At 64.5% G+C, this 56,797-nt stretch carries 52 protein-coding genes, 1 tRNA gene and 1 pseudogene (1 of these 54 only partly in view); 38 read left to right on the forward strand and 16 right to left on the reverse strand.

What is annotated here, in order from left to right:
* The first annotated feature begins 233 nt into the window (after positions 1-233).
* Positions 234-1,538 (forward strand): diguanylate cyclase, encoded by a 1,305-nt coding sequence (locus RMR04_RS24405; RefSeq protein WP_311911069.1) that lies wholly within the window; start codon positions 234-236, stop codon positions 1,536-1,538.
* A gap of 26 nt (positions 1,539-1,564) precedes the next feature.
* Here the strand turns inward: RMR04_RS24405 and RMR04_RS24410 are convergent, their stop codons facing one another.
* On the reverse strand, positions 1,565-2,506 hold the full coding sequence (locus RMR04_RS24410; RefSeq protein ID WP_092170057.1) for a LysR family transcriptional regulator: 942 nt from the start codon (positions 2,504-2,506) through the stop codon (positions 1,565-1,567).
* A gap of 125 nt (positions 2,507-2,631) precedes the next feature.
* Between RMR04_RS24410 and RMR04_RS24415 the strand changes: the two genes are divergently transcribed.
* From RMR04_RS24415 to nudC, 6 genes are all read left to right on the forward strand, one after another.
* Positions 2,632-4,128 carry a CoA-acylating methylmalonate-semialdehyde dehydrogenase gene (locus RMR04_RS24415; protein WP_311911070.1) on the forward strand — a complete coding sequence of 499 codons (1,497 nt, stop codon included), beginning with the start codon at positions 2,632-2,634 and terminating at the stop codon, positions 4,126-4,128.
* 20 nt (positions 4,129-4,148) lie between these two features.
* Positions 4,149-4,718, forward strand: coding sequence for a hypothetical protein (locus RMR04_RS24420; RefSeq protein ID WP_311911071.1), 570 nt, complete (start codon positions 4,149-4,151; stop codon positions 4,716-4,718).
* 41 nt (positions 4,719-4,759) lie between these two features.
* Positions 4,760-5,869 carry an isobutyryl-CoA dehydrogenase gene (locus RMR04_RS24425; protein WP_311915931.1) on the forward strand — a complete coding sequence of 370 codons (1,110 nt, stop codon included), beginning with the start codon at positions 4,760-4,762 and terminating at the stop codon, positions 5,867-5,869.
* A 15-nt stretch (positions 5,870-5,884) separates the two neighbouring features.
* On the forward strand, positions 5,885-6,193 hold the full coding sequence (locus RMR04_RS24430) for a hypothetical protein (protein ID WP_311911072.1): 309 nt from the start codon (positions 5,885-5,887) through the stop codon (positions 6,191-6,193).
* Positions 6,145-7,077, forward strand: coding sequence for a 3-hydroxyisobutyrate dehydrogenase (mmsB, locus tag RMR04_RS24435; protein WP_311915932.1), 933 nt, complete (start codon positions 6,145-6,147; stop codon positions 7,075-7,077). Before RMR04_RS24430 ends, mmsB begins: the two co-directional genes overlap by 49 nt.
* Positions 7,078-7,178: 101 nt before the next feature.
* Positions 7,179-8,147 (forward strand): NAD(+) diphosphatase, encoded by a 969-nt coding sequence (gene nudC / locus RMR04_RS24440; RefSeq protein ID WP_311911073.1) that lies wholly within the window; start codon positions 7,179-7,181, stop codon positions 8,145-8,147.
* A gap of 57 nt (positions 8,148-8,204) precedes the next feature.
* On the opposite strand, the gene RMR04_RS24445 is transcribed toward nudC, so the two are convergent.
* The gene (locus tag RMR04_RS24445) at positions 8,205-9,059 is read right to left on the reverse strand and encodes a prephenate dehydratase (protein WP_311911074.1); all 855 of its coding nucleotides are present in this window, start codon (positions 9,057-9,059) and stop codon (positions 8,205-8,207) included.
* 6 nt (positions 9,060-9,065) lie between these two features.
* A complete protein-coding gene (locus tag RMR04_RS24450) occupies positions 9,066-9,809 on the reverse strand; it encodes a 3-deoxy-manno-octulosonate cytidylyltransferase (RefSeq protein WP_311911075.1) in 744 nt (247 codons plus the stop codon).
* A gap of 198 nt (positions 9,810-10,007) precedes the next feature.
* On the opposite strand from RMR04_RS24450, the gene RMR04_RS24455 reads away from it, so the two are divergent.
* The 7 genes from RMR04_RS24455 to RMR04_RS24485 all read left to right on the forward strand — a co-directional run bounded on the left by RMR04_RS24455 (position 10,008) and on the right by RMR04_RS24485 (position 18,143).
* Complete coding sequence (locus RMR04_RS24455; protein WP_311911076.1) at positions 10,008-10,547, forward strand: c-type cytochrome; 540 nt, start codon at positions 10,008-10,010, stop codon at positions 10,545-10,547.
* 192 nt (positions 10,548-10,739) lie between these two features.
* Positions 10,740-12,608: an extracellular solute-binding protein gene (locus RMR04_RS24460; RefSeq protein ID WP_311911077.1), complete on the forward strand. Its 1,869-nt coding sequence runs from the start codon at positions 10,740-10,742 to the stop codon at positions 12,606-12,608.
* 2 nt (positions 12,609-12,610) lie between these two features.
* Positions 12,611-13,012, forward strand: a complete 402-nt coding sequence (locus RMR04_RS24465) for a DUF4260 domain-containing protein (protein ID WP_311911078.1) — start codon at positions 12,611-12,613, stop codon at positions 13,010-13,012.
* 6 nt (positions 13,013-13,018) lie between these two features.
* Positions 13,019-14,116: a microcin C ABC transporter permease YejB gene (locus tag RMR04_RS24470; RefSeq protein WP_311911079.1), complete on the forward strand. Its 1,098-nt coding sequence runs from the start codon at positions 13,019-13,021 to the stop codon at positions 14,114-14,116.
* 4 nt (positions 14,117-14,120) lie between these two features.
* Positions 14,121-15,296: an ABC transporter permease gene (locus tag RMR04_RS24475; protein WP_311911080.1), complete on the forward strand. Its 1,176-nt coding sequence runs from the start codon at positions 14,121-14,123 to the stop codon at positions 15,294-15,296.
* On the forward strand, positions 15,265-16,923 hold the full coding sequence (locus tag RMR04_RS24480; RefSeq protein WP_311911081.1) for an ABC transporter ATP-binding protein: 1,659 nt from the start codon (positions 15,265-15,267) through the stop codon (positions 16,921-16,923). The genes RMR04_RS24475 and RMR04_RS24480 overlap by 32 nt, the downstream gene beginning before the upstream one ends.
* Before the next feature lie 2 nt (positions 16,924-16,925).
* Positions 16,926-18,143: a phosphopentomutase gene (locus RMR04_RS24485; protein WP_311911082.1), complete on the forward strand. Its 1,218-nt coding sequence runs from the start codon at positions 16,926-16,928 to the stop codon at positions 18,141-18,143.
* Positions 18,144-18,146: 3 nt separating this feature from the next.
* On the opposite strand, the gene RMR04_RS24490 is transcribed toward RMR04_RS24485, so the two are convergent.
* Both RMR04_RS24490 and RMR04_RS24495 read right to left on the reverse strand, forming a co-directional pair.
* Complete coding sequence (locus tag RMR04_RS24490) at positions 18,147-19,604, reverse strand: methyl-accepting chemotaxis protein (protein ID WP_311911083.1); 1,458 nt, start codon at positions 19,602-19,604, stop codon at positions 18,147-18,149.
* Entirely contained in the window at positions 19,601-19,978 is a 378-nt protein-coding gene (locus RMR04_RS24495) for a hypothetical protein (RefSeq protein WP_311911084.1), read from the reverse strand. Before RMR04_RS24495 ends, RMR04_RS24490 begins: the two co-directional genes overlap by 4 nt.
* A 191-nt stretch (positions 19,979-20,169) precedes the next feature.
* On the opposite strand from RMR04_RS24495, the gene RMR04_RS24500 reads away from it, so the two are divergent.
* Positions 20,170-20,598 (forward strand): TadE/TadG family type IV pilus assembly protein, encoded by a 429-nt coding sequence (locus RMR04_RS24500; RefSeq protein ID WP_311911085.1) that lies wholly within the window; start codon positions 20,170-20,172, stop codon positions 20,596-20,598.
* 38 nt (positions 20,599-20,636) lie between these two features.
* The gene (locus RMR04_RS24505) at positions 20,637-22,355 is read left to right on the forward strand and encodes a pilus assembly protein TadG-related protein (protein ID WP_311911086.1); all 1,719 of its coding nucleotides are present in this window, start codon (positions 20,637-20,639) and stop codon (positions 22,353-22,355) included.
* A gap of 15 nt (positions 22,356-22,370) precedes the next feature.
* Here the strand turns inward: RMR04_RS24505 and RMR04_RS24510 are convergent, their stop codons facing one another.
* The 5 genes from RMR04_RS24510 to murA are packed head-to-tail and all read right to left on the reverse strand — an operon-like array spanning position 22,371 to position 26,427.
* A complete protein-coding gene (locus RMR04_RS24510) occupies positions 22,371-22,775 on the reverse strand; it encodes an arsenate-mycothiol transferase ArsC (RefSeq protein ID WP_311911087.1) in 405 nt (134 codons plus the stop codon).
* 47 nt (positions 22,776-22,822) lie between these two features.
* Complete coding sequence (locus tag RMR04_RS24515) at positions 22,823-23,296, reverse strand: UPF0262 family protein (RefSeq protein ID WP_311911088.1); 474 nt, start codon at positions 23,294-23,296, stop codon at positions 22,823-22,825.
* A gap of 37 nt (positions 23,297-23,333) precedes the next feature.
* Positions 23,334-24,626: a histidinol dehydrogenase gene (gene hisD, locus RMR04_RS24520; protein WP_311911089.1), complete on the reverse strand. Its 1,293-nt coding sequence runs from the start codon at positions 24,624-24,626 to the stop codon at positions 23,334-23,336.
* Positions 24,627-24,659: 33 nt separating this feature from the next.
* Positions 24,660-25,106 (reverse strand): DUF2948 family protein, encoded by a 447-nt coding sequence (locus tag RMR04_RS24525; protein WP_311911090.1) that lies wholly within the window; start codon positions 25,104-25,106, stop codon positions 24,660-24,662.
* A gap of 31 nt (positions 25,107-25,137) precedes the next feature.
* Entirely contained in the window at positions 25,138-26,427 is a 1,290-nt protein-coding gene (murA, locus tag RMR04_RS24530; RefSeq protein WP_311911091.1) for a UDP-N-acetylglucosamine 1-carboxyvinyltransferase, read from the reverse strand.
* A 766-nt stretch (positions 26,428-27,193) separates the two neighbouring features.
* On the opposite strand from murA, the gene RMR04_RS24535 reads away from it, so the two are divergent.
* The 4 genes from RMR04_RS24535 (at position 27,194) to RMR04_RS24550 (ending at position 33,768) form a co-directional block, all read left to right on the forward strand.
* Positions 27,194-28,156 carry an enoyl-CoA hydratase-related protein gene (locus RMR04_RS24535; protein ID WP_311911092.1) on the forward strand — a complete coding sequence of 321 codons (963 nt, stop codon included), beginning with the start codon at positions 27,194-27,196 and terminating at the stop codon, positions 28,154-28,156.
* A 182-nt stretch (positions 28,157-28,338) separates the two neighbouring features.
* Complete coding sequence (locus RMR04_RS24540; RefSeq protein WP_311911093.1) at positions 28,339-30,648, forward strand: putative bifunctional diguanylate cyclase/phosphodiesterase; 2,310 nt, start codon at positions 28,339-28,341, stop codon at positions 30,646-30,648.
* 151 nt (positions 30,649-30,799) lie between these two features.
* Positions 30,800-32,299, forward strand: a complete 1,500-nt coding sequence (locus RMR04_RS24545; RefSeq protein WP_311911094.1) for a dihydrolipoyl dehydrogenase family protein — start codon at positions 30,800-30,802, stop codon at positions 32,297-32,299.
* An 11-nt stretch (positions 32,300-32,310) separates the two neighbouring features.
* Positions 32,311-33,768 carry a sensor histidine kinase gene (locus RMR04_RS24550; protein ID WP_311911095.1) on the forward strand — a complete coding sequence of 486 codons (1,458 nt, stop codon included), beginning with the start codon at positions 32,311-32,313 and terminating at the stop codon, positions 33,766-33,768.
* A gap of 42 nt (positions 33,769-33,810) precedes the next feature.
* Here RMR04_RS24550 and RMR04_RS24555 read toward each other — a convergent pair whose 3' ends face one another.
* Entirely contained in the window at positions 33,811-34,440 is a 630-nt protein-coding gene (locus RMR04_RS24555) for a S24 family peptidase (protein WP_311911096.1), read from the reverse strand.
* Between the two features lie 218 nt (positions 34,441-34,658).
* Between RMR04_RS24555 and RMR04_RS24560 the strand changes: the two genes are divergently transcribed.
* The 3 genes from RMR04_RS24560 to RMR04_RS24570 all read left to right on the forward strand — a co-directional run bounded on the left by RMR04_RS24560 (position 34,659) and on the right by RMR04_RS24570 (position 36,623).
* Positions 34,659-35,105, forward strand: coding sequence for an SRPBCC family protein (locus RMR04_RS24560; RefSeq protein ID WP_311911097.1), 447 nt, complete (start codon positions 34,659-34,661; stop codon positions 35,103-35,105).
* 85 nt (positions 35,106-35,190) lie between these two features.
* A complete protein-coding gene (locus RMR04_RS24565; protein ID WP_311911098.1) occupies positions 35,191-35,535 on the forward strand; it encodes a DUF952 domain-containing protein in 345 nt (114 codons plus the stop codon).
* Positions 35,532-36,623 carry a quinone-dependent dihydroorotate dehydrogenase gene (locus RMR04_RS24570; protein WP_311911099.1) on the forward strand — a complete coding sequence of 364 codons (1,092 nt, stop codon included), beginning with the start codon at positions 35,532-35,534 and terminating at the stop codon, positions 36,621-36,623. The genes RMR04_RS24565 and RMR04_RS24570 overlap by 4 nt, the downstream gene beginning before the upstream one ends.
* Here the strand turns inward: RMR04_RS24570 and RMR04_RS24575 are convergent.
* The 3 genes from RMR04_RS24575 to RMR04_RS24585 form a co-directional block, all read right to left on the reverse strand.
* Positions 36,620-36,889 carry a DUF6460 domain-containing protein gene (locus RMR04_RS24575; protein ID WP_311911100.1) on the reverse strand — a complete coding sequence of 90 codons (270 nt, stop codon included), beginning with the start codon at positions 36,887-36,889 and terminating at the stop codon, positions 36,620-36,622. The genes RMR04_RS24570 and RMR04_RS24575 overlap by 4 nt on opposite strands.
* 88 nt (positions 36,890-36,977) lie before the next feature.
* Complete coding sequence (locus RMR04_RS24580) at positions 36,978-37,658, reverse strand: response regulator (protein ID WP_311911101.1); 681 nt, start codon at positions 37,656-37,658, stop codon at positions 36,978-36,980.
* A gap of 183 nt (positions 37,659-37,841) precedes the next feature.
* On the reverse strand, positions 37,842-39,476 hold the full coding sequence (locus RMR04_RS24585; RefSeq protein WP_311911102.1) for a cisplatin damage response ATP-dependent DNA ligase: 1,635 nt from the start codon (positions 39,474-39,476) through the stop codon (positions 37,842-37,844).
* A 113-nt stretch (positions 39,477-39,589) separates the two neighbouring features.
* Here RMR04_RS24585 and RMR04_RS24590 point away from each other — a divergent pair, with 113 nt between their 5' ends.
* Positions 39,590-40,363: an SGNH/GDSL hydrolase family protein gene (locus RMR04_RS24590; protein ID WP_311911103.1), complete on the forward strand. Its 774-nt coding sequence runs from the start codon at positions 39,590-39,592 to the stop codon at positions 40,361-40,363.
* 7 nt (positions 40,364-40,370) lie between these two features.
* Here the strand turns inward: RMR04_RS24590 and RMR04_RS24595 are convergent, their stop codons facing one another.
* On the reverse strand, positions 40,371-41,444 hold the full coding sequence (locus tag RMR04_RS24595; protein ID WP_311911104.1) for a ligase-associated DNA damage response exonuclease: 1,074 nt from the start codon (positions 41,442-41,444) through the stop codon (positions 40,371-40,373).
* 23 nt (positions 41,445-41,467) lie between these two features.
* Here RMR04_RS24595 and RMR04_RS24600 point away from each other — a divergent pair, with 23 nt between their 5' ends.
* The 14 genes and pseudogenes from RMR04_RS24600 to RMR04_RS24660 all read left to right on the forward strand — a co-directional run bounded on the left by RMR04_RS24600 (position 41,468) and on the right by RMR04_RS24660 (position 56,491).
* On the forward strand, positions 41,468-42,427 hold the full coding sequence (locus tag RMR04_RS24600) for a class I SAM-dependent DNA methyltransferase (RefSeq protein WP_311911105.1): 960 nt from the start codon (positions 41,468-41,470) through the stop codon (positions 42,425-42,427).
* A gap of 68 nt (positions 42,428-42,495) precedes the next feature.
* Positions 42,496-42,747, forward strand: a complete 252-nt coding sequence (locus RMR04_RS24605) for a type II toxin-antitoxin system ParD family antitoxin (RefSeq protein ID WP_311911106.1) — start codon at positions 42,496-42,498, stop codon at positions 42,745-42,747.
* Positions 42,747-43,058 carry a type II toxin-antitoxin system RelE/ParE family toxin gene (locus RMR04_RS24610; protein WP_311911107.1) on the forward strand — a complete coding sequence of 104 codons (312 nt, stop codon included), beginning with the start codon at positions 42,747-42,749 and terminating at the stop codon, positions 43,056-43,058. The genes RMR04_RS24605 and RMR04_RS24610 overlap by 1 nt, the downstream gene beginning before the upstream one ends.
* Before the next feature lie 32 nt (positions 43,059-43,090).
* Positions 43,091-43,358: pseudogene (locus RMR04_RS24615) on the forward strand (DEAD/DEAH box helicase); the annotation flags it as partial.
* Positions 43,359-43,917: 559 nt separating this feature from the next.
* Complete coding sequence (locus RMR04_RS24620; RefSeq protein WP_311911108.1) at positions 43,918-44,988, forward strand: hypothetical protein; 1,071 nt, start codon at positions 43,918-43,920, stop codon at positions 44,986-44,988.
* A gap of 336 nt (positions 44,989-45,324) precedes the next feature.
* On the forward strand, positions 45,325-47,811 hold the full coding sequence (locus tag RMR04_RS24625) for a ligase-associated DNA damage response DEXH box helicase (protein WP_311911109.1): 2,487 nt from the start codon (positions 45,325-45,327) through the stop codon (positions 47,809-47,811).
* 68 nt (positions 47,812-47,879) lie between these two features.
* The gene (pdeM, locus tag RMR04_RS24630; RefSeq protein WP_410492284.1) at positions 47,880-48,542 is read left to right on the forward strand and encodes a ligase-associated DNA damage response endonuclease PdeM; all 663 of its coding nucleotides are present in this window, start codon (positions 47,880-47,882) and stop codon (positions 48,540-48,542) included.
* Between the two features lie 117 nt (positions 48,543-48,659).
* A tRNA-Thr gene (locus RMR04_RS24635) sits at positions 48,660-48,734 on the forward strand.
* A 94-nt stretch (positions 48,735-48,828) separates the two neighbouring features.
* Complete coding sequence (locus tag RMR04_RS24640; RefSeq protein ID WP_311911111.1) at positions 48,829-50,394, forward strand: DUF6538 domain-containing protein; 1,566 nt, start codon at positions 48,829-48,831, stop codon at positions 50,392-50,394.
* Positions 50,395-51,251: 857 nt separating this feature from the next.
* Complete coding sequence (locus tag RMR04_RS24645; RefSeq protein WP_311911112.1) at positions 51,252-51,590, forward strand: helix-turn-helix domain-containing protein; 339 nt, start codon at positions 51,252-51,254, stop codon at positions 51,588-51,590.
* A 7-nt stretch (positions 51,591-51,597) separates the two neighbouring features.
* Entirely contained in the window at positions 51,598-52,863 is a 1,266-nt protein-coding gene (locus RMR04_RS24650) for a type II toxin-antitoxin system HipA family toxin (RefSeq protein WP_311911113.1), read from the forward strand.
* Positions 52,864-53,077: 214 nt separating this feature from the next.
* On the forward strand, positions 53,078-53,482 hold the full coding sequence (locus RMR04_RS32155) for a GNAT family N-acetyltransferase (RefSeq protein WP_410492153.1): 405 nt from the start codon (positions 53,078-53,080) through the stop codon (positions 53,480-53,482).
* A 65-nt stretch (positions 53,483-53,547) separates the two neighbouring features.
* A complete protein-coding gene (locus RMR04_RS24655; RefSeq protein WP_311911114.1) occupies positions 53,548-55,194 on the forward strand; it encodes a DUF4403 family protein in 1,647 nt (548 codons plus the stop codon).
* 143 nt (positions 55,195-55,337) lie between these two features.
* Positions 55,338-56,491, forward strand: a protein-coding gene (locus RMR04_RS24660; protein WP_311911115.1) for an IS3 family transposase whose coding sequence is annotated in 2 segments (ribosomal slippage) — positions 55,338-55,587 and positions 55,587-56,491 — 1,155 coding nt in all. Because the reading frame shifts where the segments join, the coding sequence is not laid out codon by codon here.
* Here RMR04_RS24660 and RMR04_RS24665 read toward each other — a convergent pair.
* Positions 56,488-56,797: the final stretch of a hypothetical protein gene (locus tag RMR04_RS24665; RefSeq protein ID WP_311911116.1), read on the reverse strand. Its footprint extends 338 nt past the window's final position; the window shows 310 of its 648 coding nt (coding positions 339-648); its start codon lies off the right edge, out of view — the gene reads right to left on this strand; its stop codon occupies positions 56,488-56,490. The two genes, RMR04_RS24660 and RMR04_RS24665, sit on opposite strands and share 4 nt — an antisense overlap.

Genomic DNA, 56,797 nt, shown 5'->3' on the forward strand with positions numbered 1-56,797 from the left:
CGGTATCCACTTCGCTCGAAAACGCTCTAGATCGCGCCTCGGCCGGCTCGGCGCTCCTCTGCCGCAGCGATGAGCAAAAACGACGCCAAACGACCGCAGGTTAATTCGGCGTTTACCGTGTTTTATCAGTTTCATCGGCAGAGAGGGGATACGTCATTTCCTCTCTGATTGATTTGGCCTGTCGCTTCGAACCGTGACGAGTTGCCAGTGCGCGTCGTAAGGATTCTGCGCCGATGAAATACCGCGCCGCTGCTCGTCGCAGATCCGAGCCGATCGCCGATATCAGGAAGATTCTCATCGTCGAGGATTCGAAGACCTTCGCGAAGGCGCTGCGCAAGCTCCTCACTGAGGAGATCGGCCTACCCATCGTCTCCTGCGCTTCGCTGAACGAGCTGCACGAGGTCGTCACCGAAGAGCCCGAGGCCTACGGCATCGCGGTGGTCGACCTGAACCTGCCGGACGCGCCCGACGGCGAAGCGATTGACTTCACGGTCCAACGCGGCATCCCGACAATCGTCTTCACGGGGAGCTTCGACTTGCAGACGCGCAGCCGGATCATGGAGCGCGACGTCATCGACTACGTCCTGAAGAACAACGAGTTCGCGCTGGACACGCTGGTCACCGCGGTCAAGCGCGCCTTATCCAACCGCGAGATGCGCATCCTCGTCGTCGATGACCAGGCGACTGCACGCAAGCACCTCGCCAGGACGCTGGCGGTGCAGCAATATTCGGTCATCGAAGCTGGGTCCGGCACGGAGGCATTGGCACTGCTGGAGGCCAATCCCGACATCCAGATCGTCGTCTCCGACTATAATATGCCGGATATCAACGGATATGAGCTGACGCGCAAAATCCGCCGCCTGGTCGGACCGGACAAGCTGCGCGTGATCGGGGTTTCGTCCACGACCGACATCGCCGTCTCCGCCGGTTTCCTGAAAGCCGGAGCCAACGACTTCATTTCGCGGCCATTCATGCCTGAAGAGCTGCAATGCCGGATCGCGAACAATGCGGACACACTCCTGCAATTGAAACAGCTGCAGGAGCTGGCGTCCCGCGACTATCTCACCGGGCTCTTCAACCGCCGGCATTTCTTCGAGAACGGCCCGAAGCTCATCAAGACCGTGCAGGCGCGCCCTTCAAGCACGGTCGCGGTTCTCGATATCGACCACTTCAAGCAGCTCAACGACACCCACGGCCATGACATCGGCGACCGGGTGCTCGAATTGATCGCCCGCTGCCTGGCGGATGCGGTCGAAGGCACCGGCAACCTGCTTGCCCGCCTCGGCGGCGAGGAGTTCGTCATCCTGTTTCCCGGAATGAACCCAACCGCCGCGATGCGCTTCAGCGATCACCTCCGGCTGGATATCTCGCACGCAACTTTGCAGATCGGGGCCGAGGCGATCTCCGTCACAGCCTCGATCGGCGTTGCGGAGGCCGATCCGGCGGATAGTTTCGATCATTGCCTGCGCAGCGCGGACCAGGCGCTCTACGCGGCAAAGCAGCAAGGCCGGAACCGGGTCTGCCTTGCCGCCAGCTGACGCCTCGGCCCAGGGAAAACGCGACTCTATCCCTCGACCAGGGCGGGCCGCGACACCGCCGCGGCGGGTTGTTCGCCCATCAACAGGGCCCGCGACGCCTTCGCCTCGCGCACGACGAAATCGACGATGGCGCGCACGCGGGCGACATCCTTCAGGTCGGCATGGACCAGGAGCCAGAAGGACCGCGTGATCGAGACGGTCTCGGGCAGGACCGGTACGAGGCGCGGCTCGCCCTCGGCCATGAAATGGTGGATCACGCCGATACCGGCTCCGGCGACGACCGCGTTCATCTGCGCCAGCACGCTCGAACTCTGGACCTGGGCGCGCAGGCCCTTGGCGACCTCGTCGAGATAGTCGAGCTCGGGCGTGAAGATGAGGTCATCGATATAGCCGACGATGCGGTGATCGAAGAGGTCTTCCGGCTTCTCGACCTTCGGCATCGCGTCGAGATACTCACGCGCGGCATAAAGCCCGAGCCGGTAGTCGGAGAGCTTGCGTGCAACCACCTTGCCCTCCTTGGGAGGGGCGAGTGTGATTGCGACATCGGCCTCGCGCTTCGACAGCGAAAGCAGGCGCGGCATGGCGATGAGCTGGATCTCGAGGCCGGGATAGGCGCTCGCCAGCTTGGCCAGGCGCGGCGCCAGGAAGGTGGTGCCGAAGCCGTCGGGCGCGCCGATCCGGACCGTGCCGGCGAGCGCCATGTCGGCGCCGCCGATATCGCTCTGGATCGCCAGCGCCTCGGTCTCCATGCTCTCGGCCTTGGCCAGCAGCCGCTCGCCATGGGCGGTGAGCGTGTAGCCCTGCGGCCGGCGCTCGAAGAGCTTGGCCTTGAGCGCTTCCTCCAGCGAGGTGATGCGGCGCGAGACCGTGGCGTGGTCGGCCCCGAGCCGGCGCGCCGCTGCCGTCAAACGGCCCGAGCGCGCGACCGCCAGGAAGAAGCGCAGATCATCCCAGTCGAACCGCTCCAAAGGCGCTCTCCCCGATATTCGCTTTTCCGCACGACATCCTATCCATCGCCGCTATAGCCGTGCGCAAACGAGAATGGTAGGGGTGACGCCTGTCTCAGGACATCACCATTCGTAGGGAGGGCGCGATGCGTCAGGTTGGGCATTTCATCGGCGGCAAGCATGTCGCGGGCACCTCGGGCCGCACTGCCGACATCTATCAGCCCATGGACGGAAGCGTCATCGGCCAGGTCGCGCTGGCCTCGGCCGCCGAAATGCGCGCCGCGGTCGAGAACGCCGCCGCCGCCCAGCCGAAATGGGCCGCGGTCAACCCGCAGCGCCGCGCCCGCGTGCTGATGAAGTTCCTCGACCTGATCGCGCAGAACAATGACGAGCTCGCCGAATTGCTCGCCCGCGAGCACGGCAAGACCATTCCCGACGCCAAGGGCGACATCCAGCGCGGCGTCGAGGTGGTGGAATTCTCGCTCGGCGTGCCCAACCTGATGAAGGGCGAGTTCACCGACGGCGCCGGCCCCGGCATCGACATCTATTCGCTGCGCCAGGCGCTGGGCGTCTGCGCCGGCATCACGCCGTTCAACTTCCCAGCGATGATCCCGCTCTGGAAGCTCGGCCCCGCGATCGCCTGCGGCAACGCCTTCATCCTGAAGCCCTCCGAGCGTGACCCCGGCGTGCCGATGCGGCTGGCCGAGCTCTTCATCGAGGCAGGCGGGCCTCCCGGCATCCTCAACGTCGTCAATGGCGACAAGGTTGCGGTCGACGCGATCCTCGACGATCCCGACATCAAGGCGGTCGGCTTCGTCGGCTCGACCCCGATCGCGGAATACATCTATGCCCGCGGCTGCGCGGCCGGTAAGCGCGTGCAGTGCTTCGGCGGCGCCAAGAACCACATGGTCATCATGCCCGACGCCGACATGGACCAGGCGGTCGATGCGCTGATCGGCGCCGGCTACGGCTCGGCCGGCGAGCGCTGCATGGCGATCTCAGTTGCGGTTCCCGTCGGCAAGGCCACCGCCGACGAACTGGTGAAGCGCCTCATTCCGCGCGTCGAGAGCCTCAAGATCGGCCCCTCGACCGACACCGCCGCCGATTTCGGCCCGGTCGTCACCAAGGCGGCGATGGAGAAGATCAAGGCTTATGTCGATGTCGGCATCGAAGAGGGCGCCAGCCTCGTCGTCGATGGGCGCGACTTCAAGATGCAGGGCTATGAGAACGGCTTCTATGTCGGCGGCTGCCTGTTCGACAACGTCACCAAGGACATGCGCATCTACAAGGAGGAGATCTTCGGACCCGTCCTCACCGTGCTGCGCGCCGAGACCTATGACGAGGCGCTGAAGCTGACCAACGACCACGAATACGGCAACGGCACCGCGATCTTCACCCGCGACGGCGACGCGGCGCGCGACTTCGCCTCCAAGGTCCAGGTCGGCATGGTCGGCATCAACGTGCCGATCCCGGTGCCGCTGGCCTATTACACCTTCGGCGGCTGGAAGCGCTCCTCCTTCGGCGATCTCAACCAGCACGGCCCGGACTCGATCCGCTTCTACACCAAGACCAAGACCGTGACGGCGCGCTGGCCCAGCGGTATCAAGGACGGGGCGAGCTTCGTCATTCCGACGATGAGCTGAGCGGGCGCGCGGAGGCGGCGATGACGCGATTGCCACGGGTTCAGACGATGATGCTCGTCTTCCTGTGCTGCGCGCCTGACGCCATGGCACAGCCGGACTTCGATGGTCCGGCAGTCGTCGCCTCCGATGCGAGCCGCTGCGCGCCGGACAGGACCGCCCAGGCGCCGCTAAGCGAGCCGCAGACCAGCGCCTGCCGCAGACTCTGGCAGGACGCCGTCGCGATTTCGCGCCAGCGCGCGCTGCTCGCGCAAATCCGGGCACAGCGCGAACGGACGGAGATGCTCGAGGTCGCCCGCCTGCTCGCAACGCGCGGCGCCGTGGCGAAGCGGCCGCCGGCCACGATCGAAACCTTCCTCAGTGACGGCCAGCTCGCCTATGGCGATGTCGTCGTCATCGAGGGCGGCCCGCGGGTCTTCGTCGGCCGCCCCGGCGACAACCCCGACATCAGGGATTTCATCTCCCTCGCCTCGCCGCGCTCTCCGCATAGGAGGCGCGCGGCGCAATATGAAGGCGCGCTTCCCGAAGGCAGGAGCCTGCAGCTCGGCGAAGCGCCACGGACACCGCCCAGCCGCCAGGAGCGCCAGCCTTGACGCCGTTCTCGCTCACCGAAGACCAGATCGCCATCCAGGAGATGGCGCTCGGCTTCGCCGCCGACACGCTGGCCCCCAACGCCATGCGCTGGGACGAGGAGAAACATTTCCCGGTCGAGGAAATGCGCGCCGCCGCGGCGCTCGGCATGGGCGGCATCTACATCAATGAGGATGTCGGCGGCTCCGGCCTCTCGCGGCTGGATGCCGCGCTGATCTTCGAGGCGCTCTCGACGGGCTGCCCGACGGTGGCGGCCTTCATCTCGATCCACAATATGTGCGCCTGGATGATCGACCGCTACGGCTCCGACGAACAGCGCAAGAGCTTCCTGCCGAAGCTGTGCACCATGGAGCATCTGGCGAGCTACTGCCTGACCGAGCCGGGCGCCGGCTCGGACGCCGCCGCGCTGAAGACCAAGGCGGTTCGCGATGGCGACACTTACATCCTCGACGGGCAGAAGCAGTTCATCTCGGGCGCCGGCGTCTCCGACATTTATGTCGTGATGGTGCGCACCGGCGAAGCCGGCCCCTCCGGCATCTCGACCGTAATCGTCGAGAAGGGCACGCCCGGCCTCTCCTTCGGAGCCAATGAGAAGAAGATGGGCTGGAACGCGCAGCCGACGCGGGCCGTGATCTTCGAGAATTGCCGCATTCCCGTCGCCAATCGGATCGGGCCGGAAGGCATCGGCTTCAAGATCGCGATGGCTGGCCTCGATGGCGGCCGGCTCAATATCGGCGCCTGCTCGATCGGCGGGGCGCAAGGCGCGCTCGACAAGGCGCTGGCCTATGCACAGGAGCGAAAAGCCTTCGGTTCGCGCATCGCCGATTTCCAGGCGCTGCAGTTCAAGCTCGCCGACATGGCGACCGAGCTGGAAGCGGCGCGGAGCTTCCTCTGGCGGGCGGCCGCCTCGCTCGACGCCAAGGCGGCGGACGCGACGAAGCTCTGCGCCATGGCCAAGCGGGTCGCCACCGACACCGGCTTCGAGGTGGCCAACCAGGCGCTGCAGATCCATGGCGGCTATGGCTATCTCGCCGATTACGGCATCGAGAAGATCGTGCGCGACCTCAGGGTCCACCAGATCCTCGAAGGTACCAATGAGGTGATGCGGATGATCGTCGCGCGCGGATTGGTCGGGCGCGCGAAGGGGAATTGAATCGGAGTTAGAATCTTGCAGTTCTTTCGCGATTGGCTCCTTCAACTAGGCGGTGTCGCATTCCTCGGGGCAGCGGCAGCATTTGCATCCAAAGTTCTGGGCGTCGACAAATCGACGATCGCCGTGGGCTTGGTCGGCGTCTTGGTCGGCTGGTGCGCTTGCTGGCTTAAGAACGCCTGGTTCAGCCAACCGAAGGGTATCGCAAGACCTGGCGAAGCCGGTCTGACACGCATCGCCATTCAGCGCTCATCAATCGACAACAGCATCCGCGCGCCATTGCCGGCGCAAGTACAGACGACGCAGCAAAGCGAGGAAAAGCCATGACCAGCATCGCCTTCATCGGCCTCGGCAATATGGGCGGGCCCATGGCCGGCAATCTCGTCAAGGCGGGGCATACGGTCAGCGCCTTCGATCTGGCACAGAGCTCCAAGGACGCCGCCGCCGAGCTCGGCGTCGGGATCGCCGGTTCGGCCAAGGAGGCGGTCGCGGAGGCCGACATCGTCGTCACCATGCTGCCGGCCGGCAAGCATGTGCTCTCCGTCTGGGCCGATATCCTGCCCTCGGTGAAGCCGGGTGCGCTGCTGATCGATTCCTCGACCATCGATGTCGAGAGCGCCCGCAAGGCCCATGCGCTGGCGGCCGAGCACGGCTGCCTCTCGCTCGACGCGCCGGTCTCGGGCGGCGTCGGTGGGGCCAAGGGCGCGACGCTGACCTTCATGGTCGGCGGTGCGGATGAGGCCTTCGCGCTGGGGGGACCCATCCTCAAGGCCATGGGCCGGCGCATCGTGCATTGCGGCGACGCCGGCAACGGACAGGCCGCCAAGATCTGCAACAACATGATCCTGGGCATCTCGATGATCGGCGTCTCCGAGGCCTTCGTGCTGGCCGAGAAGCTCGGGCTCTCGCATCAGGCGCTGTTCGATGTCGCCTCGACCTCCTCGGGCCAATGCTGGTCGTTGACGACCTATTGCCCGGTGCCTGGCCCGGTACCGACCTCGCCCGCCAATAACGAATACAAGCCCGGCTTCGCCTCGGCCTTGATGCTGAAGGACCTGAAGCTCTCGCAGGAAGCCGCACAAGCCGCCGGCGCCTCGACGCCGCTCGGGGCGGCGGCCGCGCAGCTCTACGGCATCCACAATGCCTGGGGCGAAGGCGGCGCGGATTTCTCGGCCATCATCCATCTGCTGCGCGGACGCAACCTTTCATGAAGCGTGCCTGCTTTCGTGAAGCGCACAACCTTTCGTGAAGCGTACCTGCTTTCGTGAAGCGCGCTTGCGCGGCCCCGTGAGGAGCAGCTAGGACGGAAGCCATGAACGATGCTTCCAACCGCCGCGAACGCTCGGCCCAGACCGGCTTCGCCACCAGCCATCTCGACCGCCGGGCCGATCTGCGCGACAAGCCCGATGCGGTCGCCGCCTTGCGCCATCGCTCCGATACACGGCTGACCGTGCTCGCGGGCGAGACGCCGGTGCTGAAGCGGCTCGAGGGCGAGGCGCTGTCGATCTGGTTCAGCCATGGCGAGACCGAATGGCTCGGCGCCGGGCTGGAAGAGGCCTTTCTCGGGCTCGACCCAGACGGCGCGCCGCGCTTTGCGCGGTTGATCGACAAGGCACTTGCCGAGCCCTTGCGCGAGCGGCCTGAATTGCTGCTGACCGATCTGCGTTCGGTCGCGCTGAAGCGGCTCGTGCCCGCCCATGAGCTCGGCCCGCTCGGCGAGGGCAAGGCGCTGCTCGACTGGCATGCGCGCCACCGCTTCTGCGCCCAATGCGGCGGCCCAAGCGAACTCGGCTCGGTCGGTTGGAAGCGGAAATGCACGGCCTGCGGCGCGCAGCATTTCCCGCGCACCGACCCGGTCGTGATCATGCTCGCCACGCGCGGCGACAAATGCCTGCTGGCGCGGCAGGCCCGCTTCGCGCCGGGCATGTATTCCTGCATCGCCGGTTTCATCGAACCGGGCGAGACCTTCGAGGATGCGGTGCGCCGCGAGACCTGGGAGGAGGCGGGCCTGCGCACCGGCACGGTGCGCTACATCGCCTCGCAGCCCTGGCCGTTTCCCGGTTCGCTGATGATCGGCTGTCTGGTCGAGGCCCTCAACGACGACATCGTGCTCGACGGCATGGAGCTGGAGGCCGGGCGCTGGTTCTCGCGGGCCGAGGCCCTGCAGATGCTGGAAGGCAACCATCCCGAAGGCTTCACCAGCCCCCAGCATCTGGCGATCGCCAACACGATCCTGCGAGCCTGGGCCGTGGAGGGCGAAGAGGTGACGAATGGCGAATAGCGAGTGGCGAATGCGCCCTGCGCCTTATTCGCCACTCGCTATCTGCAATTCGCCTACTTACTCGCCCGCCTCCACGAAACTCTCCCGGAAGGCGTGCGCCGGGTAGACGCCCAGGATCTTCATCTCCTTCGAGAAATACTCCAGCTCCTGCAGCGCCCGCTTCAGATGCGGGTCGTCCGGATGGCCCTCGACATCGAGATAGAACATCGTCGCGGAGAAATGCCCATCGACCATATAGCTTTCGAGCTTGGTCATGTTGATGCCGTTCGTCGCGAAACCGCCGAGCGCCTTGTAGAGCGCGGCGGGAATGTTGCGGACGCGGAAGACCAGGGTCGTCACGGTCTTCGCCGGGCCCTGGCGGGCGAATTCCGGATATTTCGACAGGATCACGAAGCGCGTGGTGTTGTGCTTCTCGTCCTCGATATCCTCCATCAGGATATCGAGCCCGTACACCTCCGCGGCGATGCGCGGCGAGATCGCGGCACGGGTCAGGTCGCCGGCCTCGGCGACCTGCCGGGCGGAACCCGCCGTATCGGCTGCGACCTCGGCCTTGAGGCCGAGCTTGCGGATCATCTTGCGGCACTGACCGAGCGCGTGAATGTGGCTCTGCACCGTTTTCAGCGTGGCCAGCGTCGCGCCCTTCAGCGCCATCAGATGGAAGCGGATCGGCAGGAAGTGCTCGCCGATGATGTGCAGCCCCGAACGCGGCAGCAGATGGTGGATGTCGGCGACGCGGCCGGCGATCGAGTTATCGATCGGGATCATGCCGTAGCGCGCCGTGCCGTCGCTGACCGCCGCCAGCGCATCCTCGAAGGTCGCGCAAGGCAGCAATTCGCAATCAGGAAAGGCCTGCAGGGCCGCCTGCGACGAGAAGGCGCCGGGTTCGCCCTGATAGGACACGATGACAGGCATGAAACTCTAGGCTCCGGCGCGGGCTGACAGGATCGCGCGGGCGCGGTCCAGATCGTGGGGGGTATCGACGCCGAGCGGCACGTCGTCAACGACGATGATGTCGATGCGCATGCCGTCCTCGATGGCGCGCAACTGCTCCAGCCGCTCGCGCCTCTCAAGCGGCGACGGCGGCAGCGAGACGAAGCGATCAAGCGCTTTGCGGCGATAAGTGTAGAGGCCGATGTGATGATAGAGCGGCCCCTCCCCGCCCGGCGCGGTGACGCGGGTAAAGTAGAGCGCGCGCATGCGCCCGGGCGCGATCTCGCTGCCGATGGCCTTGACGACGCTGGGCTCGGTCTTCTCGTCCTCGCGCGTGATGATCGCGGCGAGCGTCACGATATCCACAGCCGAATCCGAGAGCGGCCCGACCGAGGCTGCGATCACGCGCGGATCGATGGTGGGCAGGTCGCCCTGAACGTTCACGATGACATCGTGCCGCCCCTGGGGATCGAGGATGTCGGCCGCCTCCTTGATCCGGTCCGAGCCTGAGGGATGATCGTCGCGGGTCAGCACGGCACGGCCGCCGGCCTTCTCGATCACTTCGACGATGCGGGCCTCGTCGGTCGCGACGGCGACCGGGCCGATTCCGGCCTCCATGGCGCGGCGCCAGACATGAACGATCATCGCCTCGCCATGGATATCGGCCAGCGGCTTGCCCGGCAGGCGCGTCGCGGTCATGCGGGCGGGAATCAGAATCAGCGGGTCGGACATCGCGGCAGGCTCGGCTGGGCCGTAGGGGGCACGGCGGGAAGCGTCAAAAGGTCTCAAAGCGGAGGGTGCTTATACGAGTTGCATTGCAGCGCGCAAAGCGGTTAAGCAACGCTCGGGTGTCGGCGCTTTCAGGCCCCGGCCAAAGCGCTGTCTTGCCTCCCGCGCTACCCGCGTCGGTGGGCCGAGGGTTCGGATACGATGGATATCGAAACCAACAAGATCGCCGGAGCGGTTCTCTCCACTCTGCTCGTGGTGATGGGGCTCAGCATGATCTCCGGGATCGTCTTTACGCCCCACAAGCCGGCAGTGCCCGGTTTCGACCTGCCGAGCGAGGAACCCGCAGCGGCTGCCGGCGCAGCAGCGCCCGCAGCCGACGAGCCGATCGCGGTACGCCTCGCCAAGGCCGATCCGGCCAAGGGCGAAAAGGCGGTCGGTGCCTGCAAGGCCTGCCATAATTTCGAGAAGGGCGGCGCCAACAAGGTCGGCCCGCATCTCTACGATGTCTACGGCCGCAACGAGGGTTCGGTCGAAGGCTTCGGCTACTCGGCCGCGATGAAGGGCCGCAACGACAAGGTTTGGGAAGCCGATGGGCTCGACCACTTCCTGAAGGGGCCGAAGGCTTACGTTCCCGGCACCGCGATGGCCTTCGCCGGCATCAGCAAGCCCGATACCCGCGCCGACGTCATCGCCTATTTGAATACGCTCTCCGACGCGCCGAAGCCGCTGCCGAAGCCCTGAGTTTCACGCGGCGTCGATCCGGCGCTTATTACGATTGTGCCAAGCCGGGCCCTTCAGCCCGGCTTTTGCATATCCGCGCCATGCTGCCGCCGTCAGGATGACGGCAAATCCCTGAATGACTGGCGTCGCCGGTCGCGTTCGACATAATCGGAACGCGAATCGGCCGGCGAACCAATTTGGAGGCAAAAGAGCATGGCGATGCGCATCACACGCCGCAGAGTGCTGGAGGCAAGCGGCGCTGCTCTGGCAAGCGCGAGCCTGCCCTCGTTCGGCGGCCCGGCACTGGCGCAAGCTGATGAAGTCCACGGCCTCTCGACCTTCGGTGAGTTGGCGCTGCCCGCCGATTTTCCCTATTTCGCCTATGTGAATCCCAATGCGCCCAAGGGCGGCACGCTGACGATGCAGATCAAGCGCGCCGGCGGCAACCAGAGCTTCGACACCTTCAACACGCTCAACACCTTCGTGCTCCAGGGCGACGGGGCGGCGGGCATGGACGCCTGCTTCGACAGCCTGATGGCGGGCTCGGGCGACGAGCCGGGCTCGCTCTACGGCCTTCTGGCCAAAAGCGTGGCGATCTCGCAGGACAGGCTGACCTACCGGTTTCGGCTTCGGCCCGAGGCAAAATTCCATGACGGCTCGCGGGTGACGGCCTCCGACGTCGCCTTCAGCATGAATCTGCTCAAGGCCAAGGGGCATCCCTCCTTCCGCCTGACCCTGAACGAACTGGTCTCGTCGAAAGCCGAGGGCGACGACATCGTCGTCGTGCAGCTCTCGCCCAAGCGCAGCCGTGACCTGCATCTCATCGCCGCCGGCCTGCCGGTGTTCTCCGAAAAATACTGGTCGACGCGCAATTTTGAAGCCTCGACGCTGGAGCCGCCGCTCGGCTCGGGCGCCTATAAGGTCGGCCGCTTCGAGCAGGGGCGCTTCATCGAGTTCGAGCGCGTGCCGGACTACTGGGGCAAGGATCTGCCGGTCAATATCGGCACCAATAATTTCGACCGGGTGCGCTGGGAATATTTCCGCGACAGGCAGGTCGCGTTCGAGGCCTTCAAGAGCGGTGTCATCACCTTCCAGGAGGAGTTCACCTCGCGCATCTGGGCGACGGGCTACGATTTTCCCTCGATCAACGAAGGAAAGGTCAAGAAGGAGTCCGTGCCCAAGACCGAGCCGATCGGCTCGCAAGGCTGGATCTTCAATCTGCGCCGCGACAAGTTTTCCGACCCACGCATTCGCGAGGCGCTGGGGCTGTGCTTCGATTTCGACTGGACCAACAAGAACATCATGTTCTCGTCCTTCAGCCGGATGACCTCCTATTTCGAGAATTCCGACTGCAAGGCCATCGGCAAGCCCTCGCCCGCGGAGCTCAAGCTGCTCGAGCCGTTCCGTGGGCAGGTGCCCGATGAGGTCTTCGACGAGCCCTTCCTGCCGCCGGTTTCGGACGGCTCGGGCAGCGACCGCAACCTGCTGCGCCGAGCCGACGAGATGCTGCGCGCCGCCGGCTGCAAACGCGACGGCAATGTCCTGAAGCTGCCCAATGGCCAGCCCTTCGAAATCGAGTTCCTCGATTCGCAAGCAGCGCTGCAGCCACATACGCAGCCCTTCCAGGCCAACCTCAAGCGGCTCGGCATCAATGCGACCTCGCGCATCGTTGATGCCGCGCAGTACCAGCGCCGTACCCAGGAGTTCGATTTCGACATCGTCAGCATGGCGCTTTCGGGCAGTTCGATTCCCAGCGACACGCTGCGCATCGTCTACGGGTCGTCTGCGGCGAAGACGCCTGGCTCGCGTAATCTCGGCGGCATCGCCAGCCCGGCGATCGACGCGATGATCGAGACAATCGGGCAGGCCCACAGCTATGCCGAGGTCGTCATCGCCGCCAAATGCCTCGACCGGCTGCTGCGGGCCGGGCGCTACTGGATTCCGATGTGGTGGAACGCCCATGAGTGGCTGGCCTATTGGGACATGTTCGACAGGCCGCAAACCAAGCCGAAATACACCTCCGGCGCACCCGGCATCTGGTGGTACGACGCCGAAAAAGCCAAGCGCATCGGGAAGGCCTGAGCATGGCGGCGGTCATGCAAGGCCATGTCACGGGAGCTCCGAACCTGCTCCTGCGCCTCGAAGGCGCCCTGCTCGGCGGGCTCAGCGTCTGGCTTTTTGCCCGCACGGGCGTTTCATGGTGGGTATTCGCCGGCCTCATCCTGGCGCCGGATCTCGCCATGCTCGGCTATCTCTGCGGCCCCCGGCTGGGTTGCGCAATCTACAACGCCGCCCATTCCCTGATCGGCCCGGCCCTGCTGGGGGTTGCCGCCACGGCTTCGGGATCCTCCATGATGCTGGCTGTGGCCTTGATCTGGGCCGCGCATGTCGAGTTCGACCGGGCGCTCGGTTATGGGCTGAAATATGCTACGCGCTTCGCTGACACTCATCTCGGCGTTATTGGCCCAGCCAGAAGGACCGAGTGAACCGGCATGCTGAGCTATATCGCGAGACGTATCGCCTTGATGGTGCCGACGCTGTTCGGCATCCTGCTGATCTCCTTCATCATCGTGCAGTTCGCCCCCGGCGGGCCGGTCGAGCGCGTGATCGCGCAATTGCAGAATCCGGCGGCCGGGAGCGCGTCGGATCGCGTCGGCGGCGGCCAGGGCGGCGATGCAGGCGCGCAATTGGGCGGCGATTCGAATTCCGCCTATCGCGGCGCGCAGGGGCTCGACCCCGCCTTCATCAAGGAGCTCGAAAAGCAGTTCGGCTTCGACAAGCCGGCGCATGAGCGCTTCCTCAAGATGCTGGGCGACTACATCCGCTTCGATTTCGGACGCAGCTATTTCCGCGATGCGCCGGTGCTGCAATTGATCAAGGAGAAGCTACCGGTCTCGATCTCGCTCGGCCTGTGGATGACGCTTCTGTCCTATGCGATCTCGATCCCGCTCGGCATCCGCAAGGCGGTGAAGGACGGTTCGCGTTTCGACACCTGGACCAGCGCGGTCGTGATCGTGGGCTATGCCATCCCAGGATTCCTCTTTGCGATCCTGCTGATCGTGCTCTTCGCCGGCGGCTCGTTCTGGCAGATCTTTCCGCTGCGCGGGCTCCATTCGGAGAACTGGGCGCAGCTCAGCCTGCTCGGCAAGACCATCGACTATCTCTGGCACATCGCCCTGCCCGTCACCGCGATGGCGCTGGGTGCCTTTGCCACCTCGACCCTTCTGACCAAGAACTCCTTCCTCGACGAGATCCGGAAGCAATACGTCCTGACCGCCCGAATGAAGGGTCTGTCCGAGCGCGGCGTGCTCTACGGTCATGTCTTCCGCAATGCCATGCTGATCGTGATCGCCGGCTTTCCCGGCGCCTTCGTGCATGCGCTCTTCGCCGGCTCATTGCTGATCGAGACGATCTTCTCGCTCGACGGCTTGGGGCTCTTGTCCTTCGAGGCGATCGTCAACCGCGACTACCCGGTCGTCTTCGCCAATCTCTACATCTTCTCGCTGATCGGCCTTGTCGTGCACCTCATCACCGACCTGACCTATACTTGGGTCGACCCCCGCATCGATTTCGAGACGCGGGAGGCCTGAGGCGATGAGCGACACGCTGATCGACGCGCCCCCGCCAGCCTTGCGCAGCCATGCGCCGCTGGCCCCGCTGGAGGCAAGCCAGGGCTGGCTCAAGCTCTCGCCGATCAACCGGCGCCGACTGAACAACTTCAAGGCCAACAAGCGCGGCTGGTGGTCGCTCTGGATCTTCCTTGCACTGTTTACGCTCTCGCTCTTTGCAGAGTTCATCGCCAACGACCGGCCCTTGCTCGTGCGCTACAAGGGCGAATGGCTGTTCCCGGTCGCGGTGAATTACCCTGAAGAGAAGTTCGGCGGCTTCCTGGCCACGACGGACTATCGCGACCCGGTGATCGCCAAGGAGATCACGGCCAACGGCTACGCTGTCTGGCCGCTGATCCGCTACAGCTACCGCACGCATAACCTCGATCTGCCGGTGCCCGCGCCCGCGCCGCCGACCTGGCTGCTCAAGGACGAGCAATGCCGCGTCATCGCGCAGCGCAGCGGCGGCACGGGCTGCCGCGACCTCGAATGGAACTGGCTCGGCACCGACGACCAGGGCCGCGACGTCATCGCGCGATTGATCTACGGCTTCCGCATCTCGATCCTGTTCGGGTTGATCCTGTCCTCGATTTCCTCCGTGATCGGCATCGCGGCCGGTGCCATCCAGGGTTATTTCGGCGGCTGGACCGACCTGATCTTCCAGCGCATCATCGAAATCTGGACCTCGATCCCGGCGCTCTATCTGCTGATCATCGTGGCGGCGATCATCACGCCGAGCTTCTTCGTTTTGCTCGGCATCCTCCTGCTGTTCTCATGGGTCGCGCTCGTCGGCGTGGTGCGGGCCGAGTTCCTGCGGGCGCGCAATTTCGAATATGTCCGCGCGGCGCGCGCGCTCGGCCTCTCCAACCGCGCCATCATGGTCAAGCACCTCTTGCCCAATGCGATGGTCGCGACCCTGACCTTCCTGCCCTTCATCCTGAACGGTTCGATCACCACCTTGACCTCGCTCGACTTCCTTGGCTTTGGCCTGCCGCCCGGCTCGCCTTCGCTCGGTGAATTGCTGGCGCAGGGGAAATCGAACCTGCAGGCGCCCTGGCTCGGCCTCTCCGGCTTCGTCGTGATCGCGCTGATGCTGTCGCTGCTGATCTTCATCGGCGAAGCGGTCAGGGATGCGTTCGACCCGAGGAAGACGTTCGCGTGAACAACTCCCCCTCCTCTCCGTCCAGGATCTCTCCGTCGCCTTCCGCCAGGGCGGGCGCGAGACTGTTGCCGTCGACCGCATCTCCTTCCAGATCGCCAAGGGCGAGACGCTCGCCATCGTCGGCGAGTCGGGCTCGGGCAAATCGGTCTCGGCGCTCTCGATCCTGAAGCTCTTGAACTACCCCTCGGCGTACCATCCCTCCGGCAAGGTGATGTTCAACGGCCAGGATCTGATCGCGGCCGATGAGGATGCGATGCGCAAGGTGCGCGGCAACGACATCACCATGGTGTTCCAGGAGCCGATGACCTCGCTCAACCCGCTGCACACGATCCAGCGGCAGATCGGCGAAATCCTCGAGCTGCACAAAGGCCTGCGCGGCGACAAGGCGCGCGCCCGCACGCTCGAACTCCTGGCGCTGGTCGGCATCCGCGATGCGGAAAGTCGATTGGAGGCCTATCCCCACCAGCTTTCGGGCGGACAGCGCCAGCGCGTGATGATCGCGATGGCACTCGCCAACGAACCCGAACTGCTGATCGCCGACGAGCCCACGACGGCACTCGACGTCACCGTGCAGGCCCAGATCCTCAAGCTGTTGAAGGAGCTTCAGGGCCGGCTCGGCATGGCGATGCTGTTCATCACCCATGATCTCGGCATCGTCCGGCGCATCGCCGACCGGGTCTGCGTCATGCTCAAGGGCCAGATCGTCGAACAGGGGCCAGTCGGCGAGATCTTCGGCAATCCCCAGCACGACTACACCAGGCGGCTGCTCGCAGCCGAGCCGAAGGGTCGCCCGGCGCCCGTCCCGGAGGGTGCCGCCACACTGCTCGAAGCCGGACCGATGAAGATCTGGTTCCCGATCAAATCCGGTTTCCTGCGCCGCACCACCGGCCATGTGAAGGCGGTCGACGGCATCGCGATCAAGGTGCGCGAGGGCGAGACGCTCGGCGTCGTCGGCGAATCCGGCTCCGGCAAGACGACGCTCGGCCTCGCCATCCTGCGCTTGATCTCGTCGGAGGGGCCGATCGTCTTCCTCGGCGACCGTATTGACGGGCTCGCCAGCGCCGCCGTCCGGCCCAAACGTGGGGATCTCCAGGTCGTCTTCCAGGATCCTTACGGCTCGCTCTCGCCGCGCATGTCGGTGGCCGAGATCGTCGCCGAGGGCCTGACCGTGCAGCAGAGCGGGCTGAGCTATGCCCAGCGCCGTGAGATCGTCGCCCGGGCCCTCGACGATGTCGGGCTCGATCCAAGCGCGATGGATCGCTACCCGCATGAATTCTCCGGCGGCCAGCGCCAGCGCATCGCAATCGCACGTGCCATGGCGCTCGACCCTAAATTCGTCGTGCTGGATGAGCCGACCTCGGCGCTCGACATGTCGGTTCAGGCGCAGATCGTCGAATTGCTGCGCGACCTCCAGGCCAGGCGCAAGCTTGGCTATCTCTTCATCAGCCATGACCTCAAGGTGGTGCGGGCGCTCTCGCACCGGGTCGTGGTGATGCAAAACGGCCGGGTTGTCGAGGAGGGGCCGGCCGAGGAGATCTTCGCCCGGCCACGCGAGGCCTATACCCAGGCCCTGCTCGCAGCAGCGCTTAACCTCGAACCTGTCGGCGTCGCCGCCGTGAAGGACTAAGCATGGCTCGCGCCATCCTGATCGTGCTCGATTCCGTCGGCTGCGGCGGAGCGCGGGATGCGCATCTCTACGGCGACGAGGGCGCCGACACGCTGGGGCATATCGCGCAAGCCTGCAGCGATGGCAGGGGCGATCGCGCGGGCCTGCGCAAGGGGCCGCTCAAGCTGCCCAATCTGGTGCGCCTCGGCCTCGCCCATGCCTGCGAAGCCTCCACTGGCCAGCCGCTCGCCGGCATCGTCAAACCCGTCGCTCCCGAAGGCCAATACGGCTACGGCGTCGAGATCAGCCAGGGCAAGGATACGCCGTCCGGCCATTGGGAGATCGCCGGCTGCCCCGTGCCGTTCCAATGGGGCTATTTCACCGCGCTGGAGAATTCCTTCCCGCCTGAGCTGGTCGCCGCGATGGTCGAGCAAGGCGCCCTGCCCGGCATTCTCGGCAACAAGCATGCGTCCGGCACCGCGATCATCGACGAGCTCGGCGCGGAGCACATCAGGACCGGCAAGCCGATCTGCTACACCTCGGTCGACTCCGTGCTCCAGATCGCAGCTCACGAGGAGCTGTTCGGGCTGGAGCGGCTTTACGAACTCTGCCGCAAGACGCGGCTTCTCGTCGACCCGCTGAAGATCGGCCGCGTGATCGCAAGGCCCTTCCTGGGGACGGCCGAGGACGGCTTCAAGCGCACCGGGAACCGCAAGGATTTCGCCATTCCGCCGCCTGACGAGACCCTGCTCGACCGGCTGGCGGCACAGGGGCGCACGGTCATCACCGTCGGCAAGATCGGCGACATCTTCGCCCATCGCGCGACCGGCGAAGAGATCAAGCCTTTCGGCAATGCCGCGATGTTCGAGGCCGCGCTGGCGGCGCTGGAGCGCCTGCCCGATGGCGGCTTCTGCTTCGTCAACCTCGTCGACTTCGACAGCGAATACGGCCACCGCCGCGACATACCCGGCTATGCCGCCGCGCTGGAAGCCTTCGACGCGGCACTGCCGCGCCTGGAGGCCAGGCTGAGACCAGGCGATATCGCCATGATCACCGCCGATCATGGCAATGATCCGACCTGGCCCGGCACTGACCATACGCGCGAGCACACGCCGATTCTCGCCTTCGGGCCTGACGTGGCTGCGGGTTCGATCGGCAGACGCGAAAGTTTCGCCGACATCGCGGCGTTGCTGGGAACCTGGCTCGATATCGGCGTGGTGGGGCCGGGCCGCCCCTGGTAGCGTTCAGGCCGCCGCGACCAGAGTACAGAACGCCGCGACCTCATGGCGGATGCTGTGCGCCTGCGCGGCAAGCGCATCGGCCGCCTCCTGCAATTGCTCCGCCGCATCATGCGAGCGCACCGTCATCAGCTCGAAATTGCCGACGACACCGACACCGCGCCTGGCGCCCTCGAACGAAAGCTGGACCTGGCGCGCGATCTCCGCGGTCGCCCGATCCTGCTCATGGACCGCAACCGCGATCGCCTCAGCCACTTTCTCGACCTCACCCATTGCGCCAACGATATCGCGGATGGCCTTGAGCGAGCGCTGCGAGGCGATCTGCATCGCATGGATCTGGCCTGAGACTTCGTCAGTGGCGCGAGCGGTCTGCGCCGACAATGTCTTCACCTCGCTGGCGACAACCGCGAAGCCACGCCCCATCTCGCCGGCACGCGCCGCCTCGATCGTGGCATTCAGCGCCAGCATGCTGGTCTGCGCCGCGATGCCGCGAATGATCTCGACGACAGCGCCGACATTCTCGCTGTTGCGGGCAAGCTCCTCGATCTCATCGCTGGCGCGGCGGGCGAGATCGGCTGCGTTCTTGGAACCGTCGGCGGAATGCGAGACGTTTCGGCCGATCTCACCGATCGATTCCGCGAGCTGACCGCTCGCATTGGCAAGCTGATCGATGCCGCGCGTCGTCGCATCCGCAGCCTCAGAGACCAACGCCATCTGCTGGCGCGCCTGATCCGACGTGCCGGTCAGTTCGCGCGACCCGCCCTGCATGGTCTCGGCCGCGCGATCGAGTACCGCCATGGCCCGCTCCATCTGGGAGCGGAAGCTCTGGACGATCTCGCGCAGCGCCTCCGCGCGCCGCCCGAGCTCGCCAGCCTGGCGCTTTTCGCGTTCGCCCGCCATCCGCTCGCGCTCAGCGATCTCGTTGGCGCGCTGCAGGCTGTTTTCATTGGTCGCGAACATCCGCCCCAGGATCACGGCAAGTGCCGCCAGGAACGCGGTTTCGATGATGACGATCACGGCGTGCAACAGCACGCGCAGGAGGCTGCCACCCTGATAGAACACGGCGGACGGCAGGATGTATTGCAGGGCGAGGTGGTGGAGCGCTGTCAAAGCGGCGCCCATCACGATGGGACGCCAGTCGCAGAAGCCAGCGAGCAAGGCCAGGACCGCGAAATAGTACATATGCGTATCGGGCTGCCAGGGATGGCCGGCGAAGCTATAGACCAGCATCGAGACCTGGCCGATCAGCACGAGCGCAATGACGAGCTGCGTGACGATGGCGACGCCGCAGCGCAGGTAGAGCAGCAAGGCGCCCATAGCCAGCAGGAAGGCACAGGACGCCGGCAGCAGGATGTCTCCGCCGCGGAACCAGATGCTCAGCGCCAGGATCGGCACGTGCAGGAATGCGAGCCCCAGCAGCACGCGGGCGACGGCGGCGCGAATGCCCGTCAAGGTCCAGATCATAGGAATGGTTCCACAGACGCGCGGGAATCGAGGCAGCCGGCGAGTCCGTCAAGCGCCAGCATGAGCAAGGCGCCTCGCGGCCTGACGGTCTCGGCTTCGGCTTCGGCAGCGGCCGCGATCACGATGAAAGGTGAAATGCCACCGCGCAGGACGCGATGCCCGGCCGCGAGGCTTCGCGCCATCGCGTCCTGCTGCGGCATCCATGGTGGGAAGATGATCGCCTGCGGCACGGCCCGGCCGATCGAGGCCTGAGGCAAGCTGAGCACGGCAGCGAGGCTGACAGCCATCAGAGTCAGCACCACGATGCAGCCATCTCGCAGGGCCGCAACCCGCCCGCTATTGGCGGAGGCTCCGATCAGGCTTCCCGATGTCATGGGATGTAGGTTTCTCCGGGGCGCCAAGGTTTCTGTGCGTTTCCGGATGAACTGGGGCCACTCCCGTAAAGTTTTACTTAAAGATGAAGGCGAGGCCTAACCGTGATGATTTTTAGCGCTGCCGTTTACTGTTTTTAAGAGGTTGAAGATTACAACTGTAGATAGTATTTAAATACCGGAAGGTGCATCCCATGTGGACCTCAGCAAACCGGTTCCGTCGGAACGAAGTCGCCACGAGCGCAGTCGAATTCGCGATGATCGCGCCTGTGCTCCTTCTGATGATCTTCGGAATAATCGGCTATGGCTATGTTCTGGGCATTTATCACGGCATCCAGCAAGTCGCTTCCGAAGCCGCACGCGCCTCCGTTTCCGGCGTAACAGACACCGAACGTGACCAGATCGCGCGTGCTTTCGTCACGGCGAACGCGTCCTCCTACGCTTTCATCGATCCGACCAAGGTGACCGTGACGACAGCCCAGAGCGGCGCGCCGCAGCAGACCTTCTCTGTCGCGGTCGCCTACGACATGTCCGGAACGCTCTTCCAGAGCCTCGCCTCGCTTGTTTCGCTACCACCACCCACGGTTGTACGTCGAGCCGTCATCCAGCGCGGCGGCTACTGAACTCAAATCTTTGCTCTCGCCCCTCGCAGGAGGCCGTGATGAATCGCAGCTTCAAAGCTTTTGCCAAGAACGAGCGCGGCGGCGCGGCCCTGCTCTTCGCCGCCGGGATCTTCGTCCTTTTCGGTTTTGGGGCGATGGCGGTCGATGTCGGCAGCTTCTTCTATGAGAAGCGGCGGCAGCAGACAGCCAACGATCTCGCAGCGCTTGCAGCCGCGGCGGATCTGCCGCGCGCCAAGGCTGCCGCGCAGGCTACCGCCGGCAGCAACGGCTACGCTGCCACGACCGTCCAGACCGTGCAGACCGGCATCTACAACGCCGACGCGACCATACCGGTCAACAGCCGCTTCACGCCCAGCACGGCGACGACAGCTAACGCCGTCAAGGTCGAGATGCGCGGAGTGACGCAGATGTTGCTCGGCCGCGTTTTCGCGGCGACCAGTTCGCCAAGCACGGCTCAAGCCAGCACGACGCTGGCGAGCTTCTCGAATGGCGACGTGCCGATCGGCAGCAGCGCCATCGCGGTGCAGGATGCGCAGGCGGCCTTCGCGGTCGGCTCAAGGCTGGCACAGCTGGACGGCGGTCTCCTGAACAGCCTGCTCAGTTCGCTCCTGGGCAGCAGCGTCTCCCTTTCCGTGATGGACTATAACGGGCTGGCGCAGGCGCGGATCGACCTGTTCACATTCGCCAAATACCTGGCGTTGCGCGCCAACCTGTCGGCCGTGACCTATGACGACGTGCTGAAGGCGAATGTGAAACTCGGCGACGTGCTATACGCCGCTCAGCAGGCTGCGCGCGACAACAGCACCAGCAGCGTAACGGCGAACAATGCGCTCTCGCAGCTGGCCACGACGACGTCCAGCTCGGCGCAGCGCGTCGACCTGACCAAGCTCATCTCGTTTGGCCCCGCCGGCCAGACAGCGCTGTCGCTGCCGGGGCCGATCGTGGCTTCGCTTACGGCGCTAGACCTGGTCTCGGCGGTCGCCCAGATCTCAAATGGCACGCGCCAGATCGACACGGGGCTATCCATCAATATCCCCGGCCTGGCGTCTGTCACGCTCAAGCTTGCCATCGGCGAGCGGCCGGTGGGCACGACCCTCGTCAGTGTCGGACGCGCTGGCGCAACCGTCCACACCGCCCAGACCCGCCTGCTGCTGACGATCAACCTCGTCGGCAGCGGACAAGCCTCACTGGTGAACCTGCCGCTCTATCTCGAACTCGCCTCCGCGACGGCGAAGCTCACGAGCGTCCAGTGCACCCCGGGAGACGTCACCACCTCCCGCGTCACGCTCGGCGTCACACCGGCCGTGGTCGATGCCTGGATCGGGCAGGTCTCGCTGGCGGATTTCAACAACTTCAGCGCGAGCCCGAACCCTCCCGCCGCCGTGGTCCTGAACGTCGCCGGGCTCCTCAAGGTGACCTTGCGGGCACATGTTACCATGACGAACCTGGCTGAGACCCCGGTGAACTTCACCTATCCGGAGATCCTGCGCGGCGACAAACGCACGACTTCGACGCAGGATTTCATCGCGAGCCTGCTGTCGAATCTCTTCAACAGCCTGGACCTTCGTGTCGACTTGCTGGGGCTGGGGTTGGACCTCGGCGGCGTCGGCAACCTCGTCGGCAGCATCGTCGCGGCCGCGGCGACCCCGATCGACCAGTTGCTCACCGGGCTGCTCGGGACGCTCGGCATCGGCCTCGGCCAGGCCGATAGCTGGGTCACCGGTGTGCGCTGCGGCGGCTCCCTGCTGGTGCGCTGAAGCCGAAGCGGCAGGTCAAGCCCTCAACCTGTGCTTGATGCGCTGCATCAAGCCGTCGCGCACCTCGCGATAGGCCTCCAGCACCTGCTCGCGTGAGCCCTGCACGACGGTGGGGTCGATCGTCGGCCAGTATTCGACATCGGCAGCGACCGTGCGCGTCAGGTCGAGCGCCTTGTGGTGGGCTTCCGGCGAGAGCGAGACGATCAGGTCGAAATTCAACCCCTCCCACTCTTCCAGCTCCTCGACCGATTTCGGCTTGTGCTTGTGCGCGTCGATGCCGATCTCGTCGAGAACCGTGAGCATGAAGCCGTCGACCTCGCCCCGTCTGGCTCCGGCCGACTGGACATAGATCGACTTGCCGAAAAAATGCTTGGCCATCGCCTCGGCCATGGGCGAGCGCACCGCGTTTTGCGCGCACATGAACAGCACGCTTTGAACCTTGCGCGGGGCGGCCGGCTCCACCCTCCTCAGCCCTTCCAGTGCAGGGCATAGATCAGGGTGAAGAGCCGCCGCGCCGTATCGAAATCGATCTCGACCTTGCTCGCGAGGCGGTCCACCAGGATGTGCGCCGCCTCGTCGTGAAGGCCGCGCCGGCCCATATCGATCGATTCGATTTGCGACGGCGTGGCGGTGCGGATGGCAGCGTAATAGCTCTCGCACACCATCGCATAGTCCTTGATGATACGGCGCAGCGGCGTCAGCGAGAGATGATGCGCGACGACGGGAACGCCGTCGGCCTGCCTGATGTCGAAGACCAGCCGGCGCTCGACCAGCGCCAGATGCGCCAGATAGGGCCCGCCATCATGGCCGGGAAGCGCGAAGCGATTGCGCTCGATCAGATCGTAGATCGCGACCGCTCGCTCATGCTCCTGATCCGGCGAGCCACGCCCGAGCGAGGCTTCGTCGAGCGTGACGCCGATCAGGCATTTCGACTCCGACATGCTGTCTCCGATCGAACCGGACGGCGCTAGAGCAGGCTCACAGATTCAATCTGATCGTCACGGAACGACCATGCGCCTGCAAGCCCTCCGCTTCGGCAAGCCGGACGGCGGCCGGCGCGAGCGCGCGCAGCGCCTCAGGCCCGCATTGCAGCAGCGAGGTTCGCTTCATGAAATCGAGCACTCCGAGCCCGGAGGAAAACCGGGCCGAACGCGCCGTCGGCAGGACATGGTTGGGCCCGCCGACATAGTCGCCGATGGCCTCGGGCGTATGACCACCGATAAAGATCGCGCCCGCATTGCGGATCCTGGCCGCCAGGCCTTCGGGCTCGGCCGTCATGATCTCGAGATGCTCGGGCGCGAGCCGGTCGACCAGCGGGATCGCGGCCTCAAGATCTGCGACCAGCAGGATCGCGCCGTAATCAGCCCAGCTCTTGCCGGCGATCTCGGCGCGCGGCAGCGTCGCGAGCTGCGCGATAACCGCCTTCTCGACCTCGCCGGCCAAACCGGCATCGTCCGTCATCAGGATCGACTGGGCCGAGACGTCGTGCTCGGCCTGGGCCAGCAGGTCGGCGGCGATCCAGTCGGGATTTGCCGAACCGTCCGCGATGACCAGCACCTCGGAGGGACCGGCGATCATGTCGATACCGACCTGGCCGAAGACGCGCCGCTTGGCGGCGGCGACATAGGCGTTGCCAGGCCCGACGATCTTTGAGACCGGGGCGATCATCGCCGTGCCATAGGCGAGCGCGGCCACAGCCTGCGCGCCGCCGATGCGATAGACCTCGTCGACGCCGGCAAGCCGCGCCGCGGCCAGCACCAGCGGGTTGGTTTCGCCGCGCGGGGTCGGCGCAACCATCACCACCCGGTCGACACCGGCGACCTTGGCCGGAACGGCGTTCATCAGCACCGAGGACGGGTAGCTCGCCGTGCCGCCCGGCACATAGAGGCCGACCGCCTCGATCGCGCTCCAGCGCCAACCGCTTGCGACCCCGGCCTCGTCGGTGAACCAGGCATCCTGCGGCTTCTGGCGCAGATGATAGGCCTCGATCCGTGCGCGTGCCGTTTCCAGCGCCACGAGCTGCTCGGGCGGGCTGGCTTTGACGGCGGCATCGATCTCCGCCTCGGAGACGCGCAGGGTCTGTGGCGTCAGGTCGAGCCCGTCGAAGCGGCTGGTATAGGCGATGAGCGCTGCATCGCCCTGGGCGCGGACCTCGGCGATGATGTCGGCGACGACGCGGTCGACCTCCTCCGAGACCTCGCGCTTGGCGCCCAGCAGGTTCTGGAAATCCTGCTCGAAGCGTGCATCCCTGTCGTCGAGCCTGATCGGCATCGCAAAACCTTAAGAGCTATGGCGTGGAAGAGGTCAGGCGCCGTTGGGATGGTCGGGCGTCGCGACCGCTTCCCAGACCGGGCCAAGGTCCTTCATCTGAGCTTCGATGCATTCGACGCCGAGCCGGATCGCGGCGCCGTCCGAGAAGTGCAAGGTGACGTCTCCGGTCGGGCCGTCGCGCTCGTCGAAGGTGATTGCCAGCAGGTTCAGGACGGTGCCCGGGGCAGCTGTGTCGATCCCGGTGCTGCGGACCGCGGTGACCCGCTCGAAATGCAGCGCGGCGAGACGCCGCCGGCGCTGCCTGGCCTGCGCGCCCGCCCAGTCGAACCGGCGCGCCGCGAGCGCGAAACGCTTTTCGCCCGGAAGATAAGCGATATCCGCCACCTTCAGGACAGCATCCTGGAGATGAGCGGACAGGATCGCCAGATCGTCAGCGTCGAGTGCGATCAGCTTCAGCGGGTCTGCGGCGTCAATCGGCATCGCGATGTTCTGGCGAGGCCGCGCGGCAACGTCAACTGCTGATGCGTTCGACCTCGGCGCCGCAACGGGTCAGCTTCGCCTCGAGCGCCTCGAAACCGCGGTCGAGATGGTAGACGCGGTTGATCGTGGTGTCGCCTTCGGCGGCAAGCCCGCCGATGACGAGCGAGACCGAGGCGCGCAGATCCGTCGCCATCACCGGTGCGCCGGTGAGCTTGGCGACGCCCTCGACATAGGCGGCATCGCCGTCGAGCCTGATCTTGGCGCCCAGCCGCGCCAGTTCCTGCACATGCATGAAGCGGTTCTCGAAGATGGTCTCGCGAATGCGCGAAGTGCCCTTGGCCCGCGTCATCAGCGCCATGAACTGCGCCTGGAGATCCGTCGGGAAACCAGGGAAGGGATCGGTGTCGATATCGACGGCGTTCAGCGCCTGGCCGTTGCGGCGCACGCGGATACCCTCATTGGTCGAGCTGATGTCGACACCCGCCTTGGTCAGGACATCGAGCGCCGATTGCAGCAGGTCGGGCCGTGCGCCTTCAAGCAGCACGTCGCCACCCGTCATCGCGACGGCCATGGCATAGGTCCCGGTCTCGATACGGTCGGGCAGGACCGCGTGGTGGGCACCGCCAAGGCGGGCGACGCCGGTGACGACGATACGCGAGGTGCCGGCCCCCTCGATCTTGGCGCCCATCTTGACGAGGCAGGCGGCAAGGTCGGTCACCTCCGGCTCGCGCGCGGCATTCTCGATGACCGTCGTGCCATCGGCCAGCACGGCAGCCATCAGGGCGGTATGGGTGCCGCCGACCGTAACCTTCGGGAAGTTGATCTCGGCGCCCTTCAGGCCCTTGGGCGCCCGCGCCAGGGCGTAGCCATTCTCGATGGTGATCTGTGCGCCGAGTTTCTCCAGCGCCATCAGCAGCAGATCGACGGGGCGCGTGCCGATGGCGCAGCCGCCGGGCAGCGAAACCTTGGCCTCACCCATGCGCGCCAGGATCGGAGCGATGACCCAGAAGCTCGCCCGCATGGTCGAGACCAGTTCATAGGGCGCGCAGGTATCGGTGATCTGGCGAGCCGTCAGCGAGACGGTCTGGCCGCTTTCGGCCGACTGGCCGATACGCTTGCCCGCGACTGTGCGATCGACCCCCTGATTGGACAGGATGCGCGACAGCGCCGTGACGTCGGAGAGGCGCGGCACATTGACCAGCGTCAAGGTCTCGTCCGTCAACAGGCTCGCGATCATCAGCGGGAGGGCGGCGTTCTTCGCACCCGAGATCTGGATCGTGCCATTGAGGCGCTGGCCGCCGGTAATGCGGATCTTGTCCATCGTGATGACCTGCTGGCCTGCCGCCGCGAAACGCCGGGCGGCGCATGAATTTGAGAATCAGGACCGGGAGGTTTCGGCCTGGGCTTGCGATACCGGTTCCTGCGTTTTCGCTTCATCCGTGCGGCGAGCGCGAGCCTGAGCCTTGCGGCGCTTCAGGTTCTCGCGGAGAGCGGCGGCAAGGCGCGCTCTCTTCTCGTCTTCTGCGGATGGTGGGCGGTTCACGGCATCAACTCGGCATCAACGTTTCAACGCTCGGATCACGGCGAATTCGCGGCGCATCGTTAGCTCTGGTTGTGGTTTTGAACAAGCGGGTGACCGCGCGGCAAGACGTAAGCCCGGCAAGACGCGCCCACTGCCGGCCTTGTCCCGTTTCGCGACAGGTCTTGCGTGCCACAGCGGCTCATCCCGGCATCCCTTCGCCTCGCATCGGGCTTCGCGTGGGACGACACGGCCTCTGAAAAGGACATGATCCGCCGCGATCGGCAAGCTGCGAGAACGATTGTTCCGCCCCAGCGGGAACTCGCGCCCGAATCTTTCCTTCGCGCAGCGAGCGCGCCCGGCAGCACATGATTTGCTCAAGGCGAGGACACGATCGGGATCTGTTCCACATCGTTCAAGGCCTTGGTCACGACACCGGGTCCGAGTTGACGATACGGAATAAAGCTTAACGAAATTAACCATTTCGACGGGATCCCGTTTACAGTTTCTTAACTTCAACTACCTTGACCGGGCGTTCTCGATGCGCGGCAACCGGGAGGTCAGCGGCATGTTCCAGTCTCTTTCGTCAGTTCCGAAGACTGGTTCCGCGACGACTCTCGACAGCTGCGACGTCATCGACGCCATCCGGCATCAGGCCGGCTTCCTGCCCGAGGTGCAGATCGACTACGAACCCGACATCCTGACCTTGTGGGTGACGATCCGGCCGGAGCTGAAGCCGGTTTTCACGCTTCAGCTGCTTGACAGCCTGGGCAAGATTCAGCGCGCGATCTTCGCGCTATGGGGTGCGCCGGACCAATATCACCGCGCTCCGATCCGCTTTCTCGCTTTCCGCGGAACGGGCCCGTTCTTCACGCTCGGCGGCGATCTGGACTTCTATCTCGACTGCCTGGCCAAGAATGATCGCGCGGCGCTGGCCGAATATGCACGGCTCTCGATCGAGGGCGCGGTCTGGAACGCCAGCGGCCTGAACGGCCTCGTGGTCACGCTCTCGACCATTCACGCCAAGGCGATCGGCGGCGGCATCGACGCGCCGCGCTCCTGCAACATCATGATCGCCGAGGAGCAGGCCTCGTTCGTCTACCCCGAAATCAAGTTCAACCATTTCCCGATCACGGCGGTCGCGATCCTGTCGCGCCGCATGGGACCGCGCGCCGCCGAGCAGATGCTGCTCTCCGGCGAGGAGCTCAGCGCCCGCGATTTCATGGCGGCGGGCGGCCTCGAAGCCGTCGTCCCGACGGGAACGGGCGAGAGCTGGATCCGCAAATACGCCGCCGATTCCTTGCCCATGCATGCCGCCAAGACCGCCCTGTTCTCTGCCTTCAACCGCCGCGCCGGCGATCTGAAGGAGGAGCTGGAGCACCTCGGGGAAATCTGGACCAACTGCATGCTGCGGCTGAACCCCAGCGCGATCTCGAAGTTGCAACGCATCGCGCAGACCCAGGACCGCATGCTCGCCCGCGTCTATCAGCGCCCACCTGCGGTTGCAGCAAACGCTTCGAGCGGCCGCTAAGGCCTTATTAAGGCCGTATGCGGCCCCTCCGAATTCGGAGAACGCCCACACCAAACATTTACTTCTGCCGCCATAAAGCATTTAAACGGAGCGACTTGTGGCGAGAGATGCGCAATCTCCGCTTGTCGCCGTAAAGGGCGGGAGCGATGGCGGAAGCCCTCAGGCGATCAGCGGATGGCGGCTTGAGCGATCCGGGCAAGGACTTCGTTCCGGGCAAGGACTTCGACCTGCCCGGCTACCGCCTGCTCGTCAGCTCGCTCTTCTCGTCGCCGGCCTCGATTGTCCCCGGCGGGATCGCCGGCATCCTGACGCCCTATCTGTGCTGGCTCTCGAGCGACAAGCACCTGTTCCTGAATCTGACCGTTCTGGTCGCGCTGATCGTCTCGCTGCGATTGATGACGGTGATCTCCTATCGTCGGCAGGACCATTCCGAGGACAGCCTGCGCGCAACGCGGCGCTGGGATCGCGAGTATTTCTTCGGCGCCACCGCCTTCAGCGCCGTCCTTGGCTATAGCTGCTATGCCGCGCTGGCTCTGACCGACGACGCGGCAGCGCATATCACCTCGGTCGCTTCGACGATCGCGCTCGCCTCGGGCTATGTCTCGCGCAATGCCGGGCGGCCGAAATTCGTCGCGGTGCAGATCCTGACCTTCTGCATTCCGATGGCCGTCGGCCTGATCCAGGCCCATAATGTCTATTATCAGTATATCGGCTATTTCGCCTTTCTGTATGTCGCGGCCAATATCGCGATCACCAACTCGCTGCATCGCAACCTGCTCGCGCTGAGCGACGCGACCAAGCAGTCGAAAGCCCTGGCCTCGGCGCTGCATTCGCAGAATCTGACCCTGGATGCCGCCCTCAACACCATGATCCACGGGCTGGCGATGTTCGACCGCGATCTGAAGCTCGCGGTCAGCAACGCGCCCTATCGCGCGCTCTACGGCATTCCCGAAACGCTCGCGCTGCCGGGCACGCCGTTGACCGCGATCGCCCGTTTCCTGATCGAACGCCAGATCATCGACGCCGAGCAGGTGCGCGACGTCAGGGGCGCGCTCGTCGCGGTGCAGGACATGCAGCAGACGATGACCCGCGAGCTCCAGACCCGGGGCGGTCGCGTGCTCGTCATCACCATCGCGCCGGCAGCCGAGGGCGGCGTGCTGATGCTGACCGAGGACGCGACCGAGCGGAAGGCGACCGAGGCGCGCATCGAGCAGATGGCGCGCTTCGACGAGTTGACCGGGCTCGCAAACCGCTTCGAGTTCAACAACCACATCACCGAGGCCTTCGGCCGGCTGGAGCGGACCGGCGAGGCCTTCGCGCTGCTCTATGTCGATCTGGACGGCTTCAAGCAGGTCAACGACAATCTCGGCCACGATATCGGCGATCGCGTGCTGAGCGAAACCGCGAACCGGCTGAAGAGCACCATTCGCGGCGGCGACCTGCTCGCCCGCTTCGGCGGCGACGAATTCCTGCTGATCCTGCCCTCGGCCAGCCACGCCGTCGTCACCAATATCGCCCAGCGCATGATCGACGCGATGTCCAAGGTCTTCCACCTCGACACCAAGACCGTCTACGTCACGGCTAGCGTCGGCATTGCCATGGCACCCCATGATGGCGCGACGCCGGTGGATCTGCTGCGGCACGCCGACACCGCGCTCTACAAGGCCAAGGCCGCCGGCCGCAACACACTGACCTTCTTCAACCCGGCCATGGCGGAGGAGATGCTCGACCGGCACGAGATCGAGGTCGATCTGCGCAAGGCCTGCGACGATGGCGCGCTCGAACTCTATTACCAGCCGATCATCGACCTGAAGACGCATGAGATCGTGACGCGCGAGGCGCTGATGCGCTGGCACCACCCGACGCGCGGCATGATCCCGCCCGGCGTGTTCATTCCGATCGCCGAGCAATCCGGCCTGATCGCGGCGATGGGGAACTGGGCGATCCGGCAGGCCTGCAAGGATGCAGCGCAGTGGGGCAACGAGATCGGCGTCTCCGTCAACATCTCGCCGCTGCAGTTCCGCGAACCGCGCCGCATCGTCGAAACGGTGAAGGACGCGCTGATCACCTCCCATCTCGGCTCGCACCGGCTGACGCTGGAGGTGACGGAATCGCTGCTGATCGAGGACAATAAGAGCACGCTTGCCGTCATCGACGAGCTCAGGGCGCTCGGCGTGCGCTTCGCGCTCGACGATTTCGGCACCGGCTATTCCTCGCTCGCCTATCTCTCGACCTACCCCTTCGCGCAGGTGAAGATCGACCAGAGCTTCACCCGCAACGTCCACACCAACGAGGCCTCGAAGGCGATCATCGAGGCGGTCTGCCAGCTCGCGCGCCGGCTCTCGATGAATGTCGTGGTCGAGGGCATCGAGACCGAGCAGCAGCGCATCGCCGTGCAATTGCTCGGCGCCCAGCGGGCCCAGGGCTATCTCTTCGGCCGGCCCGAGCCACTCTCGACGTTCTGCCCTGACAAGGGCCGCAAGATCGCCTGAATTCCGCTCTGACGCTCTTGCGGGTTGCGCGGCCTTGATTCCGGCGGTCTCGCGACGCATCAGCAATGCTCTGAATTTTTAGAATCGATCACGTCGCATTTGGACGGAACCGTCCGCGCGCGAGATGATTGAGCGGATCGGGAGGAGCGGCGTGAGCGAGACCACAGCAACAGCGCCGAAACCTGCGCCGCTGACGCCGGATATCTGCGTGATCGGGGCGGGTGCAGCCGGAGTGTCGCTCGCCACGGCCGCGGCTGCATTCGGCGTTCCTGTCGTCCTCGTCGAGCCCGGCGGCATGGGCGACGGCCATCAGAATGCCGGCAGCATATCGGCCAGGGCGCTCGGTGCCGCGGGCGCGCGGGCGCGGGCCGTCCAGCAGGCCGGGCGCTTCGGTATCTCAGCCGGTGAGCCGCAAGTGAACGACGAACTCGTGAACTACGCGCGGGTCCACGACCATGTTCAGCGCGTCGTTGCCGCGACCGCCCGCAATGATTCGGCGGAGCGTCTCGGTGCGCTCGGCATCCATGTGATCAAAAGCGAGGCGCGCTTCATCAGCCGCAGCACGGTCATGGCCGGCAACCAGCCGATCAAGGCGCGACGTTTCGTGATCGCGACCGGCTCGCGGCCGTCCGCCCCGCTGCTTCCCGGGCTCGACGCGGTCCCGTTCCTGACCAGCGAGAGCCTGTTTTCACTGACGCGCCGGCCCGAGCGCCTGCTGGTTCTCGGCGCCGGGTCGACCGGTGTCGAACTCGCGCAGGCCATGGCTCGGCTCGGCAGCACGGTCAGCCTCGTCGCAGCCGGGGACCTTCTGCCCCATGCCGATCCGGAGGCCGTGCTGATCTTGCGCCGCGCGCTGCTGCGCGACGGCATAACACTGCACGAGAAGGCCAGGGTGCTGCGCGCAGAGACGGTCAAGGGCGGCGTCAGGCTGGTGCTGGCAGGCCCCGATGGTGAGGCCGACCAAAAGCTCGACGGTACGCATCTCCTGGTCGCGACGGGGCGCACGCCCAATATCGAGGCGCTCGACCTCGAACTTGCCGGCATCACCAGCGACGCCGGGGGCGTGATCGTCGACAAGGGGCTGCGCACCGGCAACCGCCGCGTCTTCGCGATCGGCGACTGTGCCAGCGGGGCAGCCGGCGGGCTGCACTCCACCCATGTCGCGCAAGACCATGCCGCGCATGACCAGGCTGGACTCGTCTTGCGCAATGCCTTGTTCCGCCTCCCGGTCAGGACCAACGCAACGGCGATCCTGCGCGTGACCTATTGCCATCCGGAGCTCGCCAGCGTCGGCCTGTCCGAGGCCGAGGCGCGCAAACGCAGCAGTTCGATCACCATCCTGCGCTGGCCGTATGCCGAGAACGACCGCGCCCAGGCCGAGCACGAGACCGATGGTTTCGTGAAGCTCGTCGCCGACCGACGGGGCCGCGTCCTCGGCGCCACCATCGTCGGCGCGGGCGCTGGCGAGCTGATCGCGCCCTGGTGCTTGGCCGTGCGGAAGGGCCTGACGGTCCAGGACATGGCGGGGCTCGCCTTGCCCTATCCGACCTTCTCCGAGGCCTCGAAGCGGGCGGCGATGTCGTTCTACGCGCCGCTGGCGGCAAAGCCGGGAATCCGGCGGCTCATCGGCTTTCTCCGCCGTTTCGGCTAAGCTCCCATTCAATGCAGCAACCTGATCTCGACGCGACGCAACTCTCGGTCAGCCTGCCGCGCGGCCTGACGCGGCTCGGCCTCTCGGCCAAGCTGCTGCTTTTGACCGTGCTGTTCGTGATGCTGGCGGAAATTCTGATCTATTTGCCGTCGGTCGCGAACTTCCGGCGCAACTGGCTGAACGACCGGCTCGCCGCGGCCCAGGTCGCGGTGCTGGTGCTGGAAGGCGCCCCCAATGAACGCCTGCCCGAAGAGAGCGAGGCCCGGCTGCTGATGGGCGTCGGCGCGCGCGCCATCGCCGCCCGCGTTGGTGGGGCACGCCGCCTGCTCAGTCTCGATTCGATTCCGCCCACGGTCGCCCGCAAGGTCGATCTGCGGGACGCGAGCTGGATGACTGCGCTCAAGGAGGCGGTCGAGATTCTGGTGGCCCCGCCGCACGACATGCCGATCCGCGTCATCGGCCAGGCCATGGGCGGGGCCGACTTCGTCGAGATCGTCATCGACGAGGCGCCGCTGCGGCGCGCGATGCTGGTCTTTTCCGGCAACATCCTGCTGATCTCGCTGCTGATCTCCATCCTGACGGCGGGGCTGGTCTATCTCGCGCTGAACTGGATGATCGTCGGGCCGATCCGCCAGCTCGCCGCCAATGTCATGGAGTTCGAGGCCGACCCGGAGAATCCGCACCGGATCATCGAACCGTCGCAGCGCGCCGACGAGATCGGCGAGGCCGAACGGGCGCTGGCGCGCATGCAGATGACGCTGGCCGGCGAATTGCGCACCAAGAAGCATCTCGCCGAGCTCGGACTGGCCGTCAGCAAGGTCAACCACGACCTGCGCAACATGCTGGCTTCGGCGCAGCTAATGTCCGACCGGCTGGTCGACACCCGCGACGCCAAGATCCGGCGCTTCGCGCCGCGCCTGATCGCGACGCTCGGCCGGGCGATCGAATTCTGCCAGGCGACGTTGGCCTATGGCCGCGCGGCGGAGGCGACGCCGCTGCTGCGCGAGATCGCGCTGCGCCAGCTCGTCGCCGAGCAGGCGGAGATGCTCGGCCTGCCCGAGAACAAGCAGCTCGGTTTCGTCAACGACGTTCCAGCCGAGCTGATCGCGCGCTGCGATCCCGACCAGATGGCGCGCGTCCTGCTCAACCTGATGCGGAACTCCGTGCAGGCGTTGGCGCAGGAGCGGGCCGAGAACGAAGGCCAGCCCGTGCTGATGGTCAAGGCGCAGCAGCTCGACGGCTCAGTGCTCTTGCGCGTCACCGATAACGGCCCCGGCGTGCCCCAGCGGGCGAAGGCCAACCTGTTCCAGGCCTTTCGCGGCTCGGTCACGCCAGGCGGGACCGGACTTGGCCTCGCCATCGCCGCCGAGCTCGTCAGGCTGCATGGCGGCATGATCGAGCTCGAGCCCTCGGAGACGGGGGCGGTGTTCAAGGTCACGCTGCCGGCGCGCCGGCAGAACGGAAATTGAGGTCGGCGGCAGTCGCTCCCATTGCAAGCGCCACGACGAGGGCTACTGGCTCGCCCAGATCACCCGCGCCATGAAAGCGATCTCGCTCAGACCCAGCACCCGGTCGGGATGCTCGGGGTTGAGCGAGGCGAGCTCGACGGTTTTGGCGGTCTGGCGCCTGAGCTGCTTGGCCAGGACCTCGCCCTCGACCGTCTTGACCACGACGCGGTCGCCACGCCGCACCGTCGCGGTCGGCGAGACGATGATGGTGTCGCCGTCGCGATAGAGCGGCAGCATCGAATCGCCGGCGATCTCCAGCGCATAGGCCTTCTCGTCAGTGACGCCGGGAAAGGCGACCTCCTCCCAGCCGGCGCCGGCGGGAAGGCCGTCATCATCGAAGAAGCCGCCCGAGCCCGCCTGGGCGAAGCCGATCAGGGGAATGGTACGCGAGGGTGCCGGCCCCCGCCGCGTCACCACGCTGATGAATTCATCGAGCGAGGCGCCGGTCGCGGCCAGGATCTTGGCGATCGATTCAGTCGAGGGCCAGCGTTCGCGGCCATCGGGCCCGAGGCGCTTGGAGCGATTGAAGGTGGTCGCGTCGAGGCCGGCCTTGCGGGCCAGCCCCGAGGCCGTGAAGCCATAGCGCTGGGCGAGCGCATCGATGGCGCTCCAGATCTGCTCATGGGACAGCACCGCGGAGACCTCGTTCCTGATGTCGCCGTTAGGCTACGGGCAAAATAGGAAATATCCCCTATCGCATAAGACTTCAATCTGACTTGTGCGACTTTTTGAACGAATCGACCGAAGGCGGGCAGAAGGCTCAGCTGCGGGAATCGGGTGTCTCCGCGAATGTGCCGCGCCTAACAAGTCAGCACTGGGGGAGGGAAACGAAACCGACAGCGAGGTAAGCCATGGCAAAATCCTATTTCAGCATCGTGCTCGACAACGCCGCCGATGACGTCTGGGCGGTCATTCGACCGTTCGACCATTACGCCTGGGCCGGCGTGGAGAGCGAGACAATCATCGAAAAGGACAAGGCTCCCGATCAGGTTTCGGCCATTCGCCGCGTCACCATGGGCGAGACGATCATACGCCAGATATTGCTCGCCCATTCCGATGTCGAGCGCTCCTATACATACGGATTTTGCGACCCCGTCCCCTTTCCCGTGCGCAATTACACAGCGACGATCCGGGTCACGCCCGTCGTCGAAACCGGCGCGGCTTTCGTCGAATGGTCGGCCACCTTCGACTGCGCTGAGCACGACCACGATCGCTGGACGAGCCATTTCGAGAAAGAGGGCTTCGCTCAATGGCTGACGGCGCTCCGCCGTTTCATGAACGCCAGAAAATCTGTCTAGAAGGCTGCCAGCCATGACCCCATGATTGCCCTGCACCCATGCGAAGGGCTATCGCATCTGCACGCCATGACGACCGGGGCCATCAATGCCGCTCATCTACAAGATCTGCCCTGAAGCCTTGTGGCGCGAAGCCGAGATTTCGGGTCGTTTCAATGGCGCGCCTATCGATCTGGCCGACGGCTACATCCATTTCTCGACCGGAGCGCAGGCGCGGGACACCGCGGCGAAGCACTTCCTCGGCCAGCGCGACCTGCTGCTGATCGCGGTCGAGGCTTCACGCCTTGGCGAGGCCTTGCGTCATGAGCCCTCGCGCGGCGGGGCGCTGTTCCCCCATCTCTACGCCTCGCTCGATCCCAAATCCGTCCGCTGGATCGCGCCGCTTCCGCTGGCGACCGACGGCAGCTATCTCTTTCCGGAGGATGTCGCGTGATCGGCGCCCTGTTCAATCTCGCCCGCCCGCTGATCCACCGGCTCGACGCCGAGACGGCCCATCGCATGACGGTCGCGGCGCTCGCCGTCGCGCCGGCGTTGAAGCCTGCCGCCGACGACCCGGTCCTGGCGACGCAGGCCTTCGGCCTCTCCTTCACCAACCCGGTCGGCCTCGCGGCCGGCTTCGACAAGCATGCCGAAGCGGTGGACGGCGCGCTGGGCCTGGGCTTCGGCTTCGTCGAGGTCGGTGGCGTCACGCCTCTGCCCCAGCCGGGCAATCCGCGCCCGCGCGTCTTCCGATTGACCGAGGACGAGGCGGTGATCAACCGCTACGGCCTCAACAGCGAGGGCATGGAAGCGGTCGCTGCGCGGCTCCAGGCGCGGCGCGGCCGTAGCGGCATCGTCGGCGTCAATCTCGGAGCCAACAAGGACTCCGCCGACCGCTCCGCCGATTATGCCGTGCTCGCGCGGCGGCTGGCACCCGTCGCCGACTTCCTGACGATCAACATCTCCTCGCCCAACACGCCGGGCCTGCGCGATCTGCAGGCCGAATCGGCGCTCGACGACCTGATCGCGCGGGCGCTGGCCGCACGGGACGAGGCGGCAAACAGCGCCGGCCGTCGTACGCCCATGCTTCTCAAGATCGCGCCGGATCTGAGCCTGCCCGAGCTCGACGGCATCGTCGCGGTGGCGCGCAAGCGCGGCATCGACGGCATGATCGTCTCGAACACGACGGTGGCGCGCCCGACAACCCTGCGCAATGCGGCGAAGGCCGAGACCGGAGGGCTCTCGGGCAAGCCACTCTTCCTGCCCTCGACCAGGCTGCTCGCCGAGAGCTTCCTGCGCGTCGAGCGCCAGTTCCCGCTGATCGGCGTCGGCGGCATCGATTCGACCGCGACCGCCTTCGCCAAGATCCGGGCCGGCGCCGATCTCGTGCAGTTCTACTCGGCCCTGGTCTTCCACGGGCCGGCGCTGGCCGCGACCATCAAGGCAGGCCTCACGGCCGAGGCCCGCAAGACGGGCGTCGGCAGGCTCAGCGCCCTTGTCGGACGCGATGCCGCCGCGATCGCGCGCGGCGAGACACTCTAGCGCCGCGCCGCGAACAGGCGCGAGAGCAGCCAGAGCGGCACCACGATCAGCGCACCGGCGATGACCCATTGCCCGACCTCGCGGACGGCCCCGAAGCCGAGATCCCCGAGGGAGCGGATGAAGCGCGCCACGACCTCATAAAGCCCGCGCGGCGACAAGCCGAGAAACGCCATCGCCGCGCCCACGAGCAGCGAGATGAAGATCAATCGGACCAGGACGCTGAGCACGGAGCCGCCGAGAAAGCCTTCGATATTGCCATTCGCCATCGCGAAAATCCCCCAAACACGAACCGATCAGACCACCGCCCGGTTGAACCGGGGCTGAATGGCGATGCGATCCGCTTTCACCCCACCATCATATCGTCGCGGATGCGCCTGTCGTCGCCCAGGCCGTGCCGGCAATCTTGGAGGCGGCGATCACGGCCTGCGTGCGGCTGTCGACATTGAGCTTGGTCAGGATCGCGGAGACATGCGCCTTCACGGTCGCTTCGGAGACGCCGAGCTCATAGGCGATCTGCTTGTTGAGCAACCCCTCCGACAGCATCATCAGCACGCGCACCTGCTGCGGCGTCAGCGTCGAGAGCCGGCGCACCATGTCGGCGACCTCGATATCGACCGGCGAGGACAGGTCGACGCCCGGCGGCGTCCAGACGCTGCCGGCGAGCACGGCGCGGATCGCCTCGCCCATCTGCTCGACATCAGCTGTCTTCGGCAGGAAACCGAGCGCTCCGAACTCGATGCAGCGTCGGATCACGGTCGGCTCGTCATTGGCCGAGACCACGATGACCGGCACCTCGGGGTGGTCAGCGCGCAGGAAAAGCAGGCCGGAAAAGCCCTGCACGCCCGGCATCGTCAGGTCGAGCAGGACGAGATCGGCGTCTGCCCCTTGCGACAAGGCCTCGGTCAATGACTCCAGCGAACCGACCTCGCTGACATCCGCCCCCTCGAGCGCATGCGAGACGGCCTGCCGCAACGCGCCCCGGAACAGGGGATGGTCGTCCGCGATCACGATCCGCGTCGAAGGCTGCTTCGTCATCGCGCATATCCCTGTTCGTCTGCCGGTCGCCCATACTGCCTCAGGCGCGACCGCGATCTCAAGCACACCGGCCTGCCGCTGTCGCAAGGCCGGCGCGCGATCATGAAGGCTCTGAACCAGATCGGCTTGTGTTGCAATGCAATCAGGAGGCGGCCTTTCGGCGTAGTTCCTGCCGGGCTCGGCTCAGCCTTCGGCCGGCAGGAGCCGTTCCAGCGCCTCGATCCGGTCTGCCTCTCCAGGTGGCTTGTCCCAGCGGATGCGATTAATGCGGGGAAAACGCATGGCGAGCCCGGATTTATGCCGGGTCGAGCGCTGCAATCCCTCAAAAGCGACCTCGAAAACGAGGCCGCTTTCGGTGTCATGCGTGACCTCCCGCACAGGGCCGAAGCGGTTCAGCGTGTTCTTGCGCACATAGCGGTCGATTTCGACCAGCTCCTCATCGGTGAAACCGAAATAGGCCTTGCCGACCGGCACCAGCTCCTGCCCCTCCGAGCTCTCGCGCCAAACGCCGAAGGTGTAGTCGGAATAAAACGAGGAGCGCTTGCCGTGGCCACGCTGGGCATACATCAGCACGCAATCGACCAGCCTGGCCTCACGCTTCCATTTCCACCAATAGCCCTTGGGTCGCCCCGGCAGATAGGGCGAATCGCTGCGCTTGATCATGCAGCCTTCGACGGCTTCCGCATCAGCGCCCGCGCCGGCAGCAGCAGGGTCGGCGCGGGCAGCGGTGAGATCGTCCCAGCTCCCGAAAGGAATGATCCGCGAGAGATCGAAGCGCTCGCTGCCGAGCCTGCCGAGGAAAGCCTCCAGCCGGGCGCGACGCTCGATCAGCGGCAGCTCGCGAATATCCTCATCGCCATCGACCAGCAGGTCGTAGACGCGGATATGGGCGGGGAATTCCGCCAGCATCTTCACTGTTACCGTCTTGCGGTTCAGGCGCTGCTGCAAGGTGTTGAAGCTCTGGACCGCGCCATCGCGCATCACCAGCAACTCGCCGTCGAGCGCGCCATCGCGCGTCAGAGCCTCGACGAGATCGGGAAAAGCGCCGGCAATGTCCTCGCCGGTGCGAGAATAGAGCCGCGTCAGGCGCGAGCCATCTGGCCTTGTGCCGCTGACCGCCTGGACACGGATGCCGTCCCATTTCCATTCGGCGCTGAAATCAGCCGGGTCGAGCTTGTCGAAATCGCCCTCCTCGACCGGGTGCGACAGCATGACCGGGCGGAACGACGCGGGATCGCTGGCTTCCGGCCGCGGCGCCCTGCCCTCCAGCCAGGCGAAGAGTGCGGTATAGGGCGGCTCCAGCCCATGCCAGACCTGCTCGACCTCGTCGGGCGCCACGCCACCGAGGCTGGCGGCGGCGGTCTTGGCCAGGCGCGCCGAGACGCCGATGCGCAGCGCGCCGGTGATGAGCTTGAGCAAGGCCCAGCGCCCGGTCTCGTCGAGCGCATCGAGCCAGCCGGCGACGAGGCGGGGAAGATCGGTCTTGCCGGCATTGCGCAGGCCGGCAACCACGTCCGGCAGATGCGGCACGTCATTGGCGCCGTGCCTGGCCGGCCACATCAATGCAACCGTCTCAGAGAGATCGCCGACATAATCATAGGACAGCGCAAACAGGACAGGATCGGCCCGCTCGGCAATCAGCGCGCGAATCAGGCCCGCCTTGGCGTTGCGGAAGACCAGCCCGCCCGTCATCGCCGCCAGCGCCAGGCCGCGATCGGGATCGGGCGTCGTGCGCAGATAATCGGCGATCAAGGCGAGCTTGGCGTTGCGGCGCGGCTCATAGGCCAGGCGGTCGAGCAGCCAGGCGAAGCGGTTCATCGCGACGCACTCCCGCCACGGCCGGCTTGTGTCCAGATGTTGCACCGCATCGTTCAGCCACCATTCATGAAGAAGACCTTACCGACGAAGGCATGTTTGGGGGGATGATGCCGATGCGCGCCGCGATGCGGTTCCTTGCCTTGAATCTCTTCGCAGCGACGATGTTGGCCGGGGCCACCGCACAGGCGGGGACCTTCTCCTGCCGCGAAACGCCGATCGTGCAGCCTGTCGCTTCTCTCTCTGCCCTCTCCGCGCGGGTCGCGCAGGGCCCTTCGCTGACGATCCTGGCGATCGGCTCCTCCTCGACCGAGGGCATCGGCGCCTCCGCCAAGGACAAGACCTATCCGGCCCGGCTCAAGGCGCTGCTCGGCAAGAGCTGGCCCAATCTCCAAATCGAGATCGTCAATGCCGGCATCGGCGGCGAGACCGCTCCGCAGACGCTCACCCGCCTGAAGACCGCGCTCAGTGCGCGCCATTACGACCTCGTGATCTGGCAGGTCGGCACCAACGACGCCGTCAATGGCGGCGATCTCGACGCCTTCAAGACCATGGTCGGCGACGGCATCGCCATGGTGAAGCAGGCGGGGGTGAGCCTTGCCATCCTCGATCCGCAATTCTTCCCCGGCGTCCGCGAGCCGGAGCGCTATCGCGATTTCGTGGAAGTCATCGCCAACACGGCGCGCGGCCAGAGCGTGCCGGTGTTCACCCGCTACGACGCCATGCGGGAATGGTATCGCAACGACGCCCAGGCCTTCACGAGCGCGCTGTCCTCCGACGGGTTCCATATGAGCGATGCCGGCTATGACTGCCTTGCCCGCGACATGGCGACCGCGCTCGTCGGCATGGCTGCGCCCTCGCGCGCCGTGATGGCGCAGACGGCCCGCTAACCTCATCTCAACTGGCGACGGCATTATCCGTCTCCCCGGCCGGCTCGGCCTCGCCTTCGTCGCCATAGCCAACCAGATGCAGCGGCTTGGCCTTGAGGCCAACCGTGCCGCACCAATGCACCAGCGCGTCGGCCTCGCCATGCGTGACCCAGATCTCACCGGCCTGGACCTCCCGGATGGTCGCCTGGAGAGCGTCCCAATCGGCATGGTCGGAGATGATCAGGGGCAGTTCGACGCCTCTCTGCCGGGCGCGCGCCCTGATCCGCATCCAGCCCGAGGCGAAGGCGGTGACGGGATCGGGAAATTTGCGGGCCCAGAGATCCTGGATCGCGCTTGGTGGGCAGATCACGATCTCGCCACCCAAGGATTTCCGGTCGGTCGCGGCGACCTTGCGGATTTCGCCCAAAGCAGCCCCTTCCGACAGGTAGAACTCGGTCAGCGTTTCCATCGCGCCATGGATGTAGAGCGGCCGCTCGAAACCGGCCTCGCGGATCAGCGCCATGACGCGCTGCGCCTTGCCCAGCGAATAGGCCCCGACGATATGGGTGCGCTCCGGAAAGAGCCGGACGGATTCCAGCAGTTTCGCCACCTCCAGATGCGCCGGCGGATGCCGGAACACCGGCAGGCCGAACGTCGCCTCGGTGATGAAGATGTCGCATGGCACCGGCTCGAAACCGGCGCAGGTCGGGTCGCGCTCGCGCTTGTAGTCGCCGGAGACGACGATGCGCAGGCCCCTGGCCTCGACCACGATCTGGGCCGAGCCCAGCACATGCCCGGCCGGCACGAAACGGAAATCGACCGCGCCGATCCGCGTCACCGCGCCAAGAACGGCCTCCTGCCGCTCGCCCGCAAAGCCTTCGCCATAGCGCAGCGCCATGATGGCAAGCGTCTCGCGCGTCGCCAGCACCGCGCCATGGCCGGCGCGCGCATGATCGGAATGGCCATGCGTGATCAGCGCCCGCGCCACGGAGCGCACCGGATCGATATGGATGTCGGCCAGCGGGCAATAGAGCCCGGCCGGCGTCGGGATCAGCAACTCCGAAGGGCGCAGGTTCTGGGAGCGCTGTCTGGCCAGTGTCATTCTCCTCAGATAGACCGACGCGCATGATCGAAAAGGGTTCCGCCACGCATTCCGCCAGTTCGGGCGATTTGAACCTCGACCGCCGCTATGCCTGGGCGGAGGCTGCGCTCAAAGATGGCGATGCCGCAGCCTGCGTCGAGATCCTCGACCAGACACTGGCGCAAGCCTACCACTTCACCGCCGCCTGGCATCTCTACGGGCTGGCGCAGGAGACGCTCGGCCGCAACGAGGACGCCGCTACCGCCTGGCGGCAATGCCTGACGCTCGACCCCAATGACCATTTCGGCGCGCGACTCGACCTCGCCCGGATCGGCGCGCTCTCCGCCGAGGAGGCGACATCGGAGAATTTCTCCGGCGTGCTGTTCGACGGCTATGCCGAGCGCTTCGACAGCCATCTGGTCGAGACCCTCCGCTACAACGCCCCTGCCCTTCTGCAGCAGGCGCTCGCCCGCATCTGTCAGGAGACGGGCAAACCTTTCCGTTTCGAGACCGTCTATGATCTCGGGTGCGGCACCGGGCTGATGGGCGAGGCGATCCGGGGAGAGACCGGTTTCCTCGCCGGCTGCGATCTCTCGCCGCGCATGATCGAGCGGGCGCGGGCGAAGCAGCAGGACAATGGCACGCCGCTCTACGACAAGCTCGCGGTCGCCGGCCTGACCGGCTTCCTGGCGAGCCGGCCGGACGCCTCGACCGAGCTCGTCGTCGCGGCGGATGTCTTCGTTTATCTCGGCGAACTCGCGGCCGCCTTCGCGCAGAGCGCACGCGTGCTGAAACCGGGCGGCCTGCTCGCCTTCACCGTGCAGAGCCATAAGGCTGAGGGCGTGATCGTCGGAGCCGACCGGCGCTTCGCCCATGCCGAGGGCTGGCTGCGCGAGCGACTGGCGCAGGCGGGGCTGAAGCCGCTGCTGATCGAAGCCGCAAGCACGCGGCAGGATCGCGGCGCAGCGGTGCCGGGGCTAGTCGTGGTGGCGCAGAAGAGCTGAACGCGGACGAGGCTGGTAGCATCGCCAGATTTCGCGCTATTATGCGGATGAATGAAGGAGGCAGCCGGATGGACGTCCCAATCGGAGAGCGCTGGCAATCTTTCGTCGCAGCTGCGGTCGAGACCGGCCGCTATGTCTCGGCCAGCGACGTCGTCACCGAGGGGCTGCGCCTCGTGCAAGAGCGCGAGGAGCGTTTGCAGGCCCTGCGCGAAATGGTCGAGGAATCCATCGCGCGTGGCGGCTCGCATACCGGCGAAGAAGTCGCTGCAGCCATAGAAGCGGCACTGGACGAGATCGACATCGCCGCACCAAGCCGCTGATGCGGCGGCTTCGGTATAATGACGCAGCTCGAGATGACCTTCTCGCGATAGCGCGATATATTCGCCTGAGCAGCGGCAACAGCGAAATCGCGCGTTCATTCGTAAGCAGCTTACGAATTCAGTGCGAGAAGATCGCTGCGTTGCCGGGAACGATTGGACGGACTCGCTCCGAACTTCGGTCGGACCTTCGAAGCTTTGCCTTCAAGGGCTATGTCATCCTCTTCCGGTATGTCGAAGACACGGTCGAGGTCGTCAATATCCTCGAACGCCATCGCGATATCGCAGCCGAGTTCAAGACCGAGCAGTCTTGACGCCCGCCATTCCCTTTTCGTTCTCCCCCGCCGTGCCTTATCTCTGGAGCGCATGGCCACCCTCTCCCCGCTCCCACCCGCCTTCCGCCTGGTTCGCCAGCCGCGGCTGGAGCGCGGCCGCATCAGCTTGCCCTGCTGGAGGAGGCCCGCGCCGGGCGCTCGACCTTGCTCGTCACCCCAACCGGCGCCGGCAAGACGCTCGCTGGCTTCCTGCCCTCGCTGGTCGAACTCACCGAGCGCGGCAATGAGCGCGAGGGTTTGCATACGCTGTACATCTCGCCGCTGAAGGCGCTCGCCGTCGCGGCGGATGTCTTCGTTTATCTCGGCGAACTCGCTGCCGCCTTCGCGCAGAGCACGCGCGTGCTGAAACCCGGCGGCTTTCTCGCCTTCACCGTGCAGAGCCATGGTGGTGAGGGCGTCATCGTCGGAGCCGACCGGCGCTTCGCTCATGCGGAAGGCTGGCCGCACGAGCGGCTGGCTGCGGCACGGTTGAAGCCGGCCGTGATCGAAGCGGTAAGCACGCGCCAGGATCGCGGCGTCGCGGTTCCCGACCTCATCGTGGTGGCGCAGAAGGGCTGAACTTGGTTCTGCCTTGGGCTTCCCCTACAAAATGGACGAAGCAGAGAACAAGCATCACGACGTGAGCTGCCTTTGTTCTTGCGTCGATTCCGGCTCGATTCCTTTTATTCTAGGGCTTTTGAGAGATATTCTAGGGCAAGAGGTGAAGGAAATGCACCGGCATATGCCGGCTGCGTTTCGCCTGCCATGCTGATATTTTGCGGCGAGGAAGAACCGCATCGCGTTAGTGCGTGCGGTTGTTGGCGCGTGAAACTGATGTAAATTTAGGGAGAGCTTATTCATGGCTGAAGCTCTAGATGGACCGGTTGGCCTGCGCTGGCGCAATCAGAACGTTACGAACAACGCCAGAGACCAAGAAAAGGTCATCAATCTTCTTACGAGAATTCCGGCTTCACAAGGCGGAAAGCAAGAAGCTTGGCCGGTGCCGCCGCTCGCAGGTCCAGACAGAGGCTGCCCAAAGTTCCTGGCGGATGCCATTTGGGACTTTCAGTCCTTCTGGAAAAGCAAAAGAGTGTTCAACCTCATCGACGGCGTCGTAGATAAGGCGGGGCATACGATCCGGCAGTTAAATTCCTTAGCCTCTGGCGCGCCCATCAATCCCCCAACGCCGTCGCCGACCCAGGATACTCGCGAGCAGGATATTATAATTCGGTTTACGGGGGGCCCCGGCGGCAATCGCCGGGAAAAAGAACGTGAGAACGACCTAAAAGAGAATTTCAACACGCCTAGCTATCTTGCGACACATCAGCCTTTACTGGCCATCTGCTATGTGGGGTTTCGTGAACAGGAGAAGTTCGTCGAAACAGCAGTCAACGAAGCGATTGCAGGCCGGACGGCGACGAGCAAAGGCATCACCATCGTCATCGGCTCTAGTGCGGGCGGCGTATCGGCGCTCAAGGCGGCGTGTCAGTTGTCCGCACGCGGCGCCCGCATCAAATATCTCGGCATCAACGACGCTGCCTTCTTATCGACCTCGCACGAAGTCAACTTCAAACCCTTCGCGATCAATCTGAATATTGTCACCGGTGGGCAACGGATCAACGCTGAGATGAAGGAGAATTTTTCCCAGACCATCGGTCATAGCTGGCAGTTTAACAGCACTTCTCCCACGGGTTTCCACCCTTATGCGGAGTTTCACGGTCCGCTTGCGGGATTTGCAAATGTCGATCTCGCGAATAAGCCGCGCGTTATCGCTGTCCAAGCAGCCTATCTTGCTGCCAGCGCCCCCATTTCTCCCCTCCCGCTTCCGATCGGCGTTCGCGATCGGTTCGCAGCGATGATGCATAAGCAAGCGGGTAGTGAAGCCGAGAACCTGCTCTGGGCGCGTCTGAGCACGCTCATGCCGACATGAGTGTTCTGGGGTATAAGGGTGGTCCCTAGAGCCGGATGATTTCAAACGGAGTCACAAAGTAACTCCGTTTGAAATCTGAATCCGTCTCTCATCTAGGAGTTAGAGCAGGATCAATGCGAAAAACCGGTTCCCACTTTTTCGCATAGTGTAACGTGGCTGGCTTAAAAGCTCGCTGTCACAACGAGTCAGCAGCGGATAAGAGCCGAACTTGCAAAGAACGCCAATCTTTGGGTCCAGGAGGCCCGAGGTTGCCGGAACGGCGCGGGGCACGATCGGAGCCCGCTGCTACGCTATTCCCCTTTCGTTCTCCCCCGCAGCGCCTTATCTCTGGTGCGTATGGCCGCCCTCTCCCCGCTCCCGCCCGCCTTCTCCGCCTGGTTCGCCAGCCGCGGCTGGAGCGCGCGGCCACATCAGCTTGCCCTGTTGGAGGAAGCCCGCGCCGGGCGCTCGACCCTGCTCGTCGCCCCGACCGGCGCCGGCAAGACGCTCGCCGGTTTCCTGCCCTCGCTGGTCGAACTCACCGAGCCTGGCCGCGAGCGCGAAGGGCTGCATACGCTCTACATCTCGCCGCTGAAGGCGCTCGCCGTCGATATCGCGCGCAATCTCGAAATGCCGATCGCGGAGATGGGCCTCCCCATCAAGGTGGAGACCCGCACCGGCGACACCTCGGCGGCCAAGCGCACGCGCCAGATGGAGCGGCCGCCCGACATCCTGCTGACGACGCCGGAGCAATTGGCGCTGCTGGTCTCGCATCGCGACGCGAAACCCTTCTTCGCAAACCTGCGCCGCATCGTGCTCGACGAACTGCACGCGCTCGTGACCTCGAAACGCGGCGACCTGCTCTCGCTCGATCTGGCCCGGCTGCGGACGCTCGCGCCGCAGGTCAGCGCTGTGGGCCTCTCCGCCACGGTGCGCGAGCCGGCCGATCTGCAGAGTTTCCTCGGCGGGACAAAGACCCCGGCAGGCCTCGTCACCGTCACCGGCGGGGCGAAGGCGCGCATCGGCATCCTGCAGACCGCAAGCCGCCTGCCGCTCGCCGGCCACACCACCGGCCACGCCATGGGCGAGATCTACAAGGCGATCAGCCGGCACAAGCTGACGCTGGTCTTCGTCAACACGCGCATGCAGGCGGAATTCGCCTTCCAGGCGCTGTGGAGCATCAATGACGACAACCTGCCGATCGCGCTGCATCACGGCTCGCTCGATGTCGCGCAGCGCCGCAAGGTCGAGGCGGCGATGGCGGCGGGCAAGCTCAAGGCGGTGGTCTGCACTGCGACGCTCGATCTCGGCATCGACTGGGGCGATGTCGATCTCGTCGTCAATATCGGCGCGCCCAAGGGGGCGAGCCGGTTGATGCAGCGCATCGGCCGCTCCAACCACCGCATGGACGAGCCTTCGCAGGCCTTGCTGGTGCCCTCCAACCGCTTCGAGCTGCTGGAGTGCAAGGCCGCGATTGAGGCCGTGGCGGAGGCCGCCCAGGACACCGCCGAACCGCGCATCGGGGCGCTCGACGTGCTGGCCCAGCACGTCCTCGGCGTCGCCTGCTCGGACGGCTTCGAAGCCGGCGCGCTCTATGAGGAGGTCCGCACCGCCTCGCCCTATGCCGGGCTGATGCGGGCCGATTTCGACGCGGTAGTGAACTTCGTCGCGACCGGGGGCTATGCGCTGCGCTCCTATGAGCGCTTTGCCAAGCTGCGGCAGGACAAGGCCGGGCTTTGGCGCGCCAGCGATGCCCGCGTGATCCAGCAATACCGCATGAATGTCGGCACCATCGTCGAATCGACCATGCTCAAGGTGAGGCTCGGGCGGGCGCGAACGGCTAAGCCCGGTCAGCCCTCCCGGATCAGCAGCGGCGGCCGGATGCTGGGCGAGATCGAGGAGTATTTCGCGGAGACGATGACGCCTGGCGACACCTTCATCTTCGCCGGCGAGGTGCTGCGCTTCGAGGGCATCAGCGGCAATGAGGCGATCTGCTCGCGCGCCCCGCCCGGCACCGACCCGAAGATCCCCTCCTATAATGGCGGCAAGTTCCCGCTCTCGACCTTTCTGGCCGCCCGTGTCCGCGCCATGCTGGCGAACCCGAAGGAATGGGCCTCGCTGCCCGAGGAGGTCTCGTCCTGGCTGCATGCGCAGCGCTTGAAATCGCGCCTGCCCAAGCCCGGCGAACTCCTGGTCGAGACCTTTCCGCGCGGCGGCAAGTTCTACCTCGTCGCCTACCCTTTCGAGGGCCGCCTGGCCCATCAGACGCTCGGCATGCTGCTGACGCGGCGGCTGGAGCGGGGGCGGATGCGGCCGCTCGGCTTCGTCTGCAATGATTACGGCATCGCGGTCTGGGGGCTCGGCGACATGACGGCCGCGATCGCGCGCGGGGCACTCAGCCTCGGAGAGCTCTTCGCGCAGGACATGCTCGGTGACGATCTGGAGGCATGGCTGGCCGAATCGGCCTTGATGAAGCGCACCTTCCGCAGCTGCGCCGTCATTGCGGGCCTGATCGAGCGGCGCTTTCCCGGACAGGAAAAGAGCGGCCGCCAGGTCACGATGTCGACCGACCTGGTCTATGATGTGCTGCGCCGGCACGAGCCTGAGCATGTGCTGCTCAAGGCCGCACGCGCCGACGCCGCCACGGGCTTGCTCGACATCCAGCGGCTTGGTCAGATGCTGACACGAATCAGCGGCCATATCGTGCATCAGCCGCTGGATCATGTTTCGCCGCTCAGCGTCTCCGTCATGCTCGAGATCGGGCGCGAGGCGGTCTATGGCGAGGCTGCCGACGAGATCTTGGCGGAGGCCGAAGCGATGCTGATCGAGGAGGCGATGGCGTGACCCTGGTGGCAGGATCTTGGCAGGCACGATCCTGGACACTGCAGACGCAAGGATCGACCACGGCCTTCATGCTGGGGCGCTTGGCGCTCGTGCCCGATCTGTCGGGCGCGCTCTGGCTGCCGGATGAACGCACGCTCATCGTCGCCGACCTGCATCTGGAGAAGGGCTCGGCCTATGCGGCGCGCGGCGTCTTCCTGCCGCCCTATGATTCGGCCGCGACGCTGGCTGCGCTCGCGGCCGCAATCCTGCACCATGCACCTGCCCGCGTGATCGCGCTCGGCGACAGCTTTCACGATATCCACGCCGAAAGCCGCATCGCGCCCGGCAACCTCGCGACATTGCGCCAGCTCCAGCAGGGCCGCGACTGGCTCTGGATCACCGGTAATCATGATCGCGAGATCGGCCCCGCCATGGGCGGCGAGACGGCAGCCGGCATCGAGATCTCGGGCGTCGCCCTGCGCCATGAACCCGAGGCGAGCGAGGTCGGTTTCGAGATCGCCGGCCATCTCCACCCGGCGGCGAAAGTCAGGATGCGCGGACGCGCCTTGCGGCGGCGCTGCTTCGCCTTGTCGCCGCGCCGCTGCATCATGCCGGCGATGGGCGCCTATGCCGGCGGCCTGAACCTGCGCGACGCCGCGTTCCGGCCGCTTTTCCGCCAAGGCCTGAGCGCCCATCTGCTCGGCGACGGCCGCCTCTTCCGGATTGATGAGCGGTTGCTGTTGGCTGATTGAGCTTCCCGGGTTGCATAGGCCGGGAGCTTGTGGCATCAGGACGCCGCTTCGGAACGACGCCCGCTCTGGCAATCGCCTCTCGCGACTCAGCCAGACGCTTCAAGGCCCATCGATCCTGCTGCGGTAGCTCAGTGGTAGAGCACTCCATTGGTAATGGAGAGGTCGAGAGTTCAATCCTCTCTCGCAGCACCAGCCCCAAACTCCTGAAATTTCGGAATTTCGTTGCCCCGCAAGGGTTTGGCAACCACCGCAGTGGTACACACGGGTGGTACACATGGTACTTCGCATGGCCAATCCTTGGAAACACCCGAAGACCGGAGTCTTCTATCTCCGCGTACGCGTCCCGAAGGACCTGCTACCTCATGTCGGCTCGAAACTGATCAAGCGTTCGCTCCACACGAAAGATCGTGAGGAAGCAAAACTGCTCCACAACGAAGCGGAGAAGACTCTCCTTCAACGTTGGCAGATGTTGAGGAAAGGAGTTCAGTCGCTAACTGACCGCCAGGCCGCAGCCATCGCTGGCGAGCTCTATCGCCGCTCACTTGAGGTTGGTCCCTACCGGCACATTATGCTCGGTTTGCACACATCCACCCGGTTGATGCAGATCGAGATTGCTCTCGGCGAGATGGACCAATTTCCAAGGCCAGAACTCTTCCCGCGGCAGGGAACACGAGAGGAAGCGCTGGAGCGAATTATCGGCGAGCTGGTGTCCGAGTACCTGTCCGAAAACGGGCTCCTTCTCGACCAGGTTTCGCGCGATCGCGTCCTCGTTGCTGTGGGGTACGCAATCCGGCAAGCGGCTTATCACACTCTCCGCGAGGTCGACGGCGACTGGCGGCCCGATCCAAACGCCGATCGATTCCCGAAGTTGGAATTGCCCTCGGCAAAGGACGACCAGCCCCAGGCTGCCGGGTTGTCATTCGAGGATGCCTGGAAACTGGTATCCGCCGATTATGCGCGAGGAACCTGCAAGCGCTGGCGCCCGATCCTTGAGGGCCTTATGGAATCGTCGAAGAAATCCGACATCCTCGCGGTCACGACAGCCGACATCAATGCTTGGAAAGAACGAGGGTTGGCGGCTGGCGGTATTTCCCGCCGCAGTTTCGCCCGCAACAATCTGTCTGCCGTCAAGACGTTCTTCGGCAAGCTGAAGGATTCAGAAAAGATCACGGTAAGTCCGGCAGCCGAGGTGAAAATCTCGCTCGGGAAGAAGCACAAGGCCCGCGACATGCGAGGTTTCCGCAACGAAGAAGCGTTCAAAATCCTTGAAGCTACATTCGCGGAAGCACCTGCCAAGCTATCAAAGCACTATGCTCGCGCCCGACGGTGGGTGCCCTGGCTCTGTGCCTACACCGGCGCGCGCGTCAATGAGATCACGCAAGCTCGTGCTTGCGATATCCGATTCCTTGAAGGGTATTGGTGCATTCTCATCACGCCAGAAGCTGGAACACAGAAAACGTGCAGCAAGCGGGACGTGCCGATCCATAAAGATTTGATCGACCAGGGTTTTTTGGAATTCGCACGTGCGAAGAAGGGCAAGGAGCCGCTCTTCGCACTGCAATCCACGCCTGGAAAGACGGCACCATCCGAGCTAGTTGGTGCTCATTTGGCGAAATGGGTTCGACAGATGGGAATCGACGATCCGTTCGTCGCTCCCAATCACGGTTGGCGTCACCGCTTCGAGACCGAAGCGCGCGAATGCCGAATTGAGGAGCGGTACATTGATGCCATCGCAGGTCATACGCCAGCAACTCAAGGTCGGAAATATGGTGCCTTTCCGCCCCGGGTGCTTGGTCCCGAGATCGCCAAGCTCCCACGGATCCAACTCCCCTCGGAGCGAAAGGCCGCCTAACGTCCGGACAGGTTTGCTCGGACTCGCCTCTCGGTCTGAGCAAGAGCGCAGTCATGGTTCTAGTCCAAAGCCAGATACTGATCGCTGACCTTCCTCACAAAGGGCGCTACCGCGTGTAGCGATGGAGAATGGGCTTAAGCATTCCGAAGGGGCTGACGATTGCAGGTTTCCGAGCCAGCATTTTCAAAGGCGCACTACGCGGATTTCAGCGGACATATTCACGATCGAATTTTGTCGCTCTGCGGAGTGTAGTCGGAGACAGTCGCAACGGTGCGATTCTGTTTGAGGAATGTCTCGATCAACGCCTTATAGTTGCTAGTGAAGACGGATTCTCGCTCAGTGAAGCGGGAGAAGCCATTGCGGCCAGCAAGGCCGTCTCTAGAACCGCATTGGATCGCGCCCTCCTTGTCGTCGAGAAGCTACTGGAGGATGCGGCGTCCTTGAATGCCGATCCAAGCTCTGTCCGCCTTGTGGATCCTCGACAGGGGCAGGTTCCTGATCCATGTTGCAGACGTCGGAGAGACGGACCACAGGCGGCAGTTCGCCGAGAAGCCGGTTCTTACCCAAGCGTGGAATAATCAAGAAGCGTCCGGTTCAAAGGCTCTTTCGGGAGCCTTTTCTATTTTGAGCAGGCTTTGCCGGCTGCTACCTCAATGTGATCACAACGCTGACCTTCGAGGTCACGAGCGAGGCAGTCCGCGGCATAAGTCCCCAGCCTCAAAATGTAGCTTGAATTCGACATAAAACTAATTTGAGTCGCCTATAGGCGACATGATTGAGTTTTAAACCAGGAATTGGTATGTTGTCGATTATCGGCGCTAAGCTCGCTTACGTCGCCTATAGACGACAGGTGATCGATGACCCGCAGGCCTCACATCTCGCTTACGCCTGAAGCCAAGCATGCGGCCCTCTCGCTCGGCGAACGGCTGCGCAAAGCTCGCTTGCGACGCAACATGACCCTTGAAGATGCGGCCAGCCGCCTGGGCATTCACCGGGAAACTCTATCGCAAGTCGAGCGCGGCAATCCGAACGCAGCCATCGGCACCGTTGTCGGTGCACTCTGGGTGTACGGCCTGCTGCCGACACTGACGGATGTCGCTTCCCCAGAGCTCGACATGGTCGGTCGATCTCTGGAAGCAGTGGGCGGTCGCCAGCGGGCTCGGCCGGGCTTGGGAGGCATGGACAATGACTTCTGACAGGCCCGTGAAGGAGATCGGCTGCTTTGTGTACATGACGCTGCCCGGGCGGACCGAGGCGGTTGTAGCCGGTCGATTGGAAATCGAGCAAACCGGCATCGAGCCGGTGGGGCGTTTTGTTTATGGCCAGTCGTACCTTGGTAATCCGGACGCCGTGCCCATCGATCCGATGGAGATCGCTGCGCTTGAGAACAAGGTATTCACCCATGTCGGTGACAACGGGATGTTCTGGGCCTTTCGGGATTCTTCACCCGACTTCTGGGGCCGAACCGTCATCCAGCGCGCGTTGGGAGCCGAGCTCGACGAAGTCGGGTACTTGCTGAACTCTCCCGATGATCGCGCGGGTGCTCTGGGCTTTGGAACGGGGCCTCGCCCGCCCGCTCCCGAAAGGAAATTCAATCGGACCTTGGATCTCGAAGAGCTGCAGCAGACAGCTGACGACATTCTTGCCGACCGCGAAGTGGTCGATCGCCACAATGCCGAGCAGGTGGAACGCCTCCTATTGCACGGCACGTCCATGGGCGGGGCACGTCCAAAGGCCGTCGTCGAGGACGGCGAGGCACTTTGGATCGCGAAATTCAGCCGCCAAGACGACACCTACAACGTCCCGATTGTTGAGCACTCAATGCTCGAACTGGCACGCGAATGCGGAATCAGCACCGCTCAGTCGAAGCTTGTCACCATTGGCGGCAGGCATGTGCTGATGGTAAAGCGCTTTGATCGCGACAAGGCCGACTGCGGATGGCTGCGGTACCGTATGGTCAGCGGCCTGACCACTTTGGAAACGGGCGAATCCGACCGCTCGCGTTGGTCTTATCCCATTTTGGCTGACGCAGTTCGTCGATTGAGCAGCAACTTCCGAAGCGATCTGGACGACCTGTTCCGACGGGTGACGTTCAACATGCTCATCAGCAACGACGACGATCACCCCCGCAACCACGCCCTACTGGCTCGAAACAGAAGTTGGAGCCTGTCGCCGGCCTATGACCTGACGCCGCGATCGAGCATCGCCACCAGCCGCTTTCTCGCGATGTCGATGGGGAACGGCAACCGAGCTGCCACGAAAGAGAATCTCTTTTCCGAGCTCGACCGCTTCATGATCGAGACCGACGAGGCAGAGGAAATCGTCGCAAAGCTCTCCGCCATTATCGAGCGGCGCTGGTATGGGATCTGCCGCGAGAATGGCCTGCCCGAAGCCGATTGTGAGCGAATTAGGCTGGCATTTGGGAACGAAGGTTTCGATTGGGCGGAGCCGGTTGCGCCGACCCCGTAAGCAAGGCGCTGAGCCGGCCGGATTGGCTAGCCGATCGATTGCGGAAAGGCTGAGCCGGACGCGATGCCCTGCGTGCCCGACCGTCGACTTCAGTTGAACTCTCGCTGCAGTCGTTGGTCGCTGATCGAGTGGCACAGCCGGATCGTACCGATTCAGAGTGCCGGAGTGGTACGCAGGAAGCTGGTCATTACTGAATAGAGGACTCGCGCCTTTCATGATCGAGACACAGCGATTGTTCCTGCGCGGCTGGCGTGAAGAGGATAAGCCTCGCTTCGCTGAAATCACGAACACACCGCGCATGATGGAACATATGGGTGGCGTGCGGTCGCGGGCGGAAGTCGACGAACTGATCGATAGGCAAATCGCCACACAGGTGGCCCACGGCCTTTCGATGTGGGCCATGGAAGATAAGGCCAGCGGACTCGTTATCGGGATTTGCGGTCTTCGCTACGGAGGGCAACCGCGTATAATGAGCCAGGGTGAACCACGGCATAAATCGGCTCCGATTCAGTTCGGATTTCGATCGGATCGGGATAGGGGCCGTATCCGGTATTGCTACCACTCCTCTCGTTCTATCCCGTCGACAATCGACACGGAGGACCACAATTCGTGGTTTTAACCTCTTGTCCCTGCAACTGATTGCAAACACTATGAAAGCTATCCGATAAATGTGAGGGGTATGTCGTGCTCAAGGCCACTCGACCTTGTTTACTGATCTGCGCGGTCTGCGTCTCCTTGGCGGGTTGCAACGAGGCGGCGCTCTTTCAAGCACCTCCTCGCGGTGGAGATCCAGCGCCATCACCTGCCGCATCGGACAGCGTCATCACGCTCGTCGCATCACTCCCCTATGCCGCGCTAGCCCAGATTGCAGAAGCCAAAATCCCCAAGAGCGTTCCTCTAGGAGGCGATGGACATGTGGCCTGTATGGACGTGCCATATCTCAACCCAGGCCACGTTGGTTCGCATCAGGAGTGTTTCAATAAGCCCTATGTCGATTTTCGGGGTGTCGGCACAGAGAGAGTCTGCGTGAACGTTCCCGACATTACTGGCCCTAGCATAGGATCAAGAAATCAATGTGCCGACTACCATTGGAATGCCGACGTCAATAAAGACGGCCCCGTTCGGATCGGAAAGTCGGGCGCGGATATCCAAGTCGCGCAGAATATCCATATCACCGGCAAGGCTGGACTGGGTGGTAACCTCGCCGGAGCGCTCTCTCTGTCCGGCAAAAGCTTCGACGCGCGGGTTTCATCGGCTATGAACCTCAATGTCGGCCTCGACAATCGCTGGTGTCCTATTGTCAAGGTCGCTCCCGTTGGGCGATGGGTCGACAGTGCTTCCGTCGAAGTGGTCGGCCGAAATTGCGTCGGGATCGACCTCGGTCCACTTGGTCATCCGCAGATTTGCGCCGGTCCCGTAAATTTGGGATTGGCCGATGTCCTGAACAGCGAGTTTGACAAGCACCGCGACGATATCCAACACGCAGCGCAAGGCGCTCTATCGTGCGACATGGTACGTGAAAAGGTCGGGGAACAATGGCACCCGTTCTCGATCAAGATCGACAGATCTGGACAGGCGCCTCTCTTTCTCAACATTGAACCGAAGGCGGCCGGCTTCTCTGGACTGCTTGCTGGAGACGGCGCGAGCAAGATCGTTGTGCGCGTTGGTGTAAAGACCGTTCTGTCGCCGTCCGAAATGTCGAACACGGGCGGAACCGTCCCCGAGCTCGACTCAGTTGCCGCCAACCAGGGCGGTCTCGATATCAACCTTCAGGCAGTGGCTCCTTATGATTTCCTGAAGAACGAGTTGGCGGCCGCTATGAAAGGAAAGACCTTCAAGAAGGATACCGCAGCCGGCGTAATTGAAGTCCGGATCGACGATGTCGACCTCTATCCGAGCAATGGTTCTCTCGCCGTAGGCCTGAAAATCGATGCGAAGCTGCCGGGGCGGTGGTTCGACACGACCGGATGGGTCTACTTGTCCGGAAAGCCCACGCCTGTTCAAAATGGCAAGGCGATTGCGATCGAAAACATCGGCTTTGCAACGGTCCTCGACAGTGCATTCTGGACTGCGGTCCAGGGTCTCTTCGAGACAGAAATTCTTTCGACTTTGAAGGGATACGCTCAGTTCGACCTCAGCAAGGAAATCGATAAAGCGGCCTCTCAGATCACATCGGCCATCGCCAAAGCCGATGTGGCTGGTCTCAAGATCACCGCTGGGCCGCCAGCGATTCAACTGACGGGCGCCTACATTGCTACCGACACCTTGATCGTGACCACGAAGCTGAGCATGAGTGTCGACACAGAGCTGACCGCCGCGCTGATCAAATGACCACCCTCGACCCGAGCCCAGCTAAGTCGTCTCATTGGGTTCGACCGAGTGTTCAGGCGTGCGCGTTGAGAAAATGAAGAAGTGGCCTGCTGCCGGTTTCGTGGACACCGAGATTAGGTGTTTCATGAAGCCGGAGGTGGCGTATGCAGCGAAGACGATTTGGGCGTGAGTTCAAGATCGAGGCGGTTCGCCTGATCAGGGAACGCGGGGTGAGCGTCGCGCAGGCGTCTCGGGATCTGGAGGTCCATGAGAACGTGCTGCGCAAATGGGTGAAGGAGTTTGCCGCCGATCCAGGGCAGGCGTTTCCTGGACAGGGTCATGTGAAGCCCGAGCAGCTCGAGATCGAACGGCTGCGGCGTGAGGTGGCCAAGCTCAAGGCGGAGCGCGATATCCTAAAAAAGGCCGCAGCCTACTTCGCGAGGGAAGCGATATGAGGTTCGCTTTCATCGCGAGGCACCGGAGCATCTGGCCGGTGGCATGGCTTTGCGAAGCGCTGGATGTCTCCCGCTCCGGGTTCCATGCCTGGCTGACGCGCTCGCCGAGCCAGCGCTCCGTGGACGACGAGGTGGTTGGCGCCAAGGTCTATGCGAGCTTCAAGGCGAGCGACCGGACCTATGGCGCTCGCCGTGTCTGGCGTGATGTCCTGGCTGACGGCGTCTGCTGTGGCTTGCACAAGATCGAGCGCCTGATGCGGATACAGGCCTTGCGGGCGCGTCCCCGGCGTCGTGGCCTTCCGAAGGACGAGGGAGCACGACTGACCTCGGTCATCGCGCCCAACGTCCTCGATCGTCAGTTTACCGCGACCCGGCCGAACCAGCGCTGGATCGCCGACTTCACCTATGTCTGGACGGCGGAAGGCTGGCTTTATGTGGCTGCCGTGATCGATCTGTTCTCACGGCGTGTCGTCGGCTGGTCGATGAAGGCGGAAATGACGGCGGCGCTCGTGACCGACGCGCTGGTCATGGCGATCTGGCGGCGGGGCAAACCGGGCGCCCTGCTGCACCACTCGGATCAGGGCAGCCAATACACAAGCCAGCACTTCCAGGAGCTGCTGGCCGAGAACGGCGTCACCTGCTCGATGAGCCGATCGGGCAACGTCTGGGACAACGCCGCGATGGAGAGCTTCTTCTCCTCGCTGAAAACCGAGCGCATCAGGGGCCAAGTCTACCGCACGCGCGACGCGGCCAGAGCAGATGTGTTCGACTACGTCGAGAGGTTCTACAACACGATCCGCAGGCACTCGACCATCGGCTATCTCAGCCCGGCCGAGTTCGAAAAGAAGGTCGGATTAGCTTAACTGCGCGTCCACGAAACCGGCAGCAGGCCAAAGACCGCTAACGCCGCCATACCGATCGCTGCGAGTGGCAAGCAATAAAAGGTCAGTGGCGTCACGGATCTCGGAAACAGTTCGACGCCTGACGAACAAGGAGCCTCACCGGCACCAGTCTTGCGAAGGCGCATCTGTTTCCCCTCCTTGGCGATGGGTGACCACAGGAGGGTCGTTTCTGAACCCTTGTAGAAGTTTTGGGTGTCCTGCTCGCAGATGTCGCCGGACTCGGCCTCGGCCATGCAGCGGACGATGCCAGCAAATGGCATGGCGACG

Source organism: Bosea sp. 685 (genome assembly GCF_031884435.1).
Lineage (GTDB): Bacteria > Pseudomonadota > Alphaproteobacteria > Rhizobiales > Beijerinckiaceae > Allobosea.

What these genes read in the sequence shown, in the direction of transcription:
- RMR04_RS24620 (WP_311911108.1), top strand. Translation starts at nt 43,918, where the DNA reads ATGGCTGAAGCTCTAGATGGACCGGTTGGCCTGCGCTGGCGCAATCAG.
- RMR04_RS24510 (WP_311911087.1), bottom strand. Translation starts at nt 22,775, where the DNA reads ATGTGCGCGCAAAACGCGGTGCGCTCGCCCATGGCCGAGGCGATGGCC.
- RMR04_RS24640 (WP_311911111.1), top strand. Translation starts at nt 48,829, where the DNA reads ATGGCCAATCCTTGGAAACACCCGAAGACCGGAGTCTTCTATCTCCGC.
- pdeM (WP_410492284.1), top strand. Translation starts at nt 47,880, where the DNA reads ATGCTGGGGCGCTTGGCGCTCGTGCCCGATCTGTCGGGCGCGCTCTGG.
- RMR04_RS24445 (WP_311911074.1), bottom strand. Translation starts at nt 9,059, where the DNA reads ATGCCTGTCATCGTGTCCTATCAGGGCGAACCCGGCGCCTTCTCGTCG.
- RMR04_RS24590 (WP_311911103.1), top strand. Translation starts at nt 39,590, where the DNA reads ATGCGCGCCGCGATGCGGTTCCTTGCCTTGAATCTCTTCGCAGCGACG.
- RMR04_RS24565 (WP_311911098.1), top strand. Translation starts at nt 35,191, where the DNA reads ATGCCGCTCATCTACAAGATCTGCCCTGAAGCCTTGTGGCGCGAAGCC.
- RMR04_RS24585 (WP_311911102.1), bottom strand. Translation starts at nt 39,476, where the DNA reads ATGAACCGCTTCGCCTGGCTGCTCGACCGCCTGGCCTATGAGCCGCGC.
- RMR04_RS24425 (WP_311915931.1), top strand. Translation starts at nt 4,760, where the DNA reads ATGGCGCTCGGCTTCGCCGCCGACACGCTGGCCCCCAACGCCATGCGC.
- RMR04_RS24605 (WP_311911106.1), top strand. Translation starts at nt 42,496, where the DNA reads ATGGACGTCCCAATCGGAGAGCGCTGGCAATCTTTCGTCGCAGCTGCG.
- RMR04_RS24645 (WP_311911112.1), top strand. Translation starts at nt 51,252, where the DNA reads ATGACCCGCAGGCCTCACATCTCGCTTACGCCTGAAGCCAAGCATGCG.
- RMR04_RS24415 (WP_311911070.1), top strand. Translation starts at nt 2,632, where the DNA reads ATGCGTCAGGTTGGGCATTTCATCGGCGGCAAGCATGTCGCGGGCACC.
- RMR04_RS24450 (WP_311911075.1), bottom strand. Translation starts at nt 9,809, where the DNA reads ATGTCCGACCCGCTGATTCTGATTCCCGCCCGCATGACCGCGACGCGC.
- RMR04_RS24625 (WP_311911109.1), top strand. Translation starts at nt 45,325, where the DNA reads ATGGCCGCCCTCTCCCCGCTCCCGCCCGCCTTCTCCGCCTGGTTCGCC.
- RMR04_RS24470 (WP_311911079.1), top strand. Translation starts at nt 13,019, where the DNA reads ATGCTGAGCTATATCGCGAGACGTATCGCCTTGATGGTGCCGACGCTG.
- RMR04_RS24595 (WP_311911104.1), bottom strand. Translation starts at nt 41,444, where the DNA reads ATGACACTGGCCAGACAGCGCTCCCAGAACCTGCGCCCTTCGGAGTTG.
- RMR04_RS32155 (WP_410492153.1), top strand. Translation starts at nt 53,078, where the DNA reads ATGATCGAGACACAGCGATTGTTCCTGCGCGGCTGGCGTGAAGAGGAT.
- RMR04_RS24490 (WP_311911083.1), bottom strand. Translation starts at nt 19,604, where the DNA reads ATGATCTGGACCTTGACGGGCATTCGCGCCGCCGTCGCCCGCGTGCTG.
- RMR04_RS24405 (WP_311911069.1), top strand. Translation starts at nt 234, where the DNA reads ATGAAATACCGCGCCGCTGCTCGTCGCAGATCCGAGCCGATCGCCGAT.
- RMR04_RS24500 (WP_311911085.1), top strand. Translation starts at nt 20,170, where the DNA reads ATGTGGACCTCAGCAAACCGGTTCCGTCGGAACGAAGTCGCCACGAGC.
- RMR04_RS24460 (WP_311911077.1), top strand. Translation starts at nt 10,740, where the DNA reads ATGGCGATGCGCATCACACGCCGCAGAGTGCTGGAGGCAAGCGGCGCT.
- RMR04_RS24480 (WP_311911081.1), top strand. Translation starts at nt 15,265, where the DNA reads ATGCGTTCGACCCGAGGAAGACGTTCGCGTGAACAACTCCCCCTCCTC.
- RMR04_RS24475 (WP_311911080.1), top strand. Translation starts at nt 14,121, where the DNA reads ATGAGCGACACGCTGATCGACGCGCCCCCGCCAGCCTTGCGCAGCCAT.
- RMR04_RS24485 (WP_311911082.1), top strand. Translation starts at nt 16,926, where the DNA reads ATGGCTCGCGCCATCCTGATCGTGCTCGATTCCGTCGGCTGCGGCGGA.
- RMR04_RS24420 (WP_311911071.1), top strand. Translation starts at nt 4,149, where the DNA reads ATGACGCGATTGCCACGGGTTCAGACGATGATGCTCGTCTTCCTGTGC.
- RMR04_RS24580 (WP_311911101.1), bottom strand. Translation starts at nt 37,658, where the DNA reads ATGACGAAGCAGCCTTCGACGCGGATCGTGATCGCGGACGACCATCCC.
- RMR04_RS24465 (WP_311911078.1), top strand. Translation starts at nt 12,611, where the DNA reads ATGGCGGCGGTCATGCAAGGCCATGTCACGGGAGCTCCGAACCTGCTC.
- RMR04_RS24600 (WP_311911105.1), top strand. Translation starts at nt 41,468, where the DNA reads ATGATCGAAAAGGGTTCCGCCACGCATTCCGCCAGTTCGGGCGATTTG.
- hisD (WP_311911089.1), bottom strand. Translation starts at nt 24,626, where the DNA reads ATGCCGATCAGGCTCGACGACAGGGATGCACGCTTCGAGCAGGATTTC.
- RMR04_RS24560 (WP_311911097.1), top strand. Translation starts at nt 34,659, where the DNA reads ATGGCAAAATCCTATTTCAGCATCGTGCTCGACAACGCCGCCGATGAC.
- RMR04_RS24515 (WP_311911088.1), bottom strand. Translation starts at nt 23,296, where the DNA reads ATGTCGGAGTCGAAATGCCTGATCGGCGTCACGCTCGACGAAGCCTCG.
- RMR04_RS24505 (WP_311911086.1), top strand. Translation starts at nt 20,637, where the DNA reads ATGAATCGCAGCTTCAAAGCTTTTGCCAAGAACGAGCGCGGCGGCGCG.
- nudC (WP_311911073.1), top strand. Translation starts at nt 7,179, where the DNA reads ATGAACGATGCTTCCAACCGCCGCGAACGCTCGGCCCAGACCGGCTTC.
- RMR04_RS24550 (WP_311911095.1), top strand. Translation starts at nt 32,311, where the DNA reads ATGCAGCAACCTGATCTCGACGCGACGCAACTCTCGGTCAGCCTGCCG.
- RMR04_RS24575 (WP_311911100.1), bottom strand. Translation starts at nt 36,889, where the DNA reads ATGGCGAATGGCAATATCGAAGGCTTTCTCGGCGGCTCCGTGCTCAGC.
- RMR04_RS24535 (WP_311911092.1), top strand. Translation starts at nt 27,194, where the DNA reads ATGTTCCAGTCTCTTTCGTCAGTTCCGAAGACTGGTTCCGCGACGACT.
- RMR04_RS24525 (WP_311911090.1), bottom strand. Translation starts at nt 25,106, where the DNA reads ATGCCGATTGACGCCGCAGACCCGCTGAAGCTGATCGCACTCGACGCT.
- RMR04_RS24610 (WP_311911107.1), top strand. Translation starts at nt 42,747, where the DNA reads ATGCGGCGGCTTCGGTATAATGACGCAGCTCGAGATGACCTTCTCGCG.
- murA (WP_311911091.1), bottom strand. Translation starts at nt 26,427, where the DNA reads ATGGACAAGATCCGCATTACCGGCGGCCAGCGCCTCAATGGCACGATC.
- RMR04_RS24455 (WP_311911076.1), top strand. Translation starts at nt 10,008, where the DNA reads ATGGATATCGAAACCAACAAGATCGCCGGAGCGGTTCTCTCCACTCTG.
- RMR04_RS24495 (WP_311911084.1), bottom strand. Translation starts at nt 19,978, where the DNA reads ATGACATCGGGAAGCCTGATCGGAGCCTCCGCCAATAGCGGGCGGGTT.